The sequence below is a fragment of the Collinsella aerofaciens ATCC 25986 genome, assembly GCF_964259375.1.
GTDB lineage: Bacteria > Actinomycetota > Coriobacteriia > Coriobacteriales > Coriobacteriaceae > Collinsella > Collinsella aerofaciens_BO.
Window position 1 is genome coordinate 57,672 of sequence record NZ_CAXVJM010000009.1, and the last position, 40,864, is coordinate 98,535.

Consider the following 40,864-nt stretch of genomic DNA (forward strand, 5'->3'; position numbering starts at 1 on the left):
AGATGATCCTGGACGGCAAGTGCGGCACCTTTAACCCGCTGTTGCTCGACTGCCTGCTCGAGGTGCAAGACCGTATTGCCGAGACGTTGGCACGCCCCGCCGACGTTGTCGCGTTTCCCACGATTTAGTTTGACCAAAGGAGTTTTAATCCATGATTTCCATGCGTGAGGCGTATGAGAAGATCGGCGCTAATTATGATGACGCGTGCGCTCGGCTGATGGGCGAGGAAATGCTTGCCCGCTTTGCCCTCAAGTTTTTGGATGACGAGAGCATGGACAAGCTGGAGGCCGCCATGGCGGCAGGAGACGCCGAAGGTGCGTTTATGGCAGCGCACACGCTCAAGGGCGTGAGCCAGAACCTGGGATTCGATAATCTGTACGAGCCGGCGGTCGTGGTGACCGAAGCGCTGCGCGGCGCCGATGCCGTTGACGGCGCTCGCGAGGGAATGCATGCGCTGCAACAGCAATATGCGGCAACGATGTCGGCCTTGCGCGAGGCGGCCGAGTAAGAGCTCGCGAGCTTTGATGACTATGAGAGTGGATAATCTCCCGTTTTAGGCCCGGTGACGGCCTCAAAGTGGGAGATTATCCACGCTCGTTCGATACGTGTCCAAAAATCCACTCTCACCCCTTCTGATTAGTGAATGGCCTATGCGCACTGTCGGGACTTTCCGCATGCAATCCATATCGTTGTTCGATAAACTGTTCGAATAACGATAGAGTCGATGAGGGTGAGTGTATGTCCAACAGCGTTCAGCGTATGGCCAAGGCGGGCGAAAATATCAGGAAGCTTGGTTTTTGCATGGCAGCCGTTTTTGCAGGGATGCTCGTCGCTTTTGCCGCGTTGGTTGTTTACGTGATCTGGTATGCGGTTACAAACGTTGCTTCTGTCGATTCTTTCGGTGTCGTGACGCTTCTCAATGGCGGGTGCATCGTTATCCCAAGCGGACTGTGCCTGGCACTCGTCGTGGGCATTTCGCTTGTCGTTTTGTGTGGGATCAGCCGTAATATCTCTCAGGGCGTCTCGCCCTTTACCAAGACGCATGTGCGGCTTATCCGTGTTCTCGCGCTTGCCTTTGCTGTTAACGCCGCGGTTTCGCTTGTTGGTGCCTATGGATCGGTCAATCTCACCATTGGCGGACTGGAGCTTTACATCGTGCCTCATTCCTTCGTTATTGAGATTTGCCAAGGCGCTACCTTTGATGCGGGGTCGTTTATCGGCGCAGTTGTCTGTTTGTTTATCTCGGCGATCTGGAGTTATGCCTCGCTGCTCCAAGAGCAGTCTGACGAGCTTGTGTAGGAGGGAACATGAGCTATCTCATCATCGAGCTTGAGACGCAGCTGCTTAAGACCGGAAAGACCAGCGCTGATCTGATTCGGGCCACGGGGCATACTCCGGCTAATATTTCAAAGCTTAGAAACGGAAAGATAAAAGCTATTCGCCTAAAGACGCTTCTCGATATCTGTGATGAGCTTGATTGTCAACCGGGAGATATTATTCAGCGCGTGAGCGAGAAAGAGCTTGAGGAGCTTATTGTCGAGCGCGCGAAAAATGTCGTGAGACAGATGCGGGATGGCGGAGGCAACGAGGCGTCGCTTCCGACATCAGTCTTCGCTGTCGATTTGAGTGACGAGTAGCTTAAGGCGAACAACTAAAACGAAATATCAGCGTGAAGGGACTCGTGTCTAACACGGGTTCTTTCTTTTAGATTATCTTGACAAATACGAGTTATCGAAAAACAATAACAACTATGGAAAACGATAAAGGAAAGACGGAGCGATATGAGCGGTTTTGCTATCAAGCAGAACGGGAGGCCAATGAACGCATCAGCGATAAAGCTATCAAAAGTATCAAAGCGCTACGGGAAACGGCGCGTTTTGCATGACGTTTCCTTCGAGGTGCATCAGTCTGAGCTCTGTGCCCTGGTCGGTGCAAACGGTGCGGGCAAAAGCACGCTTATTAAAATCGTCCTTGGCATCTGTGAGCCATCGTCGGGAAGCGTGGAGCTCTTTGGAGGCAAGTCAAAAAGAGAGCTGAGCCTGATGCGGACGCGTGTCGGCTATGTACCAGATTCCAGTGGAGCATACCAATCTCTCAGTGCGGTTGAGAATCTTCGGATCCGATGTGCGGAATGGGGGCTCGATGAGAAGCGTGAGATTCCTCGCGTTTTGAGCCTAGTTGGACTGGATGCCGATGAGAAAAAGAGCGTGAGCAGGTTTTCTCTGGGAATGAAACGGCGACTGGATATAGCTACGGCTTTGTTGGGTGACACTGATCTGCTTATTTTTGATGAGCCAGCAAATGGGTTGGACCCGCTGGGCATCGAGAGTATATGGGCCCTTATCGGTCGATTGAATCGAGAACAGGGTAAGACCATGCTCATCTCTAGCCATGATTTGGATGAGTTGGCATCAGTTGCAACAAGTTGCGTGTTTCTTCATGACGGCGAACTGCTGAAAAAGGAATCGATGGACGTCATAAGGGATGAGGCGCCATCCCTAAAAGAGTATTACAGGCGCTTGATGAAGGCGGTCTCGCTATGAAGCGGGCGATCCATCCCATAAAGGCAGATATGATGCGTTTGCACAGGATGTTTCCGGCGAAGTTTGGTCTTGCGCTTATGCTGGCGTTCGGCCTTCTCTTCGGCATCTTTCTAAAAAACGGAACAACGTTGCTCGCCTTTGGCAATAGCGTTTTTGGGGAGGATATTGGCTTCTGCTGGAATGTAATCGATCCTTCTGCACCCGATGAGTCCCTTGTGCGTAGCGCCTTTGCCGGCACCTCTCTGTTCGTTCCGCTCATCGTTTGCCTGGCGATTTTACAGGAGCGCGGCTATGAAGAGGGATGCCGAATTTCTTCAGCAAGAGGTCTTGCCCGCTTTAACGGGGCTCTGGCACATGTACTTTCGTCTGCTTTAATAATCGGCGCAGCATATAGTGCGCTTTGCCTTCTTCTGTTTGCAATCGCGATAACACGTGGAGGGCAAAACTATGCGCATGGCATGCTGGCTGCATTTTTGCCCGCAATGATGATTAACGCCGTATTGGTGATATCGATTGCGCTGGAGACGGTGACCATCTATCGGATTACAGGCAGCGCTGTATTGAGCGGGGCTGCGATAATTATCGGATTTGTCATGAGCTTGACGCTCTACGGAACTTACCTTCAGACGCCCATATCGTCCTTGCGATGGATTTTCCTTCTTCCGGGGCCGTACCTTGGAGTCGGATGTGCCCTTGGGTATAGCGATATGGGGCAGCTGACGCTTCTGGGATATGGCGTGGCAGCGAGCTGTCTATCGGTATTGATTTACGCTCTCGTGAGCTTTCGCGCTGGGGGTGTGCTCAATGGCTCGTCAGATTAAAAGACTTCTCCAGTCAGAATTGAAGCATGTGAGCAAATGGGCGTACGCTTTAATCCTGGTAATTTATGCGTGTATGGTGGTATTGCAGCTTAATTCTTTCCCGATGTGGTTCTGTAGCCTCCGTGAGAACAGTTTCTTGGGCTTTTTCCCAGACCCGACGCTTCGGCTATCGGCAGAGGACGTCCTTCTATTTGGTAATGCAGAGGCTTTTCGCAGTCTGCTGTTCAACGTAGCCCCGTTGGCTCATGCATTGTTCTTTCCGTTTATCGCGGCTTGTATCGTGCCGCGCTTTGTCAGTTCGGACTTTATTGAGGAACCGTGGGGGTTGTCGGAGGCTCGGGGAGGGAAGCGTGTGTGCGCTATCGTTGCGCGAGTGGTGCTGTCTTCTTTTGCCCTTTTGGGCGCGTTTATCCTGACGAGTGTCGTTTTGTACTGTCTTAACTGCGCGATCGTTTTGGATGCTCAGCAGTATTTCAACCTGAATATTTTTTGCTATCGACTTGTTCTTGCCGCCGCTGCCTGCCTTGCATACGTGGTTTCTTGCGTAATCGTTGTTTCCTATTTTGGGTCCGGCTTCGGTCCGATTGGCATGCTGCTGCTTGTCAACGTCGTAGCGATCTACATACAGCTCGGGACCAATTTCGTGCTTCCGCTTCCGTCCTCGATGCTCATGTGGATTTGCGGTGTGACTCCGTTGGGGATTGGTCAATGCGTTTGGATTTTAATTGACTGCCTAATAAACGTAGCAAGCATTTTTGCCATTTGCTTTGCTGTCGACCGATTGCGGCCGAGATTTCTCTGATTGTTTGTGAGGGATGATCATACCGAGCATATCAAATACAGGGGGGGGCGGGCACCGTGGCTGGTGTCCGCCCCCCCCGGCTTAGGAGGCTTTAACTTGTGTAGCTTGCGAACTAGCGGGCCTGCTTTACCTTGGCCGCTGCCTCGACAAACGACTTCCACAGGTTAAAGTCGGTCTCGAGCGACTTCCACGTATACTCGGGATGCCATTGCACGCCCAGGCAGAAAGGCTGGCCTTCGACTTCGATGCATTCGGGAACGCCGTCGGTTGCCTTGGCGACCAAACGCGTGCTCTTACCCAGACGGTCGACGCAGCAGTGATGTGCTGAGTTGGTCTGGATCAGCCTGTGCCCGCCAAGCGCGCGCTCCAGCAGCGAGCCCGGCACGACCTCGACGGGATGTACGGGGTCGTTGAGCACGTGGGTATGGCGCCACTGCGTGCGGCCCTCGCGAGCGCCCAGGCTCGGCACGTCCATGCACAGGGTGCCGCCAGTGGCGACATTGAGCAACTGCGTGCCGCGGCAGGTGGTAAAGAGCGGCTTTTTGGTGCGGAGTACCTCGCCGACCAGCTTAAATTCAAAGCTATCGCGGATCTCACAGCACAGCGTGGGGTCGTAGGGTCGATCATCGCCCCAACGTTTGGGATTGACATCGGGGCCGCCGGGAATGGCGATGCCGTCGGCGATATCGACGTAATGGCGGATGACCTCAATGTCCTCGGTGATGGACATCTGCAGCGGCAGGCCGCCTGCAGCAAGGATGGCATCGACAAAGACGCTGGCGATCTCCTCGTTGGGGGAGAGCGTCTCGCTTAAAAACGGCTTTGCCTCTTCCCAACGCGGCGCGACGAGGATGAGTGGGCGGTCGGCGGGGGCGACGTCGACATGTGGGGTGTAGGACGATGAAGTGCGAGTTCCGATCATAGGTGTTGCTTTCGAGTTTGGATGGTCATGGCGAGCAGATATGGCAATTGGGCTAGTGGCCCTTGATGGAGTTGAGGAAGTCCTGGGCGCGCTTGGTCTGCGGGTGGTCAAAGAACTCGTCAGGGGTGCCGGTCTCCACGATCTGGCCGTCGGCCATAAACACGACGCGGTCGGCCACGCGGCGGGCAAAGTTCATCTCGTGCGTAATCACGATCATCGTCATGCCCTGCTGGGCCAGGCGAACCATGACCTCGAGCACCTCGTTGATCATCTCGGGGTCAAGGGCGCTCGTGGGCTCGTCAAAAAGCATGGCCTTGGGCTGCATGGCGAGCGAGCGGGCAATGGCCACGCGCTGCTGCTGACCGCCCGAGAGCTGTGCGGGCACCTTGTCGGCCTGCTCGGCAACGCCCACGCGACCCAGCAGATCCATGGCACGCTCACGTGCCTCATCCTTGGAGATGCCCAAAACGTCGACCGGTCCCAGCATGACGTTCTGCAGCACCGTCATGTGTGCAAACAGGTTGAACTGCTGAAACACCATGCCCAGCTCGGCGCGCATGCGGGCAAGATCCTTGCCTTCCTGCGGCAGGGGCTGGCCCTCGATGAGGATCTCGCCCGAGTCGATCGTCTCCAGGCGGTTGATGGTGCGGCACATGGTCGACTTGCCCGAGCCCGAGGGGCCGATCACGACGACGACCTCGCCGCGGTCGACCGAGAGATTGATGTCGTTGAGGACGTGCAGGTCGCCATAGTGCTTATCGACGTGCTTGAGCTCGATCAGCGGCTGATTGCCGGTAGAAGAAGTGCTCTGTGCCATGGTGCTCGGCTCCTTATGACTAAAAATCGAAATACGTTAGCGGATGATAGTTGCGCCGGTCTTGCGCGAGACGTAGACGGCGGCCTTGTTGATTGCGACGTTGATGAGGATATAGATGACCGCGATCACCAGGTATACCGACACGAGCGCGTCGTAGTTGGTGATGAGCACGCGTGCGTTTTGCATGAGGTCGGGGTAGCTCACCACGTAGGCGACGGTGGTGTCTTTGACTACGACCACAAGCTGCGAAATCAACGACGGAATGATAAACCGAATAGCCTGCGGCAGCACGATTTTAAAGGTGATTTTAGCTTTGGAGAGGCCGAGCGCCTGGGCCGCCTCGACCTGGCCGCGCGGTACGGCGTTGACGCCGGCGCGGAAGATCTCGGCAAGTACGCCGGCTGCGGCAAGCGCGACGGGAAGCGTGAGCATCCAAAACGACGGCAGCGCGATCTTGTACTGGGGCAGCACCAAAAAGAAGAAGTAGATGAACAGCAGGCTCGGTACGCCGCGGAAGAAATCGGTAAGCACGCGGCAGACGAGCTGCAGCGGCTTGATGTCGCTGGTGCGGCCGAGCATAAGGGCCAGGCCCAGCACCAGTGCGATAGCGCCGGCGGTGAGCGCGACCTTAACGGTGCCCTCAAAGCCGGCAAGCAGAAACTTCCAGGTGGTGAGGTGCGTAAAGAAATACCAGTAGTGGACCGAAAGCTGGCCAGTCACATAAAAGCGCTGCAGCACGAGGGCGATGAGCGCGGCCACGGCGACCAGCGAGATGGCGGTGCCGATGCGAATCTTGGCGCGCATCTTGGGGCCGGGGGCCTCGTAGAGCGCATCGCGCATGGTGAGCGCGGGGGAGGAGTGCTTGCTCATCGGAGGATCCTCACCTTCTTATCGATGTAGTTGCCAATGTGGCTCACCACAAAGGCCGTGCCCAGGTAGCCGAGCGCCGAGATAAAGAACGCGGCGACGCCACCGAGCGAGCGCGTGTTGATGTAGCTCACCACGCCGGTGAGCTCCTGCGGTTGAAGCGGCACCTGGCTGCCGAGCGCGGTTGTGAGCATGACGGCGATAAAGAGGTTGGTCATGGGCAGCACGCTTGAACGCAGTGCCTGCGGGATCACAATCTTGGCGAGGATGCGGTTGAAGCCCATGCCCAGCGAGCGGGCTGCCTCCACCTGGCCGACGCCGACGGTGTTGATGCCGCTCATAAAGTTCTCGGAGCCAAAGGCCGAGCCCAGCAACACCGTGGCGACGATAACGCAGGTGCGGTAGGGCAGGACGACCTTGAGCTGCGGCAGCGCGTAGACGACGATGATGAGCAGCGCGATGCCGGGGATGTTACGGAAGACCTGGACATACAGGTCGCCAAAGACGCGCAGCGGCTTGAGCGGCGACACGCGCATCACGGTGACGGCGACGGCCAGAACCATGGCAATGACAAACGATTCAAGCGTCATGCCCCAGGTTGTTAGCAGCGCGTCGATATAGTTCTGGCCATAGAGCGACCAGAGCTCGGAGAGACTCATCCTAACCTCCAACGGGTAAGGAAAGGGCCCCCGCATGAACGGGGGCCCCGAACAACTCAGTGACCAAACAGTCTAGCAAAATAAAGTGTTTGGTATGTTTCTGTGCGGTTTCGTGGCCGTTGGGCGACTAGGCGCCAATCGCGGGCGGCTCGGGAACATTGGTGTCGCCGGTGCGATCGCCAATGCAGATCTGCCACAGCTCGGTCCAGGTGCCGTCGTCCTCGATCTTCTTAAGGAAGTCGTTGACAAAGGCGACGCCGTCGGAATCGAGCGGCAGGCCGATGCCATAGGGCTCCTTGTTGCCAAAGGGCTTGCCGGCGATCTTGTATTTACCGGGCTCGCGGACCAGAGCGCTCTGCTGCATGTTGTTGTCGATGACGTAGGCGTCAACACGACCCTGCTGGAGTGCCTGGCGGGCCTCCTCGTCGGTCTTGAACTCCTGCTGGCTGGCCTTGGGAGCGAACTCCTCCAGGATGGCGGGGCCGTTAGAGCCGGACTGGACGGCGACGTTCTTGTCGGCCAGGTCGTCGACGCTCTTGATGTCGTCGTTGTCGGCGAGCACCAGGATGGCCTGCTGGGTGTAGTAGTAGGGACCGGCAAAGGAGACGAGCTTCTTGCGCTCATCGGTGATGGTGTAGGTGGCAAAGACGGCGTCGACCTGGCCGTTCTGCAGGACGGACTCACGCGTGTCCGAGGTCACCTGGGTGATCTCGACCTTGTTCTCGCCCAGAATGTAGTTGGACAGGAGCTGGGCGATGCCGGCGTCGAAGCCACGGGTCTTGCCGTCCTTCTCGTTAAGGAGCGAGAAGAGCGTGGAGGTCTGAACACTGCCGATCTTAAAGACACCGGCGTCCTTGACGGCCGTGGCCCAGGTGCTGGCGGCGATAGCGTCATCATCGGCCTTGGGGCCACCATTGACGAGCTTGTCGAATGCCTTGGCATCGAGTGTGGTGGAAGCCTTGGTATCCTCGGAGCTCTTGGAGGAACCGGCGGCGGAGCCCTTGTCGGCTTCGGCGCTGGTGTCGGAGCAGCCGGCAAGACCAAGGCCGGCGATAGTTGCGAAGGTGGCGGCGACAAAGCCGCGGCGGTCGAGAACGACCTGCTGGGGGAGGTTCTTGCTCATGGTAGAACACCTTTCTCAATAAAATCCCTAGCGGTTGAGTAGAGTTATACCCCATCCCGCTCAAATGGGTCAACACGAAATAACTCAGAAACATACTTACCTTATGGGTTATTCTACCTACCAAAAAGGGACAGGTTTATTTTGGCAGGTTTTATCTGGGGAAACGTCGGTTATTGCTGCTGAGATAGGGTTTTGCAGACGGCATGATCGCTCGCAGCGGTCGCTATAATGGCGGCAACGCGACACATATATAAGTAAGGAGATCGCGTACGAACGGTTATTCGTTTTTCGCGCCGCGAAAATAAAAACCTCCGCAGGGGTGCTTCCCTTGCGGAGGTTTTTTACTCGTTGAGTAGCCTTACGGCTTCGGCGGCCATGTTCTCGACCGTCATGCCGTTCTGGGCGAGCAGCTCGTTGGGGTCGTAGCGGTCGGGGAAGCCCTTGGCGATGCCGAAGGTGCGGGTGCGCAGCGGCGTGCAGGCCAAGTAGCACGCCACGCGCTCGCCCCAGCCACCGTCCAAGATGCCGTCCTCGAGAGTGACGACAACGCGATGCTCGGCGGCAAGGCTGTCGAGGAACTCACGGTCGAGCTCAGTTGCATAGCGCGGGTTGACGAGCGTGGCCTCGATGCCGTACTCGGCAGCCAAGCGGTTTGCCACGCGCTCGCCCAGCTCAAAGAAATCGCCAAGCGCGAGCACGGCCACGTCGCGACCCTGACGCACCACGTTGTAACGAACGGCGCCGTAATCGGCGTCCTCGGCAGGCGCCAAGTCGGGGCGGCTTACCAAGCCAATGCCCGGCACGCGAATCGCCACGGGATGCTCGCGGTGATCGAGCGACCAGCTCAGCATGGACAGATATTCCTCCATGCAGGCCGGCGCCAAGTAGTGCATGTTGGGAAGACCGCCCAGCATGGAAATATCAAAGAACGAGAGGTGCGTCTCGGATGTGGTGCCAAAGATCGACGCGCCAAATACCAGGATGGTTGCGGGGGCGTCGTTGAGGCACAGGTCGTGCCACAGTTCGTCGTAGGCGCGCTGCAAAAACGTTCCGTACACACCAAAGACTGGCTTGGCGCCCGAGCGCGCAAGCGCGGTGGCAAAGGTCACGGCGTGCTCCTCGGCAATGCCCACGTCAACAAACTGCTTGCCTGCCGCGGCGCGAAGCTCGGGTGTAAAGCCCATGATGTAGGGCGTGGCGGCCGTGATGCCCACGACCTGCGGATCGTGCTCGATGGCGGCGCTGAGCGCCTCGCCCGTAATGTCGGCATAGGTGCGCGGCGCAGGCTCGCTCGGATGGCCCGGGCAGAGCTTGCGCCCAGTCGCCATGTCAAACGGACCCACGTGGTGCCAGCGCTCGGGGTCGCTCTGGGCCGGCTCAAAGCCCTTGCCCTTGGCGGTGGAGACGTGCAGCACGATGGGATGATCGATATCGCGCAGTTCCTGCAATGCGTCGACCAGGGCCAACACATCGTTACCGGCGTCCAGATAGCGGTAGTCGAGCCCCATCGCGCGGAAAACGTTGCGCTCACAGGTGCCGTTGCTGGCGCGCAGCTCGGCCAGATTGCGATACAGGCCGCCATGGTTCTCGGCAATGGACTGGTCGTTGTCATTGACGACGATGATCAAGTTGCTGTCGAGCTCGGCGGCATTGTTGAAGCCCTCAAACGCCAGACCGCCCGAAAGCGAACCGTCGCCAATGATGGTGATGACGTTGTACGCAGCGCCCGCCAGGTCACGAGCGTGCGCCAAGCCGCAGCCCAGGCTCACCGATGTGGAGGTGTGCCCCATGGCAAACAGGTCGTGTTCGGACTCGTTGGGATTGGCAAAGCCAGAGGCCTCGCCGTAGCGTGCCGGGTCGATATAAGTGTACGCGCGCCCAGTCAGCGCCTTGTGGGCATAGGTCTGGTGTGACACGTCAAAGACAATTTTGTCGGTGGGGGAGTTAAACACGCGATGGAGCGCGACCGTAAGCTCAACGACGCCCAGGTTGGGGGCAACGTGCCCGCCGACGGCGGCGGAGCTTTCGAGGATGGCGTGGCGGATCTCGCCGCAGAGCAGCGGAAGCTCGGCGCGATCGAGAGCCTTGACGTCCTCGGGCGTTGTCGTTTGCGTAAGCAGCATCGTTGTGGGTTACTCCATGCGAATCGTGCGCCGGCACTCCCTCGGCCGGCACAATTGCACAAGACAGTCTCGCACATTTTGGCGTTTGATATGTGACGGCGGCGCGGTAATTCGCCAACTGGTGGGGCAAAACGTTTTGTCCGATGCCATACTGATAAGTTCCATGATGATTTTATTCATTGCGTGCAGGCTGTGGCTTGCCGCCGAGCGCCGCCGGAAGGAGGCCGCATGTCCGATACCGTTCGTGCTGAGAAAATCGCGTGCGAAGTAGACCATGCTGCCCGTCAACTGGCACAGGAGGGCCGTTTGGACCTGACGCGCGAGTTTATCCAGCATGGCGATGTGACGGTGTATACGCATGTGACCTCGGTGGCGCGGGCAAGTCTGTCCTTTGCCGAGCGCCTGGGCCGCGTCGGTATCTCCGTCGACCGCTTGTCGCTGCTGCGCGGGGCCCTGCTGCACGATTACTTTCTCTATGACTGGCACGATCCCGACCCAAGCCATCGACTGCATGGCTTTCGGCATCCGTTTTTTGCCCTGGCGCGTGCCGAAGAGGATTATGAGCTGACGTCGCGCGAGCGGAATATTATCGTACGGCATATGTTTCCGCTGGTACCGGTGCCGCCGACGTGTCGCGAGGCATGGATTGTGTGCCTGGCGGATAAATGGTGCGCGCTGCGCGAGACGATTGCCGGCCGTCTGCCGCGCAAAGACAGGGCGGACGATGACGTGAGCAGCGAATCGAACGAAAAGAGGAGAGGGTAGACGGTGGGAACCGCGATCGACATGGCATTTGACGGCGCGACGCTTGCCGCCTGTCCGCTCTCGGCGCTGGTACTCTCGTTTGCCTTCTACGGTTTTTGCGGCTGGGTATGGGAGTCGACAGTCTGCGCCATGCTCAACCACGGACGCTTTGCCAACAGCGGCTTTTTGCTAGGGCCGTGTTGTCCCATCTACGGTGCGGGCGGCATCGCGTGCTGGTTGCTGCTGCGTGGAATCCCAGACGCCTCGAGCCAGTTTGTCGCTGCCGCGCTCGTATGCAGCGTGATCGAATATAGCGTGGGCGTGCTGTTGGAAAAAACGACGGGTGCCCGGTTTTGGGATTACTCGCATCTGCCGTTTAACCTGCACGGACGCATCTGCCTGTACTGGGCCTGCGCGTTTGGCTTGGGTGCGTTGTGTATTTGCCGTTTAGTGGAGCCGGCATTGCTGGGGCTGCTTGGCCATCTGCCGGTGCTGATTGTGCGGCTGTCCGCCTTTATCGTCGCGGTCGCGATGATGGTCGATGCGGTGTGCTCGTTGGCCAGCTGGCGCCGCCTGTCCGATCAGCTTGAGCGTGTGCGTGCCGACCTTGCCGACCGCATCAATGAGTCGCTTGCCGACGCCTCCGACTCTATGCTCGAACGTATTCCCGATTCGGCGATCGACTCGGTGGCGCAGACGCATATCCGCAGCCGTGCCGTTAACGCGTGGCTGGCGGAGCTGGGCGACGCGGCGCTCGACGCCCTGCGCGAGAAGGCTTCGATGCCGACGTTTATCTCGGACGGCGCCCGCGGCCTGGCGCTTGCCGCCCGTCGCGTGGCCGATGCCGCGCCGAGCGTGCCGCGTCCATCGCTCGCCCGTCGCCGTGCCGGCAGGCGCGCGAGCCGTCCGGTGCCAAGCGTGTCGCTCAGCCGTCGCGACCTGCGCTTCTTCAATGCCTTCCCGCGCTTGCGCATCAACCGCTACGAGGGCGTCATCCGAGCCACCGACCTCCGCGACCGAGCCCGTGAGCTCTTCCGGCACTAGGGACTGGAGTCGTGGAGGCGCCTTTCAAGTGCGCGTTTCTAAAGGAGCCATGTTATCGCTTTGTCCAATCGTGATTCCCTTAGGGAAAACACGATAAAGAGCTCCTAGCCGTGTTTTCCTTAGGGAAATCACGTTTGAGTTGAGACTATGGGGCGTCATAACTGCCAGAGGGCCGAAAAGGGGCATAGAAGTTGCCGTCTGCACCTCGAGGGCAACCGTTCACCGAATGACGTTGTCGTGGTGCGCGCTAGGACGACGTCTCTGACCTGTGGCGTCAAGCAGCGCGTCAAGCTTTTGGTCAGTTAATGGTAAGAGATTGGTAAGGTGCCTTTTGGCTATGCTGCCTCTATTGGGAGGTGGCTTTCGTGAGGAATACCAGCGCACGGCAAAGAATCGAAGAGCAGCTTGATTGGGCGGAGCGCATGCAGCGTTGTCTCGTGCCCAAAACCAGGGCGGATCGCGAAGCGCTTCGTCGTGCCGAAGCGGCTGGGGTGGCCGTGCGTCCGTTTGGCGGGATGTTTATGCGTGCCTCCACGTGGGATGCGCTCAAGACAAGCCCGCGCGTCCGTTGGCGCTATGTTCAAAATACGTTTCTCGATGAGCATCCTGACGAGGCCGTCTGTTCCTTTTCTGCCGCGCTTGACCATGGACTTTGGGTTTCGAAGAAATATCTGGACACAATTCATCTTGTAGCGAGCGGGTGCTCGCATGGAAGATGCGGCACGGGAATCCATCGACATGAGTGCCCCCTGGGTGAGATCGAGCTGAACGGTACCGTGAAACGAACAACGTTGGAACGGACGGTGCTCGACTGCTCGCTCGTTGCTTCTTTTGAGGACGGCCTGGCTATAGCGGATAGCGCCTTGCGGTTCTGCAAACTCGATATCCAGGAGTATCGCGGCTATGTTGAGACGATGGCGCGATGTCGTTCTGGGGCGTTGCGCGCTGAGATGGTGGCGCGCTATGCCGATGGTGCTTCGGAGAACGGCGGCGAGTCCGTCGTGCGTGGACTGATTATCGCGCTGGGCTACCTTCCTCCGACTATGTTGCAAGCCGAGTTTGTTGACCCGGTCGATGGCGGTGCGATTCGGGTCGATATGTACTACGAGTTGCCGAATGGACTCCGCTTGATTATTGAGGTCGATGGTTTTGGTAAATACGTTGGTGCGGACGGCTTGGGAAAAGAGATGCAAAGGCGCTTGGTTGAGGAGCGCCAACGAGAGTCGCACATTACGGCTTTGGGCATTCCGGTCATGAGGGTGCAATTTAATCGCGTATACGAGGACGGTTATCTCGAGCACCTTCTCGAACGTTTCGGTGTGCCAAAAGTTGCTCGCCATATGTAATGTTGGACTGTGATTCCCCTAGGGAAAACACGTTAAAGAGCGCCTAGCCGTGTTTTCCCTAAGGGAATCACGGCCAAATGTAATGCAGAGCCTGCCTCGGGACCGACTCATCTCTGTTTACAGCTGATTCGAAATACGGGCATGGACGCCCTCTCGGTTTGCGCATTTCCCGTTGGTTTCGCGTCCGTTGCCGCGCCGTTTCCAAGATTGCGGCACCGTTTCCATTCGACAACACAGCGTTTAACAACGCCGTATCTGGTCTACACCAGTTGCCCCTCGGCCGCATTATGGGCGCCGACAACGTTCATGCGACCAAGGGGGACGAATGTACGATACGGGATCGACAACGTTTATGCTCATCTGCACCATGCTCGTGTTTTTAATGACACCGGGTCTGGCGTTTTTCTATGGCGGCCTGTCCAGGCGCAAAAATGTCATCAACACCATGCTTATGTGCTTTGGCGCCATTGGCTTGGTTGGTGTGCTGTGGATTGTCGCCGGCTGGTCGCTGGCCTATGGTGGCGACGGCGCGAACCCGTTTATTGGAGGCCTTGACCAGCTGCTGTGCCTGCCGGTACTCAACCAGGTGCTGCAGACGGCCGAGGGCAATGCCGCGGACGGTGCCGTCTACCCTCAGATCATCAACATCGCCTTCCAGATGGCGTTTGCCATGATCACGGCCGCTATCGTCACGGGCAGCCTGGCCGGCCGCGTTAGGTTTGGTGCCATGACGGCCTTCCTGGGCATTTGGCTGCTCGTGGTCTATGCGCCGCTCGCCCACATGGTCTGGGGCGGCGAGGGCTCCTTTATCGGTGACATCATCGGCGCGCTCGACTTTGCCGGCGGCGACGTGGTGCACATTTCGTCCGGTCTGACGGGCCTGATCCTTTGCTTAATGCTCGGCCGTCGTCGCGGTTTTGGCATGGTGAGCTACCGTCCGCATAACGTGCCGTTTGTGGCTCTGGGCGCCGGCCTGCTTTGGTTTGGCTGGTTTGGCTTCAACGGCGGCAGCGAGTTTAAGGCCGACGCCGTGGCGGCGCTCGCCATCCTCAATACCGTGACGGCCAGCGCGGCGGGCATGGTCTCGTGGCTTGCCGTCGAGCGCGTGCATACCGGCCGCCCCACGCTGGTGGGTGCCAGCACCGGTCTGGTTGCGGGCCTTGTGGTGGTCACGCCCGGTGCGGGCTTTGTCGAGCCGTGGGCGGCGCTGGTCATGGGCTTGATCGTCTCGCCTGTCTGCTACCTGGCCATCAGCCATCTTAAGACCAAGTTCGGCTACGACGACGCGCTCGACGCGTTCGGGTGCCACGGCATCGGCGGTATCCTGGGCGGCGCGCTCACGGGTCTGTTCTGCGTGCCGGAGCTTTCGTGGACCGGTAAGGGCGGCCTGTTCTACACGGGCGATGTCTCGCTGCTCATCTCGCAGATTTTGGGCATTGTGGTTACGGTCGCTCTTGTGCTGGTGCTCGACTTGGTGATCGCCGCGGTGGTCAAGGCACTGTTCCATGGCAGCCTGCGCGTGGATGAGGCCGACGAGGCGTTGGGCCTGGATGCGAGCCAGCACGGCGAGAGCGCGTATCCCTCCTTCTCGGGACTTGACTAGCGGCACGGCTTTCCCAGGCACCCGACCTTGCCCCTCAAACCGTCGCTTGCGTATCGAAGTACGCGGCGCTCCTCTTTCGGGGCAATCTCGGGCACCTGGAAAACCCGTGCCATGTGAAGAACAATCAATTTCTTTTATTAAAGAGAGGAATTCACTATGAAGAAGATTACGGCGATTGTTCGCGCCGAGAAGCTTGAGGTTCTTAAAGATGCGCTGTTTGCTGCTGATGTTCGTGGTATGACCATCAACCAGGTGCAGGGCTGCGGCGCGCAGCATGGCTGGAAGGAATACGTGCGCGGCAACGAGTTACTCGTCAACACAATCCCTAAGGTGCAGTTCACGCTCATTTGTGCCGACGAGCACGTCGACGGAATTGTTGACATCATCTGCAACGCTGCTCGCACCGGAGCCGTCGGCGACGGCAAGATCTGGGTCGAGCCGGTCGAAGAAGTTATCCGTATCCGCACCGGCGAACACGGCCCCGCCGCGGTGTAGGACAATCTTTCGCCTGACGGGCGCGCCTCTCTTGGGGCGCGCCCGTTCTCGTCTACAATATCGTGCAGACGAAGGAGAGGCATGCCCATGATCAAGATGTTTGCGAGTGACTTAGACGGAACGCTGCTGAACGCCCTGCACGAGGCGGATGGGACCATCCGCCGTGCCATTCGCGAGCTGACCGAGGCTGGCCTGCATGTGGTTCCCGCGACCGGGCGCTCGACGTTGCCAATCGGCGAGCATGGCTTTACGGGGCTGGCGCTCGATGCCTGCTGCTCTAACGGCTCCATCGTGCGCGACAGTCATGGCGAGGTGCTCAAAACCTGGACCATCGATCCGCAGGTTACCGAGGAGCTGCTCAAGGCATTCCCGGATATTTGCTTTGATTGCTCCACACCCGATGGCATGTTCTCGAGCGGTTCGTTCGAGATGCATCAGGCGGGCTTTAAAAAGGACAGCCCCATCAAGCGTATTGTGATGCGCGGCATGCGTGCACGTGGCGGGTATCACGAGGAGCAGTATTTCGATCAGTCGATCGGCGATATCTTGCGTCACGATGTATGCAAGATCAATTGTCGCGTGACCTCACCCGAGCTGGAGCGCGACCTTAAGGCGTATTTGGCCGAGCGCTCGGACCGCGTGGTCAACGCGCCGTTCGATCCGGTGATGTTCGAGATCACGGACGTGGCGTGCAACAAGGGCGAGAGTGTGGCCTGGCTGGCGGGTTACTACGGTATTGCCGAGGACGAGGTCGCGGTTTACGGCGACGGCGGCAACGACATTGCCATGCTCAAGCGTTTCCGCCACAGCTACGCGACCAAAAACGCTAGCGATGCAGCCAAGGCCGCCGCGAGCGCGACCATCGGCAGCTGCATGGTCCACGCCGTTCCCAAACACATGCTCGCCACTATGCATAAGCAGAACTCCCGCACCATCATCGAATAATGTGGCAAAGGGACAGTCCCCCTTTGTCACGGGGCCTGTGTTCTCGGAATACGAACATATATTCGTATATATAACTAGGCTCTGGTAGAATCGGTATCGTTGACGGCAGTTCCATGTGCCGGGCAACGCCCTCCATCTGATGGGAGGTGATGCCCATGACCGATTTGATTGATTTCGTGAGACTTTTGACCGCTTTGGTCTCGTTCTTCACGGCGCTTGTCGGCCTTTCCGAGGCACTCAAGCAGCGCTCGAAGCGCAACAGAAGGGGTCGCCGCCACTAAGGCGTTGACCCCCTAATGCAAACAACGGCGTTGCCCAGCCAACTACAACTTGGGCTGCCGTCAACACTATTCTACCCACGAATGACATTTTGGACAATCGGTAATGCCGCTCCAAAAGCCAGGCGGAATGTGACAAAGGGACTGTCCCTTTGTCACATTCCGGGGTTCTCGACTAGCCAATGCTCGTAAGCGCGTTGCATGAGCTCGGCCTTGTCGGCTTTTTTGCGGCAGCCCTTCTGCTCCTCAACGGCCAGTTCATAAGCGCCGCTCTGCTCAAAAGCGCTGGTATCCCAAGCACCGTGTTCAATGCGAGACCATACGGCATCGATGAGGTGTTCGAGCTCGGCAATGTCATCGGTGCTGGCGGTCGTCGAGAACGGCGGACGCAACTCATTCGTTGCCTTGTCGGGCTCGACATAGTAGTCGCCCATGGAAGTGACGGTGTAGCCATAAAACTCGGGCGACGCTTCGACCAGCAGTTTGTAGAACTTGAGCTGACGATGGTAGCCTGCAGGGACTTCTTTGCCAAAGCCAGTCTTGTAGTCAACGATCTGCACCGTTTTAGCTGCATCGTCAACGAGGAGCAGGTCGAGAAAACCAAAGAGCGGAGTTCCTTCGGTGGTCAGGCACTGCATATTCGCCTCTGTGATGCAGCGATAGCCATGCACATGCTCGATAAGCCAGGGGACGAATGCACGACAAATGCGTTCGAAGCGCTCCGAATAGCGATGGACGTCCTCGGGGGCAAAATCGAGCCACGAAATCTGCTGGCGATACTCGGCCTCAATTGTCTCAATCGCCGCCTCGCCATCGGTTGCCATTCTATTAACGATCTCCTCGAACATCGCGTGAACGATGGTGCCGAATTCGGTTTGGATCGTGGGCGCCGTGGGTAGGCGCACAATCTGCTTCTCAGGGAAGTGCAGACTATTTGCGCATCCAGGCTCGTACGTCACAAAGTTGTTGAGCGCTGTGGCAGAAAGAAACTTCACGTCGGTATGAGGTTCCAGAAGCGCGCGGAGCTCGGGCGTATCGAGCACGTAGTTGTCGCGCCACTCGGTTTCGATTGCAACGCTGAGCTGGTCTGCTTCAGCAGAAACCTCGCAAGAGTCGATAAGCCCCGTGAGCTCCTGCAGTGCCGACCCGCCGGCACGGTACAGCTCGAGGTGTCGTTTAGCGCGCGTGATGGCGACAAACAACAGGCGGCGCGCGTCGTCATCATCCTTTTCATCGCGAATAAGCAGGTTGGACGGGTACAAGCTCATGCCGCCGGCGCCTTTGTGCCAAGTGGAGTCGTCGGCATCGAGCAGGTAGACGCAGTCGAATTCCAGGCCCTTAGAGCTATGGGCGCTGGTGAGGCGAACAGCTCCCGGCGTGCCGAGGTCGATCGATGCGTCGATACTCACGCCAAACTTTTGAGCGGCATCGAGCTTGTCGACAATATCGGGCAGGCGAAGCGCACGTCCCATACGGCGTGCGTCTCCCATTTCACCTTCGGCAAAGGTGAGCAGGGCGCGGATGCCGGCATTGAATTCGGCTGCGCCCAGCGGATCTTGTTCCTTGCAATCCTGATAATAGCCAAGGCTGCGTTCGACAATTCTAAAGAGCTGTGGCCTGACAGGGGAGGCGCTGGCTTCGGCCGCCCACTGCATAAGGCCGTCGTACAGTTCTTTGACGCGGACGTTATCGCTCTCGTGCATGGCGGCCATCCAGTCGCCGCGATGCTCACGCTTGGCGTTGAGCGCAAACGCCACGGATGACGGATGATCTCCGCCCAGCTCGGTGGCGCAAATGATCTGGGGGAGATAGCTGCTTGCCAGTCCTTTTTGCCCGCGGGCAAGCGCAGTAACGCAACGCAACAGTGCCAACGTCGTCTGCATACGCTCGGAGGCAAAGAGATTCTGCCGCTCGCGATACGAAAACGGCACGTTTTCCTTAACGAGGAAGGGAATCAGCGAGCGCAATGCGGCGTGTTTGGCAGAGATGACTGCAATTCCTTCATTGGGATCTTCGCAGTCATCGAGGTAGCCAGCATCAATCCTCTGCCTAATGCTCGCGGTAACGGCGGCGTATTCCTCGGCTTTGCCGCCGAAGACGTTCTCACTAAAGTCGACCTGATCACCCTGAGGCTTGGAGGCTTCGATTGACTTATTCGAGCTGGCGTCGAGGCGATATTCAATTTGGCGTGCGATAGCTTGACCAAGCTCAACGATGGCGGGCGTGGAGCGGTAATTGGTCTTGAGCACGATGTTCCGGGGCGAAAACTCGGCCGCAAATTGGTTGGCACATTCGATCGTGGCGCCCTGAAAACGCATGATGGCCTGATCGTCATCGCCGACGGCCATGATATTGGGCGCATCAACGCCGTCGCAGAGCAGCTCGATGATGCGCATCTGGGCACCATTGGTATCCTGGAACTCATCAACTTGGATATAGGTATAGGTGTCTTGGAGTACTTGGCGTAGCGCGTCGTTGTGCTCGACGGCGTCGACAAAATCGCCAATCATGTCGTCGTAATCGTAGAGATGATGTTGGTCGAGCTCATTTTGGTAGCGACGTGCAACGTCGCAAGCAGCCTTAAGTCGCTCGCTTTGCTCGGCAATTTTAAACGTACGTCCTTGGGAGTTGCTACCGCCAAAGAATTGGTCGCGTACCTTGGTGTATCCCGACGACTTTCCCTTCTCGTCAATAAGTTCGGTGCGGCGAACGGTGTCGCGCAACTCAAGAATGTACGGTACATACGTGCCAGCAGGACAGCCGATCGGGCGGGTGAGCGATGTAGGCGCCACGCCGCAGGCACGCTCGGCCTCTTCCTCAAAACGCTCAGCCAACGCAGTGCTTGCCCTTTCACAGACAAGTGTAAGCAGCTCGGAATGTTCGGTGAGCCAGACAGCGGCGTCGATATTCTGCTGCGCGATGGCGTTCAGCGTGTCGTAGTCCAGGCCGCTGCGTTTGATTTTGGAGACAAAGCCGATCATCTTACCGATGTTTTGCGCGGGCATATCGGGTGACCCTCCGCCTAGCGGAGAACCAAAGGGCAGCGATTTGAGCAGCCGATCAAAAATCTCTTGCTGGTGCAAGCTGGTAACAAGCGTGTCGGTCGCAGGGCGTGTGAAAAACTCGGGAAAGCGCGACCTGATGCTGCTCGCAAATCCGTGAAACGTGCTGACTTCAATGCCGTAGGCGTCGCGCCCAATGAGCTCAATCAGGCGTTTGCGCATGGCTTCCGCGCCCGCCTCGGTATAGGTGAGGCAGAGGATGTTGCGCGGGGCGGCATCGCGCTTGGCCAGGATGTTCGCCGCGCGCAGACTCAGTAGCTGCGTCTTGCCGGTGCCGGGACCGGCAATGACGAGCAGCGGACCATCTAGGCATTCGACGGCCTCGAGTTGTTCGGGATTTAGTCGGTCGAGCGATGCGATGAGTTCGGGGGTCATGTTCATGGCGGTATTACCTGTCTTCCTGGTAGAGCGCGCGTGTGCTATCGAGATAGTTGAGATATGTATCGATGGCACTTTGAGGTTGAACGATCTTAATGAACGTGCTGAGTTGCAAGAGCCAGCCAAAGAATTGCGGCGACAGTGGGGCTTTGACGGTAGCCAGCAGGCGCCCGTCCTGGTTCTCAAACACAACGGCGTCGAGCCCGAACTTGTCGATGAGCGGGTTCATCGCACGGTCATCGAGTTCCAGCACCACAGTGGTCTTGTCCGCCGCATACACGCCAAATGATGGCGAGACGTGATCTTCGAGCACATAGCCGGCAATGCGCGAATCTTTGGTCGCGGACTCTTCGGACACTGCAACGTCGAGCATACGATCGACGCGATAAGGCGTGAACGGCTGATGACCCGAGCCGGCATTAGCCCATTTATCTCGAAACCCGATCATGTAATAGAGTTCGTCGGAGTAGATAAGGCGCACGGGTGTGAGCTCGTAGGTCTTTCCGTCATGATTAAGGGCCTTTTGCTTAGCGGCGTCGTAGTGGAAGTAGCGGAAGCGGATCTTGCGCTTTTCGCGCATGGCTTGCTGAATAAGGTCGATATTGTGCAGAGCATCGGAGTTTTGCATCTTCACGCGCGAAGGTACGTCGACGCGCTTGTGCATCAGCTCGCGTTCGCCCAGGCTGGCGAGGCTCTGCAGCTTGCCGATGAGGTGGTCAGTCAATTCATCGGTCAAAAACGGCGAACTCTGCACGGCGTCAACAAGCATGATGAGTTCTTGCAGGTCGAGTGGGCGTGAGGCCAGCGCCCATTCCTTGCCACTGCGCTGGTCGATGTTGAGCCCAAAGTCGCGAAGAGTTTGCAGGTCGCGATAGATGGCCTTTCGTTCGGCCTCGAGATTGTGATAGGCGAGTTCCTCGATGATCTGCTGCGTCGTGAGCCCGTGCGTGCTGTCGGTCTTTTCCATCAAGGTTTTAAGCAGGAACAGAAGTCTGAGCTTTTGATTTGGTCTGTTCGCCACGTTGTCTCCTTTCGCCGGCATCGTAAGAACCGGAGATTTAAAACAAGACCCGTTATTGGGACTCATTGTAGCCCGCGCGACCGTAGTATTCGCAGCAATAAAAGCCCGAATAGGGCGAAAGGTGGTTAAACGAAGATCGGCGGTTTGGCTGGTTGGTGTGACATGCGCTCTATTGGCTTGGGGCCGGTTCCGGTTTACAAGGATCAGAACAGGAGAAATGCGATGGCAGACATCAAAGTCTTTGCCGAGAATCTTGAGGATTCAACCGAGGAACAGATCGAGGAGATTTCCAGCTGCCCGGCGTTTGAAGGCGCCAAGATCCGCATCATGCCCGATGCCCATAAGGGCAAGGGCTGCGTGATTGGCTTTACGGCAAACTTGGGCGACAAGGTGATTCCCAACCTGGTGGGGGTCGACATCGGATGCGGGATGTACTGTGTGCCGCTTGCGGAAACCATCGCGCGCGACGACCTCATTCAGTTCAATCGCGATGTGAAACGCGCGGTGCCTACGGGCTTTAGCCTTCATCGCGATCCTGCCTGCGTACTCGCGGACTTTGACATGGAGTCGCGTGATTGGCTGCAGGATAAACGCAAGGTTGAGCGCTCCATGGGCACGCTGGGCGGTGGCAACCACTTCATTGAACTCGACGAGGACGAGGATGGGTGCCAATATCTGGTCGTGCACACCGGTTCGCGCAGCATGGGCAAGCAGACGGCGGAGCACCATCAGGCGCTGGCGCAGAAGACGTGCATGGCAGATATCCCCGACGAGCTTAAGTATCTCGTGGGAGATCTTTCTGCCGAGTATCTTGTCGATATGCATAACTGCCAACGCTTCTCGAACCAGAACCGCAAGGCGATTGTCGCACAGATTGTTGAGCGTACGGGAATTCGGCTCGACGGAGACGGCTTTACCACCATGCACAACTACATCTCGGAAGGCGGCATGATTCGCAAGGGCGCCATTAGCGCTCATGCGGGCGAGATAGTGCTGATTCCGTTCAACATGCGCGACGGTGCCGTTATTGCGCGCGGCAAGGGAAACGAGGACTGGAACTGCTCGGCGCCGCACGGGACGGGCCGCGCGATGAGCCGCACCAAAGCGTTCCAAACGCTCGATACCAGGTCGTTCGTTAACGAGATGCGCGATGCCGGCATCTACTGTCCGAGCGCATGCGAGACGACGCTCGATGAGTCGCCCGAAGCGTATAAGCCTGCGGATGATGTACTGAGACTCATGGACCCGACGGTTGATGTTGTTCATCGACTCAAGCCGATTTGGAATTTTAAGGCTACTGGTAAGCGCGGTAGGCGTTAGGAGGGTTGCGATGACGCTAAAGATGGACTCCAGGGACGACCGAATTGGACGCTCCGTGAGCATGGACGAGATGCTGAGCTTCTCGGGCGTGATGCCGCCGTCCGCGAATCGGTGTGGCGGGAATCGTGGAGAGCGTGATGACGAGGCTTTTGACCTCAGCGGGTTTCGCAATCGACTGGCTTCTGGACTCGACCGTGGTGTGGAAACGTCACTGTTCGTAGCTCCGCGCTTGTTGAAAGCCGGCATGTCGGTCGATGACGCACTGGGTGGCGGCGTTGGGCTGGGCAAGCTCAGCGTGATTGGCGGTGCGCATGAAGACGTTTCGAACGTGCTGGCACACGCGGTGCTGCGCCTGAGTGAGCAGTGCGCCGTGCTTTACGTGCCGATTCGGGAGCGTGAAGAGGATGCGATTGCCCGGCTTATTCGTGCCGAGATGGATGACAAGGTGTCAGAGGATCCTGAGGAACAACAGGTTGAGACAATCCGCGCAACGATGCGACTTAAGCAGCGCAACCTGGGCATCTTTGTCGAGGATAACTTGACCATGGACCTTTTAACGAGCTGGTTACTCGGCGACCAGACGTGGAATAGGGCAGTACTAGAGAACATCGTGGTCGTAATCGACGGACTCGAGATGCTCGATGACAACCGCCCGGTAAACGCTGTCCTGCGTGACTTGCGCAACATGCTCGGCCCGACATCCGCCATCCTGGCAGGATGCTTTGCGGCGGAGGGCCGAGAGGACGACGCAACATTCGCGGAGACCCACTGCAATGTAGATGTCCTGGTCCGTATGAGCACCGATGGCACGGAACCTTTCTGCGCACGAGTCTTCGGTTGAGGTCATAGCCAATAACGACTGCTCGGCCAGCAACGCGTCTGCCAGCAGAAAGTAACCGTTCATCTGCCAAAAAGATACTTCTGAGTGCGCCAGGAATTACCATCAATATAAGGTGTTGTGACTATCAACGCCATGACTGAACAGCTCTGGGAAGGAGTCCACATGGGTCGTCAAGAGATACTTTTTAATCCGGTGACGGAAGAGGACGATGGGGTAAAGCGAGCTGCCAATCCATATTTGTTTGACCTGGACCAGAATGGATTCCCGGTTTTTAGTGACAAGAATATCCGATTTGTTCAGACCATGATTGATCACAATTCGTCTTATGACATAGCAGACGAAACATTGATTGGCAAAATGTATAGCGACGTTCTTGGCGGCGATGAGGATGCTATTAAACAGGCTGTTTACTACACCAATAAAGTGAACTCAACACACTTAGCGGTGCTGGGAAAGAGATATAGCGATGCAGTCAAAGCTGGCGAAATCAAGAACGTTGACCCAGAAATTGATATTCCTCAACTTGAGGAAAAATACATAGAGAGTTCTGAAAAGGGAAATAGTTCTAGTAGTCGGAAGCCTAAATGGGTGCTGACCGGTGGTGCAGCGTTAACCGCTCGTGAGATTATCAAAAACAAAGATAAATTAATAGAAGCCTTGAAGGACGATCCGAATGGCGGAAATGAGCGCGGAGACGCCGAGGCGGTGTATCTTATCGCTCGATATGCTGAGAATCATTTGCGTGATGAGGGTCTCACCGACTTTAAGAAAAACAATATTTCATTTGCATCGAAATTCTGTCATCACACATGTATAAAAAGCGGGCTTAGGGATAGGTATTGTATCTACGATTCCGTTGTCGGGGAGGTTCTCCCTTATTATATTTGGGCCTATTCCGATCGGACTGATATCGAAAATATGAGCTATTCAAAGCTGAAAAAGTTGATTTCGGATTATGTCAATGACGATTCGCCTTTGGGTTACCGGAAGTACCGTGAGCTGTATAGAAGTGTATGCGATGGCATTAACCTCTGGCGAGGCGAGCATTCGAATGAATTTTCGTATGAGTCTCCGTCAGATTTCTCTCTGACGATCAAACCGGTTGAAGATAGCATTGGCTTTCAGGAGGTTGATAGGCTTATTTGGTACTACTTCAAGGGTCGCCGTCTTGACGATGCCAAGAAGGAAATGAAGAAAATCGTCAAGTAAGTTCAACGTTCGATTGATTAATGGGAAAGACGCCGCTTAAGCGCGATATTAAGTACTGGCTTGGGCAGGCTTAAGGTATGGCCATTATTAATCAAGCTGTTTGGATATTTTTACTAGAGCCGTGCCTGGGCTGGGTGCGGCTCTTCTCGTGACAATGAGGGTTGGAGCACCGCTTGAAGAGCGCGAACAAAACCAGTTATTGAGGGTCGCTATAGTCCATCTCTGGTGTCCGTCAGCGTGCGCGATGCCGATATATGTCCAGACAAACCGGCCCCCTCTCCTTATTGCCGGTGCACTCTTCTAGCAAGCCTTCTATCCTGTCCAGCTCGACCGTTTGCAGGGTCGCGTATTCTTCCGGCAAAGGTTGCGTTGCTTTTCTCGCTCTGAACACAGGCGACAGCATCAGGTTCGTGTGTGCCCATCCGGCAAAACAGCTGCCGTAGGGGATTGATCCACAGCTGATCTGCCCATTGCCATCAAGATACAGACAGTCCAATTTCGAGTTTGCCACCAGGCAATAGCAAGGTCCCGGCGCCCATGGCCGGCAGTCGATCTCAAGAATGTCGCCCTTTCTGTACGGCGTGGGCAGGTCGACATATGCCCCCTTGAACCACGGGCCAAAGATTCCACCCACAATGCAGTCGAGCACCTCGCCACATTCGCCCTCTTCTTCCCTGCAGATGTACTGGATTTCACCGGAGGCGTTCGCGTAGTAAGTGTAGTCCGGCTGCAGAAAGCCGTCGTATGGATATGAACAGCTCGGGTCGTTGACAAGGTTGAACAGCTCGATCATCCAGTATGAGGACGATAGATCTGTCATTTCGCTCCACTTGTCCGCGTATGCCTTCATTGCCGTAAGGGCGGCCTGCCACGATGCTACGGGGAAGGGGCCATGCGTGATGGCGGATCCCACTTCGTCGTCGACAAAGCTAATTTCGCTAATAAGCAGCACTTTCCTGTTTCCGTCGACGGCCTTTAGCGCGTTCAGGCAATCATCGATGTAGTCGGTACAAATCTCTGGTCCGTACCAATCAAAGGTTTCGCCTGACGAGCTGCGCTCGGCAGCAACCAGCCTGCTGAGCATCTCCCGTTTGCGGTTGATTTCTATCGACGCGCCACCGATGATTTGCGTGTAATGATCACCACTCAGGAGCTGCGGATTATGCAGCAAATGCTCTCGCAGCTCCGGAGATTCGATCAGGTTGATTATTTCTTTGTGCACGATAGTCTCCGGGTTATCGGCGTAGCCCCTCGTGGATTCGGACATGACGACCTCTATTCAAATAACTGCGGATACTTTTCTTTGAGCGGCGCCTGATCAAGACGCAGCTCTTCTAGGTTGCGCCTGGCCTTGGATTCCATCCTTATGGTGTCAATAAACGCTACAAGTGAGTCGACATACAGGTCGCCGCGCAGGTAGGCCTGGGCTGCGACTAAAATCCGCTGCTCGTTTTTGAGCGGCTTGCGGTAGTACTCAAGATTCAGGTAAAGCGGGTCTGGCTCGCCGATGTAGAGGGGAAACGTCTCGTTGTAGGTAATCGAGCAGCCAGTGGCACGCATGTTGCTGATATCCCCTGCATGGCGATAGTGCTCGAGGCGTTGCTGCGCATGATCAAGCCATTCGTCAGAACGGTCTGCCTGCCGAAGCTCTGCCTCAAGCTTTGTCCGGTCCCACGTGGACAGATCGAACAACGTGAACGGCTCACGGGCACTGCCTTGCGGCGTCCAGACGATGTCGCCGGTGTGAAACGGCGTGGGGATATCGACCCAGATGAACTCGAATGCGATCTCCCAATCGTTCTCAACGGGGCCGGCGGAAGGACAATAGACGGAAAGAACCTCGCCTTTGCCGTTCACCATGAGCCAATCTTCCCGGCGATGAGCTTCATCGATATCGAGCGGGCACCGGGTGATGCGTGCGCGTGCCTCTGGACGGCTCGCCAGTTCATCATCACCGCGCAACGCCTCGGCACATTTCTCATAACAGCTGAATGGCGCGCCGAAGGCCCCGCAAAGTTGCCCGTCGGGCACAATCTCCTCTTCATACTGATAAACGTAGCCCGTCCCACTCGTAAACGCATCGACGCACCGTTTGTTGTAATCGATTGTCCAGCGCAAGAAGGCATGGAAATCAGGGATGGCCGGCCTTCCAAGACCGGCATGGGTTGCCTCCAGCGAACAATTGGGCATGGTTCGGGCGATCTCCTGCCAGGCTTCGCACTTATGCTCGAGCGTAGCGGTCTTCGAAAACCAAACGAGATAGGCGGCTTCGACGGTGCTAGGCCGAAAATCGATGCTACGCAGGTGCTCCCGAATGTCCCGGGAGTCGACGAAATCCAAGATGTCCATGGCTAGCTCCTCTTTGTTTTGAATCGTGCCGGCGGGGCTATCGTGTCATCGAACAGCTCCGGATAGCGGGTCTTGAGCCAGCCGTCTTCCCCTTCAAGCCGCTCGGCTTTTTTCTTGACCAGCGCCTGCGGCTCGAAAAGACTTGATAGCGCAATAAGTGAGTCAAGACCCAGATTGCCGTCGAGATATGCCCGCACGCCGTACAGAATTCTCGCCTCCGGCTTGAGCGGGGTACGGCAGTATTCCATATCGAGAAGAAAACAACTCGGCTCTCCGATATAGACGGGGTACTCCAGGGGATATTCAATCTGACAGCCGTAGGCGTACATGTCGCTCGTATCGCCATTTTGCCGATGGTGCCTGAGCAGGTCATCGGCCTTTTTTGCAGCGCCCTCCCTGTAGGTGGAAGGCGGAAGCTCGTCTATGACCCGCTGTGTGGTCCATGTCTGCATATTGAGGAGCAGCATGGGGTCGCCAGGGTCGCCGTGACGACAAATGATGTCGCCGGCGTGGAATGGCGTCGGGATGTCAAACCACATCAACTCAAAAGCGAAAGTGGGGTCTTCGCCCTCGCGTTCTTTGTCGATGCAACGCAGCTGGCAATCCATGACCTTGCCATTTGCGTCGAGCATGAGCTTATCGGCGGCATAGTAGTCTTCGTCCGGATCGATCGGGCGGCGTGTTACTTCAATCGAGGTAGGATTCTCCTCCTCAAGCTCATTCCAGATTGCCTCGAAACATTTTTCGTAGCTGGTGTAGGGGCCATAATTGCACCCGCTCTCATGGGGACTTCCCGTCTTGTCCTCAAAGAAATACATGTGCTTGCCAGGCTGTTTGAACTGGGCAATTATCTTGCGTTCCCATTTGATGACGTCGCGGAGAAAGACATGGAAGTTGGGGATATTGAACGTGCCGTATCGCCTGCTCATCGCACAATTGGGCATGTTTTCGAGAATCTTTTGCCAGGCCTCGATCTTCTGTTGCAGCGTCTTTTCGCTCGAACGGTCGACGATGAACGCCGCCTCGGGTGTGGTGGGCTCGTAGCTGATGTCCTTTAAGTGTTCCTTGATGTCGGGTGAGTCGAGAAACTCGAGAATGTCCGAACGTATGGCGTTGGCGCCGGCGCCGGCCGATGTGCGGTATGGCTGCAGGCAATCGTGTACGAACGATCCGTCCGACCATTGTTTGCCGTAGCTGGGGTCATCGTGCAGCTTTTTCGAGAGTTCGAGCATAAAGGAGCAATCATCGGGCAATTCGCCGGTATAGCGTTCGGCGGTGTAGAGCGCAGAGGGTGTGAAGTCGTCGAGGAAGCCGTCCGTGAAATCCCTCAAGCGGAGATTGCCTTCCTCAACGCCGTAGATTTTGCTCGGATAGGCGCACCAAACCTGGCCTTTGAACGAACTATCGTAGTCGTCTTCGAGCACGATGGCGAAACGGGGACCGTGGTCGAAGGGCCGACTATCGATCTTGATGATGTCGCCGGGGGACCAGGGAGTGTAGAAGACCTCACCATTGGCACAGAAGTGCTTGCTATTGTTCCACGGCAAGTGATCGATGCTTTGATGCGGAGTCCGCTGATTCCGGCGGTCGCTCAAAAAGACCAAATCGCCCGTCATGGTCGCGGCGAATATCAGCGAGGCTTGAGCGCGCGGACGGTCGTGTAAGTCTTCGGCGGTATAGAGCTTAATCTGCCAGAATGATTCGGACCAATCTTCATCGGGGTCGTCATCGACGCATTGCTTCATGAGGGTTTGCGCAGCTTCCCATGAGGCAACGGGGAAGGGGCCGTCAAAGGTGTCGTGCCCGCGCTCATCTTCACTGTAAAACATGCCGGAGACTAGCAAGATACCGCGGTCACGGTCAACGTTGTAAAGCATATCGAGTGCAGTGTCGAGTTGTTCGAGGCCGGAGTCGATCGCCTCGGCGTAATCCGATGAGACCTCTTTGCGAAGCTGCTCGAGCATGGTCCGTTTTTCGGCGAGCGTCTTGAGGGAGCCGCCGATGATTTTACAGAGGGAGCCATCTGCCATTCCCATGTGTTTGAACATATGAGCACGCAGCTCATCGTCCTTGATGCAACTGCAAACGAGCTCCCTGCCGGCATCGGTGATCACGGTATCTGCTTGGCTGTCCATAGCAACCTCCAATTCGGTCGTTGCCGTTAGCATCTACCAGAGGTTGTGATTTTTAGTCCCATTAACGGGTCTGATATGAATCTCACGTCAAACATACTTCTGGAAATGCACTGGTACATGGGTGTGCGCGTACTGAAAGGATTGCCATGGAGAATATGATGCTGGATCTTGTGACGAATAGCGCCGGTATGGCGGAGGCCTGGGAGGACACATTTAGGGGCTACAGAGGCATTGCGGTGCATTGCTGTGATTTTAAGGCGTTTGTCGAACAGCAGCCTGAAATCGATGCCGTCGTATCGCCGGCGAACTCATATGGCTTGATGGATGGCAATTACGACCTAGCGATAACCGATAAGTATGGACCGGAGCTTGCCGAACGAGTGCGAACGGTTATTATGGAGCGGTTTTACGGAGAGCAGCCGGTTGGTACGAGCTTTTCAGTTCCAATTCCCGGGCACGAGGACATTCTGCTCATACACACTCCGACCATGCGGGTCCCCACTCCCATCGTTGACTCTTTGGTTGTCTATCAATGCATGAGGACAACGCTTATAGAGGCAATGCGAACTTCGCGTCAGCGAATCGTGGTTCCCGCGTTCGGCGGAGCGTGCGGATTTCTTCCGTTCAAGAAAATAGCCATGCTCATGTGGGAGGCCTATCTTCAAATCGCCGAACCTCCCGCAGAAATCACTTGGGAATACGCATGGTCGCGCAATTTGGAGGAATGGTACCGCTGACGTGCCGATAAACGGCATATCGAAGCGTAACAGAAGGGGTCGCCGCCGCTAGGGCGTCGACCCCTTAATCCTAGCAACCGGTATTATCTCCCTTTAGCAAAGGGTCTATCGTCGCATCGAACAGCTCCGGGTAGCGGTCCTTGAGCCAACCGTCTGCATCCTCGAAGCCGCGGACCTTTTTCTCCGCTAGCGCTTGTAGCTCGTTTGCGCTGGCCATCGCGGCGAGTGAGTCAACCGCCAGGTCGCCTTTGACATATGCCCTGACGCCGTAAAGGATTCGCTCCCCTGACTTGAGCGGCTTGCGGTAATAGTCGATGTCCAAAAGAAAGCCCTCAGGCTCACCAATGTAGAAGGGGAAATGCAAGGCGGATGAGACTTGGCAGCCGTAGACGTACATGTCGCTGGCGTCGCCGTCATATCGGTGCCAGCGCAATAGCTTGTCGGCCTTTTGAACGAGGCGCTCTTTGTAGACGGAGGAGGCCAGCTCCTTGTCGGCTCGTTCGGATCCCCAAGTTTGCAGGTCAAACAGCACCATCGGCTCGTCGGGGCGTTGGAGGTTGCAGACGATGTCTCCGGCATGGAAAGGCGTCGGGATATCAAACCACATGTCCTCGAAATCGCTGGCGGTGCCCGCCTCGTCCCACTCGCTTTTGTTGCGGTAATCGCAAGACATTACTTCGCCGTTCGCATTAAGTAAGACCATGTCGTCGGCATAGTGGTCTTCGTCTGGGTCGATGGGACGACGAGTGATCCTGATGGCTTTGGGATCGTCACCGTCGAGCTCTTTCCAGATTGCATCGAAGCACTTTTGATAGCTGCTGTACGGGCCGTAAAGACAGCCGCCCTGCCCGCGCCGGTCCCACGAGTAGTCCTCAAAGAAATACAGGCTTTGACCGTCCGTCCTTTTAAAGCGTGCGAGCTTTCTTTGCTCCTGTCTGATGACATTGCGCAGAAAGGCATGGAAGTCCGGGATGTTGACCGTGTCATTTCTGCGGCTCATGGTGCAATTGGGCATATTGTCGATAATCTTTTGCCAGCCTTCGAGCTTTTGCTGCAGCGTCGCTTTATGCGAGCAATTGACAATGAAAGCTGCTACGGGCGTGGTGAGCTTGTAGTTGATTCGTTGAAGATGCTCCTTAATGCTGCGCGAGTCCAAAAACTCAAAGATGTCCGGACGAATATCCAGCTCACTTTGGCTGGTATGCTTGCGGTGCGGCTGCAGGCAATCGTGTCCGACCGAGCCTTCGGACCACTGCTTGCCGTAGTCAGGGTTGTCGTGCAGCTTCTGCGAAAGTTCGAGCATAAAAGCGCAGTCGTCCGGCAGGTCGCCGGTGTAGCGCTCGGCGGTGTAGAGGGCAGAGGGGATGAAGGGGTCCAAGAGACTGTCGCTGAAGGTGCCGGATGAAAGCGAACCCTCCTTAACGCCGTGATATTTGCTGGGGCCTGCACACCAGATCTGTCCTCGGAGCGTGTGCTCGTAGTCGTTTTCGAGCACAATGGCAAAGCGAGGCCCGTGGTCGAAAGGCCGACCGTCGATTTTGAGGATGTCGCCCGGTACCCACGGCGTGTAGACGGGCTCGTTGTTCGCGCAGAACCGCCTGCTATCGTTTCGCCAGGCGCTTTCGACATGCGATCTGCGAGTGCGGTGATTGCGCAGATCGCGGAGGAATATGAGCTCGCCATCCTTGGTTGCCGCAAACGACAGGGAGGGCTGCGCCGTTTGATGCTCGTGCAGGTCTTCCGAGGTGTAGAGATTGATCTTCCAGTACGATTCGGACCAGTCGTCGTCAGGATACTCTTCGATGTAGCGCTTCATGAGCGTTTGCGCGGCGTCCCACGATGCGGTGGGGAAGGGACCGTCGAGGGCGTCGGCGTCGCGCTCCTCCTCGTTGTAGAACATGACGTGCAGTAGGAGGATTCCGCGGTCACGCTCGATGTTGTGGAGCATATCGAGTACGCTGTTGAGCTGGGCGAGATGGGAGTCGATATCTTCGAACAGCTCCGGCGAAACCTCCTTGCGGAGTTGCTCGAGCATGGTGCGCTTTTCATCAAGCGTCTTAAGAGAGCCGGCGATGATTGGCGCCGGCCGGTATAAGTATTTGCGCATGTGGTCTCGCAGCTCTTGGCTTTTGATGCAGCTGAGGACGAGGTCTTTGCCGGCATCGGTGATGCCATCGCTTGCCTGATTGTTCATGTCGGCCTCCTTGTCGATTGTTACCGGCATGATGCAACAGGTGTGGAGGCCGTCGGTCCCATTAACGGGACCAGGAGAGAATGGAATGTGACAAAAGGACTGCCATTTGTCACATCAAAAATATTGCCTTTACGTGTTGATGCACACGGTGTGCAATAATACTCGCACTGTGCAATAGCGCACAGGTTGAGTAACAAGGAGGACGCTTGTCCCAGCTCGAGAAATGCGATCGCCGGTCCCTTCGCTCGCAGCGTGCCCTTCGCCAGGCACTTGCCAGCGAGCTTGCCGAAAGCGGCGACCTTTCACGCATTAATGTCGCGTCGCTCACCGAACGCGCCGGCCTTACGCGCCGCACGTTCTATTCGCACTACCGCGATATTCCCGACTTTATCAATCAAATCGAGGACGGCTTGCTGGCCGAGATCCGTGAGCGCATTGAGCTCATCACCGCAGCTCAACTACCCGATCTCTATCACAACATCGATGAGCTCGAGCCGGCGCCCGGTTCGGTTGAGCTGCTGCGTTATCTTGCGGCCAACCGCGACTTAATCGGTGCGCTGCTGGGTCCGGGCGGCGACCAGGCCTTCATTAAAAGGATTATCGATACCGCGCGTGAGGCTGTGGTGCCGCGTGCGCAGACGGGCATTTTGGGCCTGGCGCTGGGCACGTTCTTTGACTACTACGTCACCTACGTCGTGAGTGCCGAGGTCGGCATGATTCAGCGCTGGTTTGAGCGCGGACTCACCGAATCGCCCGAGGCCATGGCGCGCATTATGACGGTGCTCGCTTTTGTGCGCCCTGGTGACCTGTATGGCCAACCCATCGATATCAACGTGCCAGAATACGGCATGAAGCTATTGAACTTGCAGCTCGAGGACACGGCCGACACCGCCGCAACCGTCGAGTCCAACAACTAAGAGGAGAGACAATGAGCAAACTCGTCGAGGGCATCAAGGACCGCATGGTCGCTGCTGCACGCGAGGCCGCGCCCACCGTGGTGGATGCCGCGCAGAAGGCCGCGACCGCGGCTGCCGAGAAAGTTGCCGAGGCAGTTGCCGATGCCAAGAACGCGGCAAGGGAGACGTCCGTCGCTAGCGAGCTCGCCACTGCCACCGAGCCCGCAGTCGCCACCGCCGCCCACGCCCCCGAAGGCGCGATCTTCAACCCCGAGAACGCTCGTGGCAACCTGCATTTGGGCATCGACGTGGGCTCCACTACCGTTAAGCTCGCCGTGCTCAACGACGACAACCAGATCGTCTACGCCAAGTACCAGCGCCACCACACCGACGTCCGCGCCTGCGCCCGCGACTTGTTCGAGGGTGCTGCGACCGTGCTGCCGACGGCCCAGATGACCTGCGCCATTACCGGCTCGGGCGGCCTGCTGCTTTCCCAATGGCTCGACCTGGAGTTTGTCCAGGAGGTCATTGCCAGCAAACGCGCCGTCGAGACCCTTATCCCGGCCACCGATGTCGCCATCGAGCTGGGCGGCGAGGACGCCAAGATCATCTACTTCGACAACGGCATCGAGCAGCGCATGAACGGCACCTGCGCCGGCGGTACGGGCGCGTTCATCGACCAGATGGCAACCCTGCTGCACACCGACGCGAGCGGCCTCAACGAGCTCGCGGCCAACGCCACCACCATCTATCCCATCGCCAGCCGCTGCGGCGTCTTTGCCAAGACCGACGTCCAGCCGCTGCTCAACGAGGGCGCCCGCCCCGAGGACGTGGCCGCCTCCATCTTCCAGGCTGTCGTGACCCAGACCATCTCGGGCCTGGCTTGCGGCCGTCCCATCCGCGGCAACGTCGCCTTCCTGGGCGGCCCGCTGCAGTACCTCTCCGAGCTGCGCCACCGCTTCTACCTCACGCTCAACCTGGACGAGGAGCACCGCATTGTGCCCCAAAACGCTCACCTGTTTGTGGCGAGCGGCGCCGCCATGGCGCACGAGTCCAACAAGCTCAGCACGTTCCCGCAGCTCATCGAGGCCATCGATGCCCTGGGTGACACACAAGGTGCCGAGGTCGAGCGTCTGGATCCGCTCTTTGCCAACGACGAGGACTTTGCTGAGTTCAAGACCCGCCACGACCAGGAAGTCGTCCCCAAGGGCAAGCTCGAAGGCTACACCGGCCGCGTGTTCATCGGCATCGACGCCGGTTCCACCACCATGAAGGCCGCGCTCGTGGGCGAGGACGGCCAGCTGCTGCACACCTGGTACGGCAACAACAACGGTGACATCCTGGGCACGGCCAAGGTCATCATGGCCGATTTCTACAACCACATCCCCGCCGGCTGCACCATCGGCCACGTGACCACTACGGGCTACGGCGAGGCGCTGCTCATCGAGGCGCTCAAGGCCGACTCCGGCGAGATCGAGACCGTTGCGCACCTGCGCGGCGCCAAGGCATTCCTGCCCGGCGTCGAGTTCATCCTGGACATCGGCGGCCAAGACATGAAGTGCCTGCGCGTCAAGGACGGCGTTATCGAGCACATCATGCTCAACGAGGCCTGCTCGTCGGGTTGCGGTAGCTTTATCGAGAGCTTCGCCGTCTCTATGAACATGGACGTGTGCGCGTTCGCCGACGCCGCCATCCATGCCAAGGCCCCGGTCGACCTGGGCAGCCGCTGCACGGTCTTTATGAACTCGCGCGTCAAGCAGGCGCAAAAGGAAGGCGCCACGGTGGGCGACATCGCGGCCGGCCTGTCCTATTCCGTCATCAAGAATGCCCTGTTCAAGGTTATTAAGCTGCGCGATCCCAAGGAGATCGGCAGCCAGGTGATCGTTCAGGGCGGCACCTTTATGTCCGACGCCACACTGCGCGCATTTGAGCAGCTCACCGGCGTGCATGCCGTGCGTCCCGACATTGCCGGCTGCATGGGCGCCTACGGTGCGGCCCTGCTCGCCCGCGATCGCGCCGGTGCCGACGGCACTTCGACCATTCTTTCTGCCGAGGACATCGCGCACCTCACCGTGACGCAAAAGCATGTCCGCTGCGGCCGTTGCTCTAACAACTGCCAGCTTACCGTCAACGACTTTGGCGGCGGCAGGCGCTTCATTACCGGCAACCGCTGCGAGAAGGGCGCTGGCCACAAAAAGCAGAAGACTGAGGCCCCCAACCTCTTCAAAAAGAAAAACGAGCTGCTCTTTAACCGCGAGATCCTGAGCCCCGACGAGGCCCCGCGCGGCACCGTCGGCATCCCGCGCGCGCTCAACATGTACGAGAACTACCCCTTCTGGCATGCGTTCTTTACGCGCCTGGGCTTTAGCGTGCAGCTGTCCGACCAGTCGAGCAAAAAGACTTACCAGGCGGGCATCGAGTCCATGCCGTCCGAGAGCGTGTGCTATCCGGCCAAGATGAGCCACGGCCACGTGATGAACCTCATCGACCGCGATGTCGACTTCATTTGGATGCCGTGCGTGCGCTGGGAGCGCAAGGAGGATCCGACCGCCGGCAACTGTTACAACTGCCCCATTGTCATGAGCTACCCCACGGCGTTGGCGCTCAATATTGACGAGATTCGCGAGCAGAACATCGAGTTCCTGTACCCGTTTGTGCCCTATCACGATAAGACCGAGCTTAAGCGCCGTCTGTACCAGGTGCTCGCCGTCGACCGCGTGGCCGATGCTGAGACCGGTTGCGGTCGCGTGCGCGGTCCCAAGATCACGCGCTCCGAGGTCGATGCCGCCGTCAACGCTGCCTTTGAGGCCGATGCGCGTTTCCACGAGGACATCCAGACCATGGGCGAGGAGGCTCTTAAGTGGGTCGAGGACCATGGCGGTCACGGCATCGTGCTCGCCGGTCGTCCCTACCATAACGACCCCGAGATCAACCACGCCCTGCCCGAACTTATCTCGAGCTTTGGCTTTGCGGTCTTTACCGAGGATTCGCTTGCGCATCTGGTAAAGCCCGAGCGTCCGATTCGCGTCGTCGACCAGTGGATGTACCACAGCCGCCTGTACGCCGTCGCCCGTTTTGTGACGATGCGCAACGACCTGGACCTGATCCAGCTCAATTCCTTCGGCTGCGGCCTGGACGCTCTGACCACCGATCAGGTGCAGGAGATTCTGGAAGCCAGCGGCAAGATCTACACCGTGCTTAAGATCGACGAGGTGTCTAACCTGGGTGCCGCGCGCATCCGCATCCGCTCGCTCATGGCAGCGCTCAAGGACCAGGAGGCCGAGCGCCTGGCCGATGCCACGGCCGCGGGCGAGGCCTACGAGCAAGGCGATGCCGCGCCGGTGGCGCCCTCCACGGATGCCCCCGCGTTCGCGAGCCGCAAGTACACGTTTGAGGCGCAGCGTGAGAGTGCTTCGACCGCGTGGCCCAAGGTGCCCTTTACCGAGCAGATGCGCGAGGAGGGCTACACCATCCTGTGCCCGCAGATGGCGCCGATTCACTTTGACCTGGTCAAAGAGGTGTTCCGCGGTGCCGGCTACAACTTGGAGCTGCTGCCCTCGACCGACCACGATGCCGTCGAGGCTGGCCTGCGCTACGTGAACAATGACATTTGCTATCCGTCGATCCTGGTGACGGGCCAGATTATGGAGGCCATCGAGAGCGGTCGGTACGACCTGTCCAAGACGGCCGTGGTTATCAGCCAGACCGGCGGCGGCTGCCGTGCCACCAACTACATCGCACTCATCCGCAAGGCCCTGCGCGAGAGCGGCCACCCCGAGATCCCGGTGATCTCGCTTTCGGCCGTGGCGCTCGGTGAGGACAACCCCGGCTTTAAGATTACGCCGGCACTGCTTAAGCAGGCAGTCTACGCAGTGCTCTTTGGTGACGTCATGATGCAGATGCTCTATCGTTGCCGCCCGTACGAGGCCACGCCCGGTGCCGCCAACGCACTCTACGAGGAGTACATGGCGCGCGCCCGCAAGCTGGCGCCCAAGTTCAACCGCCACAACTACACCAAGCTGTGCCGCGAGGCCATCCGCGCGTTCGACACCATGCCGCTCGTGGGCGAGGGCACCAAGCCGCGCGTGGGCGTGGTCGGCGAGATCCTGGTCAAGTTCCATCCCACGGCTAACAACCATGTGGTCGACGTGATCGAGCGCGAGGGCTGCGAGGCCGTAGTACCGGGTCTGCTCGACTTCTTCCTGTACTCCATGAGCAACGCCGAGCTGCAGAAGGATGAGCTGGGTAGCTCTGCTACCACGCGCGCTGGTATGCAGGCGCTCATCAAACTCGTGGACTGGATGCGTACGCCGGTGGAGGAGATGCTCGAGAAGTCCCGCCGCTTCGAGGCGCCCGAGCGCATCGGCACCATGGCCGATAAGGCCCGCACGGTGCTTTCGGTGTGCAACAACATGGGCGAGGGCTGGCTGCTCACGGCCGAGATGCTCGACCTGATCGATCACGGTGCGCCCAACATCATCTGCACGCAGCCCTTTGCGTGCCTGCCCAACCACGTGGTGGGCAAGGCCGTGATCAAGGAGCTGCGCCGTCAGCACCCCGAGAGCAATATCGTCGCGGTGGACTACGACCCCGGTGCATCCGAGGTCAACCAGCTCAACCGCATTAAGCTCATGATCAGCGTGGCCAAGGAAAACATGCGCGCCGGCAAGGGCTTTAAGCTCGAGAAGGTGGCGCCGCTCGCGATGGACGAGGTCACCGGCCAGATGCGTGCCCACGATGGCTGCGTGAGCTGCGGCTCGGTCGACGAGAGTGCCGTGGCGTCGGTCGCTGAGCGCCTGGGACGCGGTGTGAAGTAGCTAAATTATTCCGACGCTAACAGCGGCTTGCCGAAATAGCGTGTGAGGTGCGGTGGCGGCCATCTGGCTGTCGCCGCGCCATCTTTCTCTGGCTTGGTCTAGGGCGCTGCAGACAATGAATGGTGCGGTCAGTGCTCGGCTCAACCCGCTGAGAAGGTGGGACAGAGCCGTTTATTTCGGAAGTGGGGCACAGGCTTGCGGGTGGTGAGTGGGTCACTGATTTGGCAAGAGTCTGTCAGGTCCTCGTTGTTTTCTCTCGGAAAACTTCAAAAAACATGGGCTGACCCACGTTTCTGTTCTGGCGGAATACGTTGCTGCTTTGCATGGAATTAGCATGCCCGTCATATTCAGCTGGAAAGGTCTCCTCTTTCAGCGCTTTTTAAACATCGAGAGAGCCGGCGTGCCTCAAGTTGAATGCAGCTTATCGCGTGATGAGTCTGCGCTTGGGTATCGTTTGAATTTGAAACGCAGTAAAAAGGGATTGATATTCTGTCTTGTTCGCTTAGGCAAACGATTTTTGCTGGATAGCCTATCCTGATTTGAGACGCTTGTGAGGCCATGGTCAGAATAATCCCATGCTTATTAATCAGAAAATCGGACAAATTTTGCTGGTCTGCTAAGTTAATATTCTCGTAGGAAGGGGAAAGGCCCAGATGGTTAAATACTGAGTTTATTCTCTTTCGACAATATCGAATGTCACAGGTGTTTGCAATTGGATATCGAGCCACCGCGTTTAGATTTGCCGTTGCGCGACTGGCTAATGGGTGACTGCTTTCAACTAAGAGGTTGACTTCGGCATTCAATAAAAAATGTGATTCAAAAAGATTGGTGTCTACTTGTCCAGCGACAATTGCAATGTCGATTTGTCTGTCAAGTAGAAGGGATAAACACGTTCCGCCGTCGTCATATCTGGAAACAGTAAACTTACCGCCCTTATACTTTTTCGAAAGCCTGTTCAGTGTGGGCTGGTTGAACCAGCTTGCGAGTATTGGTGCTAGTCCGACTGCAACGCGTGTCAAACGTGTCTGGGTTATTTTTATCTTTTCACGCGTGATTTGCGCATACGCTTGAATTCCCTCAACTGAAGCTAGTACATCTAATGCTATAGGAAGGATTTCCTCTCCATAGTTTGTTAGATGTAGAATACTGCCTCTTTTTTCGAACAGCTTCAGACCAAGTTCAGATTCCAATGCTCGAATGCCTTTTGAAACAGCTTGCGGCGAAACGCTTAATATAGTTGCTGCATCCGAGTAATTCTGATAATCAAATACCTTTATGAAATACTGCAGCTGAACAACATTCACCAGAATTTCCTTAGGTTGAATTTTAAATCAGTCTAAGTGTAAATTAAATAATGTTAAACAAGGCAAACAAATTGTTTCATCTAGTACAAAAAGTTATCAAACAGCTTTTGACTTTTTGACCAAAGTATAACTAGGCCTAGAACGAGAAAGGAGCCATTGTGGATTGGATACAGCCAACTCAAACACCTAACGATATTGCTTTGCTATCAAGTTGGTGTCCTTGTCAGGGCGCAAAATGTCAAGGGCGCTGTAATCCCTGGGGGATGTGTGCCGTGTACACGGGCGGGAATTGCCGCGCATTTCAACATTGCGGTATACACGTTAGCTAGGAGCTCCGATGGAATATATTCAAAAGCCAGTGAATACTCAGATGCCTGCTTCGTCTCGAGATATTTCTACGTGTGTGTCCTGTGCAGCACATATTTGTTGGAGTTATTCAGGGGGAGGACCGTGTGGCCTGAGGATCTGCATTACCAAATTTTGTGGCTGGAATTACTCCTAATGGCAGGTTGAAATATTGAAATATGCAACGGAGTAGAAATGAAACAGTCTCGCTTTAATGTAATCGATAAAGGGAATCAACCTACGCTGGCATATAACTCGTACTCTGGTGCAATCGTTGCGTTGGATGCAGAATACGAGAAGGGGGCTTTTTGAGAATGGAGCTAATTGCCCTTCGGAGATTGTCGATAATTTGACGGACGCGGGGTTGTTGGTTCCCGACGGACTTGACGAGATCGAACATTTAAAAGAGATATCGTTGGCCTGTCGCATGCAATCAAAATCACTTTCATTTACGATAGCCCCGACATTGAATTGTAACTTCAGATGTCCGTATTGTTATGAGAACGGCAAGCGTTATGGCTCAATGAGCGACCGATGTGTCGATCAGGTAATAAAGCATATCAATGGCATGGTTATAGACAATCAGGCGGAAAGTTTGCAGATTGCCTGGTATGGCGGCGAGCCTTTATTGGCGATTGAGACGGTGGAGAAGATTACGCGCGGAATCCGAAGTGATGAAATCTTATTTAACGCCAGCATGGTGACCAATGGCTATTTCTTAGATGGGAAAACGGCGGAGTTGCTTGCAAAAAATGGGGTTACGCACGTTCAGGTAACTGTCGATGGTCCGCCTGAGATACACAATCGAAGAAGATGTCTTCCTTCTGGCGGCGATACGTTCAACCGTATTATTGATAACGTAAAAAGGGCTAGTGCGTACTTTGATGTCATCTTAAGAGTCAATGTTGATCCGTCGAACGGTGATCAGATTGATCGTTTGGTTGATTCGCTTGATCGTAAAGGTCTTCGTAATAAAGTAAAACTATATTTAGCGGCAGTAGATGATATAAATGGGACGTGCGCTAACTCTCCATGCTATTCAGAGGATCCTTGATTCTCATTTTCATTGCAACAGCCTCAGGACTCAGCGCAACGCGTTGCGCTGAGTCCTGAGGCGCGAATCC

At 56.9% G+C, this 40,864-nt stretch carries 34 protein-coding genes (1 of these 34 running past the window's edge); 21 read left to right on the plus strand and 13 right to left on the minus strand.

Annotation, left to right across the window (positions count from 1 at the left end; all coding sequences use genetic code 11):
- The 7 genes from ACEXKH_RS05535 to ACEXKH_RS05565 all read left to right on the plus strand — a co-directional run.
- Positions 1-128: the 3' end of a diguanylate cyclase gene (locus ACEXKH_RS05535; protein ID WP_373573384.1), read on the plus strand. 1,753 nt of this gene lie to the left of the window's left edge; 128 of the gene's 1,881 nt are visible here — the last part of the coding sequence; its start codon lies beyond the left edge, outside the window; its stop codon occupies positions 126-128.
- A gap of 23 nt (positions 129-151) precedes the next feature.
- Positions 152-508 (plus strand): Hpt domain-containing protein, encoded by a 357-nt coding sequence (locus tag ACEXKH_RS05540; RefSeq protein ID WP_055286833.1) that lies wholly within the window; start codon positions 152-154, stop codon positions 506-508.
- Between the two features lie 230 nt (positions 509-738).
- Positions 739-1,299: a hypothetical protein gene (locus tag ACEXKH_RS05545; protein ID WP_373573385.1), complete on the plus strand. Its 561-nt coding sequence runs from the start codon at positions 739-741 to the stop codon at positions 1,297-1,299.
- 8 nt (positions 1,300-1,307) lie between these two features.
- Entirely contained in the window at positions 1,308-1,637 is a 330-nt protein-coding gene (locus tag ACEXKH_RS05550) for a helix-turn-helix domain-containing protein (RefSeq protein WP_089572320.1), read from the plus strand.
- A 144-nt stretch (positions 1,638-1,781) separates the two neighbouring features.
- Positions 1,782-2,543 carry an ABC transporter ATP-binding protein gene (locus ACEXKH_RS05555; RefSeq protein ID WP_195644246.1) on the plus strand — a complete coding sequence of 254 codons (762 nt, stop codon included), beginning with the start codon at positions 1,782-1,784 and terminating at the stop codon, positions 2,541-2,543.
- Entirely contained in the window at positions 2,540-3,364 is an 825-nt protein-coding gene (locus ACEXKH_RS05560; RefSeq protein ID WP_195644245.1) for a hypothetical protein, read from the plus strand. The genes ACEXKH_RS05555 and ACEXKH_RS05560 overlap by 4 nt, the downstream gene beginning before the upstream one ends.
- The gene (locus ACEXKH_RS05565) at positions 3,348-4,166 is read left to right on the plus strand and encodes a hypothetical protein (RefSeq protein ID WP_373573386.1); all 819 of its coding nucleotides are present in this window, start codon (positions 3,348-3,350) and stop codon (positions 4,164-4,166) included. Before ACEXKH_RS05560 ends, ACEXKH_RS05565 begins: the two co-directional genes overlap by 17 nt.
- Before the next feature lie 112 nt (positions 4,167-4,278).
- Here ACEXKH_RS05565 and ACEXKH_RS05570 read toward each other — a convergent pair whose 3' ends face one another.
- From ACEXKH_RS05570 to ACEXKH_RS05595, 6 genes are all read right to left on the minus strand, one after another.
- The gene (locus ACEXKH_RS05570; protein ID WP_373573387.1) at positions 4,279-5,088 is read right to left on the minus strand and encodes a gamma-glutamyl-gamma-aminobutyrate hydrolase family protein; all 810 of its coding nucleotides are present in this window, start codon (positions 5,086-5,088) and stop codon (positions 4,279-4,281) included.
- 52 nt (positions 5,089-5,140) lie between these two features.
- A complete protein-coding gene (locus tag ACEXKH_RS05575) occupies positions 5,141-5,905 on the minus strand; it encodes an amino acid ABC transporter ATP-binding protein (protein WP_373573388.1) in 765 nt (254 codons plus the stop codon).
- A 36-nt stretch (positions 5,906-5,941) separates the two neighbouring features.
- Positions 5,942-6,775: an amino acid ABC transporter permease gene (locus ACEXKH_RS05580; protein ID WP_373573389.1), complete on the minus strand. Its 834-nt coding sequence runs from the start codon at positions 6,773-6,775 to the stop codon at positions 5,942-5,944.
- Complete coding sequence (locus ACEXKH_RS05585) at positions 6,772-7,431, minus strand: amino acid ABC transporter permease (protein WP_373573390.1); 660 nt, start codon at positions 7,429-7,431, stop codon at positions 6,772-6,774. The genes ACEXKH_RS05580 and ACEXKH_RS05585 overlap by 4 nt, the downstream gene beginning before the upstream one ends.
- Positions 7,432-7,558: 127 nt before the next feature.
- Positions 7,559-8,554 carry a glutamate ABC transporter substrate-binding protein gene (locus tag ACEXKH_RS05590; protein WP_373573391.1) on the minus strand — a complete coding sequence of 332 codons (996 nt, stop codon included), beginning with the start codon at positions 8,552-8,554 and terminating at the stop codon, positions 7,559-7,561.
- Positions 8,555-8,895: 341 nt separating this feature from the next.
- Positions 8,896-10,677, minus strand: a complete 1,782-nt coding sequence (locus ACEXKH_RS05595) for a 1-deoxy-D-xylulose-5-phosphate synthase (RefSeq protein ID WP_373573392.1) — start codon at positions 10,675-10,677, stop codon at positions 8,896-8,898.
- A gap of 228 nt (positions 10,678-10,905) precedes the next feature.
- Between ACEXKH_RS05595 and ACEXKH_RS05600 the strand changes: the two genes are divergently transcribed.
- The 7 genes from ACEXKH_RS05600 (at position 10,906) to ACEXKH_RS05630 (ending at position 17,135) form a co-directional block, all read left to right on the plus strand.
- A complete protein-coding gene (locus ACEXKH_RS05600) occupies positions 10,906-11,442 on the plus strand; it encodes an HD domain-containing protein (RefSeq protein WP_373573393.1) in 537 nt (178 codons plus the stop codon).
- Positions 11,443-11,445: 3 nt separating this feature from the next.
- Entirely contained in the window at positions 11,446-12,465 is a 1,020-nt protein-coding gene (locus ACEXKH_RS05605) for a putative ABC transporter permease (protein ID WP_373573394.1), read from the plus strand.
- Between the two features lie 365 nt (positions 12,466-12,830).
- Positions 12,831-13,811: a hypothetical protein gene (locus tag ACEXKH_RS05610; RefSeq protein ID WP_373573395.1), complete on the plus strand. Its 981-nt coding sequence runs from the start codon at positions 12,831-12,833 to the stop codon at positions 13,809-13,811.
- Between the two features lie 325 nt (positions 13,812-14,136).
- Positions 14,137-15,414: an ammonium transporter gene (locus ACEXKH_RS05615; protein WP_373573396.1), complete on the plus strand. Its 1,278-nt coding sequence runs from the start codon at positions 14,137-14,139 to the stop codon at positions 15,412-15,414.
- A 156-nt stretch (positions 15,415-15,570) separates the two neighbouring features.
- Positions 15,571-15,909, plus strand: a complete 339-nt coding sequence (locus ACEXKH_RS05620; protein WP_117629936.1) for a P-II family nitrogen regulator — start codon at positions 15,571-15,573, stop codon at positions 15,907-15,909.
- 87 nt (positions 15,910-15,996) lie between these two features.
- The gene (locus ACEXKH_RS05625) at positions 15,997-16,854 is read left to right on the plus strand and encodes an HAD-IIB family hydrolase (RefSeq protein WP_373573397.1); all 858 of its coding nucleotides are present in this window, start codon (positions 15,997-15,999) and stop codon (positions 16,852-16,854) included.
- 155 nt (positions 16,855-17,009) lie between these two features.
- Positions 17,010-17,135 (plus strand): hypothetical protein, encoded by a 126-nt coding sequence (locus ACEXKH_RS05630; RefSeq protein ID WP_373573398.1) that lies wholly within the window; start codon positions 17,010-17,012, stop codon positions 17,133-17,135.
- Between the two features lie 152 nt (positions 17,136-17,287).
- On the opposite strand, the gene ACEXKH_RS05635 is transcribed toward ACEXKH_RS05630, so the two are convergent.
- Together ACEXKH_RS05635 and ACEXKH_RS05640 are read right to left on the minus strand one after the other, a co-directional pair.
- Complete coding sequence (locus ACEXKH_RS05635) at positions 17,288-20,575, minus strand: ATP-dependent helicase (RefSeq protein WP_373573399.1); 3,288 nt, start codon at positions 20,573-20,575, stop codon at positions 17,288-17,290.
- A gap of 7 nt (positions 20,576-20,582) precedes the next feature.
- Positions 20,583-21,593: a helix-turn-helix transcriptional regulator gene (locus ACEXKH_RS05640; RefSeq protein ID WP_373573400.1), complete on the minus strand. Its 1,011-nt coding sequence runs from the start codon at positions 21,591-21,593 to the stop codon at positions 20,583-20,585.
- Between the two features lie 222 nt (positions 21,594-21,815).
- Here ACEXKH_RS05640 and ACEXKH_RS05645 point away from each other — a divergent pair, with 222 nt between their 5' ends.
- The 3 genes from ACEXKH_RS05645 to ACEXKH_RS05655 all read left to right on the plus strand — a co-directional run bounded on the left by ACEXKH_RS05645 (position 21,816) and on the right by ACEXKH_RS05655 (position 24,963).
- Positions 21,816-22,913, plus strand: a complete 1,098-nt coding sequence (locus tag ACEXKH_RS05645; protein WP_373573401.1) for an RtcB family protein — start codon at positions 21,816-21,818, stop codon at positions 22,911-22,913.
- A 61-nt stretch (positions 22,914-22,974) separates the two neighbouring features.
- Complete coding sequence (locus ACEXKH_RS05650; RefSeq protein WP_373573402.1) at positions 22,975-23,754, plus strand: hypothetical protein; 780 nt, start codon at positions 22,975-22,977, stop codon at positions 23,752-23,754.
- Between the two features lie 162 nt (positions 23,755-23,916).
- Positions 23,917-24,963, plus strand: coding sequence for a hypothetical protein (locus ACEXKH_RS05655; RefSeq protein WP_373573403.1), 1,047 nt, complete (start codon positions 23,917-23,919; stop codon positions 24,961-24,963).
- A gap of 232 nt (positions 24,964-25,195) precedes the next feature.
- Here ACEXKH_RS05655 and ACEXKH_RS05660 read toward each other — a convergent pair whose 3' ends face one another.
- Genes ACEXKH_RS05660 through ACEXKH_RS05670 form a run of 3 tightly spaced genes read right to left on the minus strand, consistent with a single transcriptional unit; the run spans position 25,196 to position 29,447 of the window.
- A complete protein-coding gene (locus ACEXKH_RS05660) occupies positions 25,196-26,230 on the minus strand; it encodes a hypothetical protein (protein WP_373573404.1) in 1,035 nt (344 codons plus the stop codon).
- An 8-nt stretch (positions 26,231-26,238) separates the two neighbouring features.
- Positions 26,239-27,312, minus strand: a complete 1,074-nt coding sequence (locus ACEXKH_RS05665; protein WP_373573405.1) for a hypothetical protein — start codon at positions 27,310-27,312, stop codon at positions 26,239-26,241.
- Between the two features lie 2 nt (positions 27,313-27,314).
- Positions 27,315-29,447 carry a hypothetical protein gene (locus tag ACEXKH_RS05670; RefSeq protein WP_373573406.1) on the minus strand — a complete coding sequence of 711 codons (2,133 nt, stop codon included), beginning with the start codon at positions 29,445-29,447 and terminating at the stop codon, positions 27,315-27,317.
- A gap of 146 nt (positions 29,448-29,593) precedes the next feature.
- Between ACEXKH_RS05670 and ACEXKH_RS05675 the strand changes: the two genes are divergently transcribed.
- The gene (locus ACEXKH_RS05675) at positions 29,594-30,184 is read left to right on the plus strand and encodes a macro domain-containing protein (protein ID WP_373573407.1); all 591 of its coding nucleotides are present in this window, start codon (positions 29,594-29,596) and stop codon (positions 30,182-30,184) included.
- Between the two features lie 70 nt (positions 30,185-30,254).
- Here ACEXKH_RS05675 and ACEXKH_RS05680 read toward each other — a convergent pair whose 3' ends face one another.
- On the minus strand, positions 30,255-32,378 hold the full coding sequence (locus ACEXKH_RS05680) for a hypothetical protein (RefSeq protein ID WP_373573408.1): 2,124 nt from the start codon (positions 32,376-32,378) through the stop codon (positions 30,255-30,257).
- A gap of 206 nt (positions 32,379-32,584) precedes the next feature.
- Between ACEXKH_RS05680 and ACEXKH_RS05685 the strand changes: the two genes are divergently transcribed.
- The gene (locus tag ACEXKH_RS05685; RefSeq protein WP_373573409.1) at positions 32,585-33,295 is read left to right on the plus strand and encodes a TetR/AcrR family transcriptional regulator; all 711 of its coding nucleotides are present in this window, start codon (positions 32,585-32,587) and stop codon (positions 33,293-33,295) included.
- An 11-nt stretch (positions 33,296-33,306) separates the two neighbouring features.
- Positions 33,307-38,091, plus strand: a complete 4,785-nt coding sequence (locus tag ACEXKH_RS05690) for an acyl-CoA dehydratase activase-related protein (RefSeq protein ID WP_373573410.1) — start codon at positions 33,307-33,309, stop codon at positions 38,089-38,091.
- A 347-nt stretch (positions 38,092-38,438) separates the two neighbouring features.
- Here the strand turns inward: ACEXKH_RS05690 and ACEXKH_RS05695 are convergent, their stop codons facing one another.
- Positions 38,439-39,395 (minus strand): LysR family transcriptional regulator, encoded by a 957-nt coding sequence (locus tag ACEXKH_RS05695; protein ID WP_373573411.1) that lies wholly within the window; start codon positions 39,393-39,395, stop codon positions 38,439-38,441.
- Positions 39,396-40,155: 760 nt separating this feature from the next.
- Here ACEXKH_RS05695 and ACEXKH_RS05700 point away from each other — a divergent pair.
- Positions 40,156-40,794, plus strand: a complete 639-nt coding sequence (locus tag ACEXKH_RS05700; protein ID WP_373573412.1) for a radical SAM protein — start codon at positions 40,156-40,158, stop codon at positions 40,792-40,794.
- The last annotated feature ends 70 nt before the right edge of the window (positions 40,795-40,864 follow it).

Coding starts and splice junctions, on each gene's coding strand:
- ACEXKH_RS05540 (WP_055286833.1), top strand. CDS start 152: ATGATTTCCATGCGTGAGGCGTATGAGAAGATCGGCGCTAATTATGAT.
- ACEXKH_RS05545 (WP_373573385.1), top strand. CDS start 739: ATGTCCAACAGCGTTCAGCGTATGGCCAAGGCGGGCGAAAATATCAGG.
- ACEXKH_RS05550 (WP_089572320.1), top strand. CDS start 1,308: ATGAGCTATCTCATCATCGAGCTTGAGACGCAGCTGCTTAAGACCGGA.
- ACEXKH_RS05555 (WP_195644246.1), top strand. CDS start 1,782: ATGAGCGGTTTTGCTATCAAGCAGAACGGGAGGCCAATGAACGCATCA.
- ACEXKH_RS05560 (WP_195644245.1), top strand. CDS start 2,540: ATGAAGCGGGCGATCCATCCCATAAAGGCAGATATGATGCGTTTGCAC.
- ACEXKH_RS05565 (WP_373573386.1), top strand. CDS start 3,348: ATGGCTCGTCAGATTAAAAGACTTCTCCAGTCAGAATTGAAGCATGTG.
- ACEXKH_RS05570 (WP_373573387.1), bottom strand. CDS start 5,088: ATGATCGGAACTCGCACTTCATCGTCCTACACCCCACATGTCGACGTC.
- ACEXKH_RS05575 (WP_373573388.1), bottom strand. CDS start 5,905: ATGGCACAGAGCACTTCTTCTACCGGCAATCAGCCGCTGATCGAGCTC.
- ACEXKH_RS05580 (WP_373573389.1), bottom strand. CDS start 6,775: ATGAGCAAGCACTCCTCCCCCGCGCTCACCATGCGCGATGCGCTCTAC.
- ACEXKH_RS05585 (WP_373573390.1), bottom strand. CDS start 7,431: ATGAGTCTCTCCGAGCTCTGGTCGCTCTATGGCCAGAACTATATCGAC.
- ACEXKH_RS05590 (WP_373573391.1), bottom strand. CDS start 8,554: ATGAGCAAGAACCTCCCCCAGCAGGTCGTTCTCGACCGCCGCGGCTTT.
- ACEXKH_RS05595 (WP_373573392.1), bottom strand. CDS start 10,677: ATGCTGCTTACGCAAACGACAACGCCCGAGGACGTCAAGGCTCTCGAT.
- ACEXKH_RS05600 (WP_373573393.1), top strand. CDS start 10,906: ATGTCCGATACCGTTCGTGCTGAGAAAATCGCGTGCGAAGTAGACCAT.
- ACEXKH_RS05615 (WP_373573396.1), top strand. CDS start 14,137: ATGTACGATACGGGATCGACAACGTTTATGCTCATCTGCACCATGCTC.
- ACEXKH_RS05620 (WP_117629936.1), top strand. CDS start 15,571: ATGAAGAAGATTACGGCGATTGTTCGCGCCGAGAAGCTTGAGGTTCTT.
- ACEXKH_RS05625 (WP_373573397.1), top strand. CDS start 15,997: ATGATCAAGATGTTTGCGAGTGACTTAGACGGAACGCTGCTGAACGCC.
- ACEXKH_RS05630 (WP_373573398.1), top strand. CDS start 17,010: ATGACCGATTTGATTGATTTCGTGAGACTTTTGACCGCTTTGGTCTCG.
- ACEXKH_RS05635 (WP_373573399.1), bottom strand. CDS start 20,575: ATGAACATGACCCCCGAACTCATCGCATCGCTCGACCGACTAAATCCC.
- ACEXKH_RS05645 (WP_373573401.1), top strand. CDS start 21,816: ATGGCAGACATCAAAGTCTTTGCCGAGAATCTTGAGGATTCAACCGAG.
- ACEXKH_RS05650 (WP_373573402.1), top strand. CDS start 22,975: ATGGACGAGATGCTGAGCTTCTCGGGCGTGATGCCGCCGTCCGCGAAT.
- ACEXKH_RS05655 (WP_373573403.1), top strand. CDS start 23,917: ATGGGTCGTCAAGAGATACTTTTTAATCCGGTGACGGAAGAGGACGAT.
- ACEXKH_RS05660 (WP_373573404.1), bottom strand. CDS start 26,230: ATGTCCGAATCCACGAGGGGCTACGCCGATAACCCGGAGACTATCGTG.
- ACEXKH_RS05665 (WP_373573405.1), bottom strand. CDS start 27,312: ATGGACATCTTGGATTTCGTCGACTCCCGGGACATTCGGGAGCACCTG.
- ACEXKH_RS05670 (WP_373573406.1), bottom strand. CDS start 29,447: ATGGACAGCCAAGCAGATACCGTGATCACCGATGCCGGCAGGGAGCTC.
- ACEXKH_RS05675 (WP_373573407.1), top strand. CDS start 29,594: ATGGAGAATATGATGCTGGATCTTGTGACGAATAGCGCCGGTATGGCG.
- ACEXKH_RS05680 (WP_373573408.1), bottom strand. CDS start 32,378: ATGAACAATCAGGCAAGCGATGGCATCACCGATGCCGGCAAAGACCTC.
- ACEXKH_RS05690 (WP_373573410.1), top strand. CDS start 33,307: ATGAGCAAACTCGTCGAGGGCATCAAGGACCGCATGGTCGCTGCTGCA.